Origin of the sequence: Brevibacillus sp. SAFN-007a (genome assembly GCF_051967035.1) — a bacterium.
Lineage (GTDB): Bacteria > Bacillota > Bacilli > Brevibacillales > Brevibacillaceae > Brevibacillus.
On sequence record NZ_JBQCKK010000025.1, the window covers coordinates 1 to 41,711 of the forward strand.

The window sequence follows — 41,711 nt, forward strand, 5'->3', positions numbered from 1 at the left end:
TTTCCCCATAAAAAATCCCTCCACAGTAGACAGTACAGACCTTTCTTTTGCCTGTCTACTATGGAGGGAGCATATCATTAGCTCTTCTCCCTTTTCTTGTTCGTCTGTCAGGGCTTCATTCTGAGCAGGCGCATGCTGTTGACGATGACCAGCAGGGCAGCGCCCGTATCGCTCAGGACCGCAAGCCACAAGGTCAGCCAGCCCGGAAAAATCAGCACGAGAGCGGCCAGCTTCACCGCGATGGAAAACCAGATGTTTTGTTTGATAATCACCAGCGCTTTTCTGCTGATGCGGACGGTGTGCGGCAGCTTTTCCAAATTGTCGGCCATCAGGACGATATCCGCGGTTTCCATCGCGGTATCCGTCCCGGCTCCGCCCATGGCGATGCCCAGATCGGCGGTGGCCAGCGCAGGTGCGTCGTTGATGCCATCCCCCACCATCGCGACGACCTTCCCTTCCTGTTGCAGCTTTTTCACGGCTTCCACCTTGTCTTCCGGCAGCAGTTCGGCAAAATAGCGATCGACGCCCGTCTGGGCCGCTACCTTTTTCGCCGTTCCCGCATTGTCGCCTGTCAACATGATGATTTCGCCGATTCCGGCCGCTTTCAGCTTGCTGATCGCACTGACGGTAATCTCGCGAATCGCGTCGGCTACGGCGATCATGCCAAGCAGCTTTTGGCTGGTGCCGATCACGATCAGCGTATGGCCTTCTGCTTGCAAGGACGCGATCTGCTCCTGCCAGAGGCTCATGTCCACGCCCAACTCTGTGAACAGGGCGGGCTTTCCGGCGTAGTAGACTTTGCCATCGACCGTCGCCTGAACGCCTTTTCCCACCAATGCCTGAAAATCCTCGCCCGCGAGCGCCGCCACCTGCTTCTCCTTGGCGTATGCCACAATCGCCTGGGCAATCGGATGGCTGGAGCGCTCCTCCAGCGTTCTGGCCATCGCCAGGAGCGTTTGCTCCGTCTCGCCGATGGCCACTACCTCGGTCACGCGCGGCTTGCCCTCTGTCAGCGTGCCTGTTTTGTCAAAGGCAATCGCTTCAATCGTTCCGGCCCGCTCCAGGAATGTCCCGCCCTTAATCAGCACGCCGTTTCGCGCTGCGTTCCCAATCGCCGAGACGATGGCAACCGGCGTCGAGATGACCAATGCGCACGGGCAGGCGACCACAAGCAGCTCCAGCGCCTTGTAAAACCATTCCCCCCATGTGCCCATGCCGAGCAACGGGGGAAACACCATCACGAGCAAAGCGAGAACCAGGACGATGGGCGTGTACATGGCGGCAAACTTGTCGACGAACGCCTGCGTGGGAGCCTTTTTCTCCTGGGCCTCCTCGACCAGATGGATGATACGCGCAATCGCCGTATCTTCGACGAGCTTTGTCACCTTGATTTCCAGAGCGCCGCTTTCATTCACGCTGCCTGCGAACACCGTGTCGCCCACCTGCTTGTCGACCGGAATCGACTCCCCTGTAATCGGGGCTTGATTCACGCTGGAATGTCCCGACAAAATATCGCCGTCGAGCGGGATTTTCTCTCCCGGCTTGACAATGATGACGTCGCCTACGCCTATCTCCTCCACGGGCATGCGGGTCAGCGTATCGCCTGTTTTCACCCACGCCTCGGGCGGGGCCAAATCCATCAGGTTGCGAATCGAATCGCGCGTTTTCTCAATCGATTTGGTCTGGAGCAAATTGCCGATGGAAAACAGCCAGACAACCGTCGCTCCCTCCAGCCACTCCCCGATCAGCGCTGCGCCAAGCGCCGCGACCGACATCAAGACATTCATGTCCAGCGACTTGCTCTTGATCGCGTAAAAAGCGCTGCGCGCCGGGCGGTAGCCGCCGCTGATTATTGCCAGGGCGTACAGAATCGTGCTGGCCCCTGGAGAAGCACTGGTCAGCCCGAGCAAAAAGCCAAGGGCGAGGAAAGCGCCAGACAGGGACGTGAGGATGGTGCCTGCCCGATCGTTCCGGGCTGCCTCGCGGGCTGTTCGCCGCTCAAGCCGCTTGGCGCTGTAGCCTGCCTTCGCGACTTCCTTGAGAACGACTTCGTCCGGCAGGCCGTCGGAGACGAGCTGCATTTTTCCTGTGGAAAAGTTGACGCTCACTTCCTTGACGGCAGGAAGCGACTGCATGTGCCGCTCCAGTGACTTCGCGCACGAGCTGCAATCCATGCCATGCACGCGATACACGATTGCCTGCCGAGACAAAACGCCCGCGCCGTCCGAAGCGATCGCGGCCGCTGGCTCCAGCACCTTGAGAATTTTCTCCGCATGGGTATGCTCCGCGCTGCCATGGTGCCCGCTGCAGCACCCGTCTTGTTTCGAATGATTTGACATAAGCTCTCACCTATTTCCCAAGCATGTATGTTTCCCGACTGCTTTCGCATCCATCCAACAAACATTCAAACAAATATTTAATTATTATAGTATCGGATACCAGTTCCTGGTTCAAGGGTAGATTTTTAAAGTTTTGCGCCTATTTGTTCCCCATGAAAAAAGGCCAACCAGAAAACGCTGGCTGACCTGACAATATAAAATGGCTCCGGGCAGATGATAAGTAGCATTTCGGTCCTTTCCACCTACATTCTCATATCTACATTCAAAGCTTGGTTTCAGGGACTATATGCCAACAAAACTTCGGTTACGTGTTGGCTGATGATTGTAGTCGCCAAAAAATTCATATTTTTTCATGTATAACAAAATACGACAACATTTTCATTCATTTTCTGATAATTTTAATATTGTGCAAGGTCCTTCCCGGACTAACACCAAATTAATATGGAGGAGAACCAAATTGAAGATCGGGATGGATCAGAACGTAAAAAGGGAATTTGACACTAGAACATGGGAAACCACCTTCGAAGCAAACTTTGCTTATGAAAAATTGGGTCCATCTGGTGGCTTTACTTTTAGACTTACGCCAACCAAGACAAAAAAGTTGGCAGATTTGGAAAGATGAGGATTTGGAGTGGTAGTTTAAAAAATTAAGAAGAGCATTCGGACAACCGAATGCTCTTTTATCATGAAAGGACGGAGCGAAAAATGAAAAGAATGTCAATGTTCCTTTTACTTGTTAGTTTGTCTCTCATGACAACCTCTTGCACCACGGCTTCACCGGAACCTTTCCATAATCAATATCAAATTACGTTAACGGATGTATTTAAACATCAACACTCACATTCAATCTATCAGTTTGAAAAAATTACCGAAGGATTATCCAACGTACAAGACAAAGAAAACCTGGCGTATATTTTAGGAATGATTGATAGTAATCTAATAGATAATCCCGTCTTCCTTCCAGTAATTATCCTAACCAATGATGAAACAAAACAAATAATAGCCGATGAACAATTGCAATCTGGAGTTTTAACATTCTATCAGTATAAAAAAGATTATCTAAAAAAATTACAAGCGTTATTGGAACAGAATGATCTTACGGAAATTCAAAATAAGCGAGAGGAACTAAAGAAACTAAGCACGCTTATGCCAAAAATAAATGATGATCGGCTTTTCGATAATGATAAGACAAAAATCGAATCCTATAAAAAAGATCTGGAACTGGTTCTCCAACAATTTCCGAAATAACGGAATCACCCTCGCTTCCGATCCACTATGATGGCCTCCAGCCATAACACAAACTGGCGATCGCTCTGCGGTATACAACCGGGAACGATCGCCAGTTTGTTGAAACAGTTCTTTCCTAGACTTTTGGAACTTTGCAAACGACACTGCGGCGGGAGCCAGTCTTTTTCCGTTACTTCGTCTGCTTCTGTGCAACGTTGACAGCCGTTTGCCAACGCTCGCCGCAATCCAGACAGACGCATTTGAGCCTTTTATTTTTTTCCAGATGCATGCGAACGGCAAACAGCACGAATGCGCCCATCAGGCCGAGAAACAGGAAAATGACAGGCGTCCCTTGCACGGATACGCCGATCCCTCCCAACACCACCAGTACCGCCGCGTAGATGGAAATATACAAAGGGCGGTTGATCGTTTCGGTAAAGTCGATTTTCTTGGAACGGCACTTTGCGCACTTCTGTTGGAAACTCATTGCTTTCTCTCCCTGTTTTCACACTCACGTCCAAAGGCATTCATGTCCATCTTACACGAAAACAGGGAGGGACACTACTGCTGGATCAAAAATCCCTGCCTTACCCATTCGTCAAAGCCGCCGAGCAGATTTTGCACATGGGAAAATCCGTTTGCCCGCAGCAAGCTCACGGCTATCGCCGATCGCCGCCCGCTTTTGCATTGAACCAGGATCGGGGCATCGCGCGGCAGCTCCTGCATGCGCGCTGGCAAGTAGCCGAGCATGATGTGCTTCGCCCCCGAGATGGCGCCTGCCTCCCATTCTTTTTGCGAACGGACATCGAGCAGGTACAGTTGTCCCGCCTGCACCTGCTCTCGCGCCTCTTTCGGCGTGATTTCCGCATAGGAGTCAAACCGCGAATCGCAGGCAAGCTCGTAGACAGCAAGGTCCATCACACCAGCGATCTGATCCAGCCCAATCGCCTGCAAATCTTTCAAGACAGCAGGAACGGACTGCTGGTCGGCGAGCAGGTACACAGGGCGTTCATCGTCCAGCAGCCAGCCCGCCCACGTAGGAAACGATTTGTCATACGGCAGGTTGATGACTCCCGGCACATGTTTTTTGGCAAACAAGCTTGGCGGGCGGGTATCCACGACAACGCCCCGCTTTGTCCACGCTTCGACTGTGCTGATGGAGGCTTCTGCCTGCACAGGAGCCATTATTTCCTGCACCAGCCGCGGCCCGACCTTGTTCCCATGCTTCATCCTCGCAAAGTAAGTCGGCGGCTCAGGCTGGCCGGCAAGCAGACTTTGCACAAACTCCTGTTCGTCGTCATGCCGCAGCGCCCAATTCGTGCGCTTCTCATACCCTACCGTCGACGATGGGACGGCCCCGATGGCTTTGCCGCATGCACTGCCTGCCCCGTGCCCTGGCCAGACTTGCAGGTAGTCGGGGAGCTTTTTGAACCGCGCAAGCGAACGAAACATCTGACGTCCCAACTGTTCGGCGGAACCGCTCACCCCAGCCGCTTTTTCCAGCAAATCCGGACGGCCGACGTCACCGACGAACACAAAGTCCCCCGTAAAAATCCCCATCGGTTCCTTCGCCGCCGAGCCGCCGTCCGTCAAAAGTAGCGCCATATGCTCCGGCGTATGCCCCGGCGTGTGAAGTACCTCGAAGGCGAGCTTGCCGATCCGGAATGTATCGCTGTCCTGCAGCAAGCGGTGCCGGTATTCGGCAGCGTATTCGTAACGCCACTGCGGCCCTCCTGCGTCTGACAAATACAGGACGGCTCCCAGTCTGGCCGCCATTTCCCGCGCCCCGGAGAGGAAATCCGCGTGAATATGGGTTTCCGTCACGCCGACAATCTTCAACCCGTTTGCTTTTGCGGCCTGCACATACGGTCCGATGTCGCGCGCCGGATCGATCACAATCGCTTCACCCGTAGCCTGGCAGCCTACCAGGTAGGAAGCCTGGGCCAATTTGTCGTCATAAAAATAGCTGAGCAGCACACCAAATGCCCCCTTCTCTCTTATCCGCTCTTGTCTGTCCTAGATCCTTCCTTTGAGCATGCCATGCCAATACATGACGGGGAGCAGCTCTTTTTTCAACCAGTACATGCTCCGCCGTTCCCGGGATTGATCGAAGGGAAACGTCTCCCGCGGAATCAGCTCGTAATCAAATTCAGCCAGAATCAATTTGCCGTAACCCGTCACGAGCGGGCAGGACGTATAGCCGTTGTATTGCCGATAGTCGGGGCTGCCACTGATTTGCGCCAGCAGGTTCTGCACAACGACCGGAGCTTGCTTGCGGATGGCCGCGCCTGTTTTCGAGGTTGGCAGATTGGTGCAATCCCCGAGTCCGAAAATGTTGGCAAAACGCGCATGCCGCAGCGTATGCTTATCCACGTCAAGCCAGCCGTCCGCAGCGGCGAGCGGGCTGTTTTTGATAAAATCAGGGGCGCTCATCGGAGGCACCACGTGAATCATATCGTAGGGCATCACCACACGCTCATGGGTCAGCAGATTTTCGAAGACCGCTTGCTTTTGTTCCGCGCGGATTTCCACCAGATTGTGCTGGAAGCAGGTGTGAATCTGTTTTCGGTCAATGACCTTCTGCAAGGCATCGGCATACTTTTTTACGCTGAAAATGCCGGGTGTACCTGAAACAAAACGAATGAGGGATTGCGCACGCACGCCTGACCGGCGAAAGGAATCGTCCGCGAGGTACATGATTTTCTGTGGCGCTCCCCCGCATTTCACAGGCGTATGGGGCTGGGTGAATATCGCTGTCCCACCCTGAAACTGACGGATGCTGTCCCACGTGCTCTGGACGTAGTCGTACGCGTAATTGCTGCATACGCCGTCTTTGCCTATGCTCTCCTGGAGTCCTTTTACCTTGTGCCAATCGATCTGGATTCCGGCTGCGACTACCAGGTAGTCGTAGTGCAGCTTATTCCCCGACGCGGTCATGACGGCATTTTCCTTTGGCAAAAAGACAGTGACGGCCTCTCTGATCCAGACCGCGCCTCTCGGGATGACCTCCGCTTCCTCGCGTTCGGTCACCTCCCTGCTGACCACTCCGGCACCCACAAGCGTCCACAATGGCTGATAGTAGTGCTTGGACGCGCCATCCACGACGGCAATCTGCCCCGCAAGCTCGCGCGATTTGCGCAGCAGCTGCGCGGCAACCGCGATGCCCGCACTCCCGCCTCCTACAATGACCACCTTGTAACGCGTCTTTTGACCCGTCTCTGGCATCCTCCTCCACCTCATCTCCTGACAATGTGCTAGAAGCGGCGCATAGCCGCTTGCCCTGCCGCGAGCAGGGTAGCAGCCGCGAGGTTCATAGGAACGATCAAGAACCCCTTATGAAAGAGCTATGACGCTCCCCCGCGGAAAATGAGCCAGATCGTTGACGTCCGGCAAAATCCCTTTTCTCTTTTGGCGCGAATGTCTATAATAAGAGGACATGGCAGTAAACAAGAGGTGATTTTTACGGTGGACGACATCTGTGAGATTCCATGTCATGACGAAGAGAAAGTCAGTCGCTTGAAGCCGTACGCTTCCGAATCGGAAGGGGTAGCCAAAATTTTCAAGGCGCTCGCCGACGATACCCGGGCAAAAATCATTCATATTTTGTCTATGGAAGACGAGCTGTGCGTCTGTGACGTGGCTGCCATTATCGGCAGCTCCATCGCCAACACCTCGCATCATTTGCGGCTTCTGCGCAACATGGGGCTGGCCAAGTATCGCAAAGAAGGCAAGCTCGTTTTTTACTCGCTGGACGATGACCATGTGCGCCATCTGATCTCAGCGGGAATCGAGCATGCCAAAGAACAGAAATCGACTGTCCGAGCTACGTAACGGCTCGGTTTTTTTATTGGTCCATGCGCTCCCTTCGCAGGCGCAAGGAATTCAGCACGACCGACAGCGAACTGAACGCCATGGCGATCCCCGCCAGCCACGGTGCCAAAAAGCCGAGCATCGTCGCCGGAATCGCAATCGCATTGTAGAAGAAGGCCCAAAACAAGTTTTGCCGGATGTTCTTCATCGCCATGTGGCTGAGCCGGATGGCGTGAACCACTCCCTTGACCTCGCCGTGCATGATGACGACATCAGCCGAATCCTTGGAAATATCCGCTCCCGTGCCCAGCGCCATGCCGACGCTCGCTGCGCTCAAGGCAGGCGCATCGTTGACCCCGTCGCCGACCATGGCGACTTTTTTCCCTTTTGCTTGCAGGCTCCGGATCAATGCGGCCTTTTCGGCAGGCAGCACGCCCGCGTACACCTGCTCGATTCCCGCCTGGCGCGCCACGCTTTTCGCCGTATAGGGATTGTCTCCCGTCATCATGATGATGTCCTTGCCCAGCTTTTTCAGTTGGGCGACCGCTTTTTTCGCATCTCGTTTCAATCGGTCCGATACCAGGACGTACCCCGCCAGCTGTCCGTCGATGGCCGCGAGCAGCACCGTTTTCCCTTCCGCTCCGTGTCTCTCCACCTGACCAAGAACAGTACCGATGTCCACGTTTTTTTGGGCGAGCAGCTTGACAGAGCCGACCACAACGGCATGTCCTTCCACCGTCGCCTCGATTCCATAGCCGGGCAGCGAGGAAAAAGACGTGGCTTCCGGGATGGACAGCCCCTGCTTTTGGGCATGGGCTACGATCGTTTCCGCCAACGGGTGCTCCGAGGTCATTTCCGCCCCGGCCACCAGCCGCCAGAACGCCGCTTCGCTCCAGCCGCGCGTTTTTATGCCAACGACCTCGTGCGCCCCCCTGGTCAGCGTTCCCGTTTTGTCGAACACGATCGTGTCGATCTTCTGCAATGCCTCCAGATCCTTGCCCTGCTTGAACAGAATGCCCATCTGCGCCGCCCTTCCGGATGCGACCAGGATCGACAAGGGAGTAGCCAGTCCGAGCGCGCACGGGCACGCGATGATGAGAACGGCAATCGCTTTTTCCAGCGCGCCGCCGAAGTCTTGCGGCGCGAAAACGTAGTACCAGGCGGAAAAAGTAAGGGCGGCAACCGTCATGATAATGGGCACGAATACCTCCGTTATTTCATCTGCCACTCGCTGGATCGGAGCCTTCGACAGCTGTGCCTCCTCCACGGTGCGGATCACCTGCGTCAGCGCCGTATCCTCACCGACCTTTGTTGCCTTTGCCTTGAGCCAGCCGCTCCGGTTCAGCGTAGCCCCGATGACGGGATGCCCGGCCCATTTTTCCACAGGCAGACTCTCTCCGGTGAACATCGACTGATCGACGCTCGCATGCCCTTCCAGCACGATCCCGTCCGTCGGTACCCGCTCACCTGGCTTGACGAGAAAAATATCGCCTACGACAAGCTGCTCTACGGGAACCGCACATACCTCTTCGCCACGCACGACATGCGCCATCGCGGGCTGAAGCTCGTGCAGCTGACCGATGAGATTCTTCGTTCGGTCCTTCGCCATCGCTTCCAAATACTTGCCCAACAAAAGAAAGGTAAAAATCACCGCGCAAGACTCGTAGTACAGAGTCAGTCCGTGATTCGCCTGTCCGATTGTCGTAAACGTCAAGAAATGACTGTACAAAAAAGCGGCCGAGGTACTCAGCACGACGAGTACGTCCATATTGGCCGAACGGTTTTTCAAGGCGTTCCATGCCCCGATGTAAAACGATTGCCCGATAAACAGCTGAATCGGCAGGGTCAGCGCGAACTGGAACAAAGGCTCTTGAAACAACGGCGGCACCCACAAAAACGACGTCACGGAAAAATGCGCCGCCATCGCCCACACCAACGGAATCGTCAAGACGGCAGAGAAAAGAAAGCGCCTGAGCAGCGCGCTTTTTTCCCCGGACAGTTCTTCCTGCCTCAGGCTCGCGGAAAAGCCGAGCTGTTCCATTTTCGCCATGATCTCCTGATCGCTCGTTTGCGAAGGGTCATAGGTTACCCGCGCCTTGTTCGTCGCCAGATTGACGCGTACCTCCTGCACACCCCGGACCTTTCGCAGCCGCTTCTCAATCCGGTTGGCACACGCCGCACACGTCATGCCTGTAACCTGATACGTTTGGTGGATGGTCATGACACAACTCCCCTTCAGCTCCCGAACATGTCCTCATGTCCACCTTATGCACCAGGGCTAGTCCGTAGAAGGGCAAGTATGAATCACAGCGGCCGTGAATACGATAGGGAAGCCTGCAACTCAGGGAAAGGGGGGAACATGAATGATGCGAAATTCCGTCGCCCTCGCGCTGTCGTGCCTGCTGTTTCCTCTATTCACGCTCATGGGCTGCGCCTCGAAGGACCATGCCGGACACGCCCGTCCCGCTGCCCAGCAGCAAGCAAACACGCCGATGCTGGAGGAGCTGTCGATTCCTTTGCAAGTAGCGCTCGATCCGTCTCCGGCCAAACATGTGCAAGAAAACACGCTGCGCATCACCGCTACGGCCGAGCATGCAGCCAAGCTGGAACCTGCTTCCGTATTCGTCTCTCTGACCATGCCCAACATGGATCACGGGGCGATCGTCTTCGAAGCCGTGAAGGAAAAGGAAGGCGCGTACGTCGCCCAGATCGTGCCGACCATGCCAGGCGATTGGCTGGCTACGATTACCTTCGAGCTAGACGGCCAAACCATGAGCGCCGCGTATCCTTTTCGTGTCGAACCGTGAGCCACTGTTTCGCTTGCTCTACCACAGCCACGGATTGACGGTAGGAATCCAGCCGTTGATCGCCAGGCCACGCAAAACCGACAAGAGTCCGATACATAACGCGAGCGCATTGCCGACGAACAGCACCTTGGAACGGAGTGTTTTGCTCAGGACGAAGGAAAACAGGCCGATGGCCACGAGCGCGGGCAAAGTGCCCAGACCAAACACCCCCAAGGTCGCCATTCCGTGCGCCATGCTCCCGGTCGCGGCTGCTTTCATATGCATGGTGTACGTCAGCCCGCACGGTAAAAAGCCGAGCAAAAGCCCGCTGACCAGCACGGGCGCGATTCCTTGCCGCGACTTGAGCAGGTGCAAAAGCTTTTGCGCGGCGGGGAGCTGGAGCGGGCTGTATTTGTCCAAGGGCAGCGCCACCTTTTTGACGACCCAGAGGATGATGAACAGCCCTCCGGCGATATTGGCGATGCCCTGCAAGCCGACGACCACCCCTGCCGCATTCACAAACGACCCGGCAAATCCCATAAACGCGCCGACTGCCATATACGTCACAATCCGGCCCGCATTGTACGCCAAAATCGTTTGCAGCAGAGATGCTTTGGATTGAAGCGTCATCGCCGACATGATTCCGCCGCACATCCCCAGACAGTGGGGCGCGCTGAACAAGCCTGCAAGAAAGACGAGCCAGTAATCGTAGAGTCCGGTATTCATCCTGCAGCCCCTCTTTGGAAAGTGATCTGCTGCGCTTCTTCTCGCCATCCCGCGCACGCGCACGATGGAAATGGGAAGACAGTCTTCTTTCCTAACGTAATGGCTGCCCTCTGGCTTTATGACTTTCATGCAAACGAAAATGTCTGGGTGTATTCCGGTTTACACAACCGTTTAAAATGCCAGAAAACGTGAGAATACAGCACTCTCGCGGCGACAGACACTTGCGTGGCGAGCAGGTTGGAAGAGCGGGCGCACTTTCCCCGTCCTTTCCCGGCAAAAGCGCCCGTCTATTCTCCGGGCTGCTGCCTGACCGTTCCTCCTGCCCGGCCCAGACACCAAAAAGCCTGATCGCCTCCCGTTTGATCGGGGACTATCAGGCCTTTTTCTTCCCTGTGCATGATGCTGCTTCACGCCTTTTCAATGATGGCAAGCGATTTTTGCCGAAGCTCGGCTCTCTCGGCTTCCACCGCCTTCAGCTCTCGCTGGAGGTCGTTCAACAGGCTTTCCACCTTCGTCCGCTTTTCCTTCGCCTGGCGCAGCGACGTCGAGATGCGATCCTGGACGATCCAGTCCGTGATGATAGTATCGAAGAAAAAGTCGGCAAAGGTCAGCATTTCGCCAATCTCGATCCGGATGTGGCTCTGGCGCTGCACGTCTTGCAGCTCCCGTTCGAATCGCCGCAAGCTTTTTTGCGCCTGATGGATCGACTCGCGGGCTTCGTTGATCCGGTTGTGCTTCATCGCGGTGGAGATCATCCCGCCGCCGAGCATATCCCACGTCCCCCAGGAACTGGCGGAATCCAGCTCGTCGATCGCTTTGCGGAGCTGTAGAATCGCTTCTTTTCCGGCGTTGACCGCCTCCTGCAGCTCTTTTTCGTGCGCTCCAAGCTCCGCTTCCCGCTCGCTATGTACGCGAAGCTGCATCGCCAGCTCCGGCCGCTGCTTGCGAATCAGCCGCTCCTTCTCGACCAGCAGAGCAGCGAGCTTCCCTTCCAGATCAGCCATCTGCTGCAGCCTGCCCTCTACCTCGGCAAGCTCCTCTTCCAGCTCTTTTACGGTATCGGCTGTTTCCTCGTACTTCATTTTCGCTTGCAAAAGCTCTTCCGTTTCTTTGGACAGCTTCTCTTCTTTTTTGCCAATCAGGCTGTAAAAAAACGCGCCAAAGGAGATGCCCAGCAGTTTATCCACATCCTGCTGTTCCTTCTGTAGCTGCCTCCGCAACCCGTCGCGCTTGGCGACTGCCTCTTTGTATTGCTCCCGCAAAAGCTTTCGATGGTGCTCCGCATGCAGCTTTTGACGCAGCTGCGCTTTTACCTGTGCAATTCGATCATTCCATTCCTGAAACACGGCTACCCCTCCCGCTCACACTTCTTTTCTTTTCGTATACGGGAGAAGCGTACAAATGTTTCATTTTCTGGAAAACAGACGTTAACGTCCTGCCTGGCTCATGCCATTTGATAAAGCTGAATCAAATTGCCGCACGTATCATTCAATACGGCCAAGGTCACATCCCCGGCTTTGGTCGGAGCCTTCGTAAAGACGACGCCGAGCTGGGTCAACCGTTCGTACTCTCTGTGAATGTCGCTCACTTCAAATGCCGTCGCGGGGATGTTTTGCTCAAAAATGGCTTGTTGATAGGCCAAAGCCGCAGGATTGCTGTTTGGCTCCAAAACGAGCTGTACGCCATCCGGGTCTTCCGGGGACACCACGGTCAGCCATTTGACCCCGCCCATCGGGATATCCATTTTGGTCACGAACCCGAGAACATCCGTATAAAATCGCTGCGCCTTGTCCTGATCGTCTACAAAAATACTCGCCAAGCGAATTCGCATGGTCATCCTCCTGTTTTGTTTCCAGTCTATTCTGCTAGTGTTCCCCACTCCAGCCGCTTGCCTACCTGTCATCGTATACGACTGCCAAAAAATCCTCGCCTGCTCATGAACGCTCCCTGCTACGCCTGCAAAGCCTCTCTCACCTTCTGATCGAGCACCTGAAAGACGTTTTGCAGCCTTTCCTTCGGGATCGTCGCATAGCGGTCGCCAATGCTGACCTCATAGTAGCTGGAAGCCTCATCTACCTCCCGAACATAAGGCGAGAGCCCTACTCCCGTCTCCTCGCACACGGCGAGCAGGATCGACTCCAATCGCTCCTTGGGCAAGCTGATGTGAACGTGAAACATGTTGGATACCGGCACAGTCGGCCGCGTGGAAATGCCGTGGCACTGGTTGTACCATCCGGCAAGCTCCCTGGCCTGCTCGTAATACTCGGCGAACTTGTCCTTTCTCGCCTCGAAGCAGACGTCAGCCGGAATGATGTACGGATACAGGCTGATTAAATCGCCGCCATGCCGTCTTTTCCAAACAATCGCTTCCTTCGTGAAAGCGGCGTCCCCTGCCAAAATCGCTCCGGCAATGCCGCCGATCCCTTTGTAGACGGAAATGTAAACACTGTCGAACAAGTCGCAGACCTCAGCGGCTGTTTTCTGGTAGTACGGCAACGTTTCCAAAAGCCTCGCCCCATCCATGTGCAGGCGAATGCCTTTTTCCCGACAGTAGTGAGCGATCGCTTCCAGCTCTTCATACGGCGGCAACTGTCCGCCGATCTCGCGCTGCGGCAGTTCCAATAGCAGGCAGGCGACCTCTTCGTTCATGCCCAGGACGTCTGCAAGCGAGATCACCCGGTCTTTGTCGGCAAGCAGCACAGGCTCGATCTGATGCAGCTTCCGCAGCCCGTCCTCCTCGTGAATCTCCAGATGGCAGAGCGGGTGGTAGGCCACTTTGCGGATTCCTTTCGCGTCACACCAGATGCGCATGGCGATTTGCTGGGCCATCGTGCCGCTCGGGAAAAACACGGCCGATTCTTTGCCCAAATATTTCGCCATCTTGTTTTGGAAGTTTTCGATGACTTCTCCCGATCCATACGCATCCGCAGCCAGATCGCCGTCCACCTCTTGAAACATGCGCTGCAATTGGCGGATGTCCCTTTTGCTGTGCCCTGCGACTTGATAGGTCGTTTGATTGAAAGCGTGCAGCAGCGTTTTTTGATCGCCCATGTTGGCAGGTCCCCTTTTTCTTCCTACTGAGTAGACTGCGAACAGCCTGATCGTGCCAGCACGATCTTCTCTTTCCAAGATATCACATCTTGATCGCAGCCTGCCGCTGATTATGGGTTCCCGTGCAGTTGGCGGTATTCGCCCGGCGTATGACCCGTTGTTTTTTTGAACAGCGTGATAAAATACGGTGTATTCGACATGCCTGCCTCCGCAGCAATCGCGGCGATCGGCTTGTCTGACTCCACCAGCAGCTGCTTGGCTTTGTCGATCCGTTTTTGCTGCATGTATTCGACAGGGGTCATTCCTTTAATCCGCTTGAATGTCCGCTGCAAATGATAGGGACTGCCGTGGCACATGTCCGCCAGACGGGCCAGCGTCAGCTTTTCGCTGTAGTGAGCATCGATATAGTCGGTTATTTGCGCGACCCACTCCTGATCGGGCAAACGCTGTCCGGTAGGTTTGCACCTTTTGCACGGGCGAAACTCTTCGCGAATCGCCTCGCTCGCCTGCTGAAAAATCCGGACATTTCCCCATCTCGGCGGCTTCGACTTGCACGATGGTCGGCAAAAAATTCCGGTCGTTTTCACCGCGTAAAAAAACTGGCCATCATAGGTCGCATCGTTGGTGATGATCGCTTGCCATCGCTCTTCTGTAACGTCAAGCTCCATGTCGCCCACCTCCACCGTCAGTATACCCTTCGGCGGCTTCATCCGTACGACTATCCTGCTAAAAAAGCAAGATCACAAAATGACTGCCCCGCTTTTTCGTTACCTGGCAAAGAGAGTCGCCCCATGACCAACCGTGGTCTACTCGCAGAGGCTTGCGTCGATACTAAAAAGGAAATCATCGTTGGCTCCACCCTTGAACCCATGGCAAAGCAAACCCGGCAAGACCTGATGCGCTGCGATGACCGTTGAAAAGCGCGAGTAATGGTGTGGCGCGGCAAAACTCATCATTGAAGGGAAACTGTCGAAAGAGCTATGATGGGACGGAGGAGATGATCCGCACTGGAAATGATACGCCACCTGAATGTATGGCGTTTTTTCGTTACTACCCAAAGGAGGTTCCACCTGCATGCTGAAAATTGGCTCACACGTCTCATTCTCCGGCAAAGGACTGCTCAATGCCGCCGAAGAAGCCGCTTCCTACGGCTCCAGCACGTTCATGATTTATACGGGCGCACCGCAAAACACGCGGCGCAAACCGATTGAGGACCAATACATCGCGGAAGGCAAGGCAGTCATGGCCAAGCATGGCGTCGAAGAGATAGTCGTCCATGCTCCCTACATCATCAACCTGGGTTCCTACAAGGAGGACACCTTCGAGCTGGCCGTCCGCTTCCTACAGGAAGAAATTCGCCGGACAGACTATATCGGCGTCAAAAACATCGTGCTCCACCCAGGCGCCTATACGGACAAGGATGCGGAGTACGGGATTGCGCGAATTGCAGAGGGCTTGAACGAAGTGCTAGCCGGCGTCAAAGACACCGACGTGAAAATCGCGTTGGAAACGATGGCGGGCAAAGGAACAGAGATCGGGCGCAGCTTCGAGGAGTTGGCCGCGATCATCGACAAAGTGGAAGACAACAGCAGGCTCGCCGTCTGCCTGGACACCTGCCACGTTCACGACGCCGGCTATGATATCGTCAACGATTTTGACGGCGTTCTGGACCAGTTTGACCGGATTATCGGCCTGGATCGCCTCACCGTTGTCCACTTAAACGACAGCAAAAACTTCCGCGGAGCCGGAAAAGACCGCCACGCGCCCATCGGAGCCGGACTGATCGGCTTTGACGCCATGAGCTACATCGTGAATCACGAGAAAATCCGTCACCTGCCGCTCGTGCTGGAAACGCCGTGGATCGGGAAAGAAAAGGGCAAGGAACGCCCGATGTACGAAGCGGAGATCGCGCTCTTGCGCGGCGAAGTGGAAAAACGGTTCGGCGACGAGTTCATGGACCATGTGGAGCGCCTGGACTACTTTTTCCGCAAACAGGATGTAACCCGGCGCGATTACGTCGTCGGCACCTGGGAGCTGTTGAAAAACGACGCAAAAGCCAAAAAAGCGGACAGTCGCGAGCCGATGGAGCGTCTGTACGACATGGCAGTGGAAGCACGACTGTTCCCGGAGCTGTCCGAAGAGCAACTCAATCATCGCATCACCGCCTGGTTCGCTATTCCGTCATTCTCCTAAATTCTCTTCGAAATAGCAGAAAGCCCGGCCTGTCTTCCCAAAAGACAGCCGGGCTTTCTCTCTTTCTGATTCGAACGTATTCCCCCGAACTATGCGCTCAAAAATCGTTTGACGGCAGATATGCGCCTGATAACGAGCCAATCCAGAAGCAGAACGGCCAGCAGAGACAGACCGACCAACGGGAAAAAAAGTCCGAACGCGACGACGATCAGCGCAACGCCCTTCATCAGCTTGAAGTTTTTCGGCAAGGCGGGCGCCCCCAGTTTTCCCGGCGGCTTCCGCTTCCACCACATGATAAGTCCTGTGACGGAAATGCCTGCCAGACCGAGACAAGTCAACGCCGCCAGCAGTTGATTCGGCCAGCCGAACAGCCGGCCTTCATGCAAGGCGATGCCGATTTCGATTGCTTTTGCCATCGTCCCGTAATCGGCAAAACGCAGATCGGCAAGAACGTTGCCGCTGTACTGGTCGATATGCAGCGTCGCATTGTCCACAGGAGACTGGGGGAACACCGACACCGTATAGACGCCCCTTTCCCCTTCTGGCAGGTTGATCGTATAGCCAGCGGGGACTTTTCGCTCGGTGGCAATCTGGATTACCTGCTCCAGCGGCAACGTTTTGTAGCCGCTTTTTTGCTCCGACTCCGGCACTGGCATGTTTTCGGCAGCCCACGACACTTCTGCCACGGCCTTGGTCGGAATGACCGACTCCGGCACACTCCCCCACAACTGGTCCGGGTAGCCGGATTGAGCCGAAGTGGCTGCTTTGTTGACGTAGTCGCCCCAGACGCCGGACCAGGGCAAGCCTGTCAGGATGAGCACCGCTGTGAACAGCGATAGCCAGAACGCGGGAACGGCATGCAAATCCCGCCAAAACAACCGCTTCCCTTGCGTCAGTCTGGGAAGCAACGTCCCGTATACCGAACGGGTATTTCGCGGCCACCACAGATAGACACCCGTGACGAGCAAAATCATGCCCCAGCAGGCGGACAGCTCGATAATCCGGTCGCCTGCGGTGCCTGCCATCAGCTCGCCGTGCAGCTTTTTCATCACCTGCATCAGCCTGTCGCTGTCCGCAAGCTCCCCGACGATCCGGCCATCAAACGGATTGACGAACACGGTTTTGCTCACGTTGTTGTAGACAATACCGACCTCGGCCGTGCGCGTCGGCTCATCGGCTGGACGGTAGTGTGTAATCGCTGCCGTCGGATAGGCTCGCTTCACCGCCTCTACCTGTTGCGTGGGCGAGACAGCATTTTGACCGACGGGTACGTAATAGTAGTCTTTGTACAGCCACGGTTCGATCTGCGGCTTGAACAAATAAATGCCGCCCGTAATCGCAAGCAAAATCAGAAAAGGAGCAAACAGGATGCCAGCGTAAAAGTGCCATCGCCACACGGCCTGATACAGTTGCCTTTCTTTTTGCGGTTCCTCCGCCTCGTGCCGAAGCGGTTGTGCCATTGCCATATACTCGGTTCCCCCTCGTGGTTTTGTTCACGCTGCCAAGTATAGGACAACAGCCAGGGTCTCCGCATGACTCGATCTAGCTATACCTGGCCCGATTTTGTGGCGGAAGAGTGACAACTTGTGGCCAGGACTTGCCGCCAAAAGGAAAAGGGAGATAGAACCGGGTTCTACCTCCCTTTTTCCGACCTGGCATTAAAAATCAAAGTTGTCCGGGTCCGGGCCGACGCGATGATTTTCATTCAAACCATCGATCTGCTCCATCTCTTCTTTTGTCAGCTCAAAATCAAACACCGACGCATTTTCCACGATGCGATGTTCTTTCGTCGATTTCGGAATGGTTACGACACCATGCTGCAAATCCCAACGCAAAATGATTTGGGCAATGGACTTTTGATGCTTGTCGGCAATCCCTTTCAGGACGGGATGGTCCAGCAGTTGCCCTTGCATGAGCGGCGACCATGCTTCGAACTGGATGCCCTGCTCTTTGCAGTATGCGCGCAGCTTCGTTTGGGACAGGCGCGGATGGAATTCCACCTGGTTGACCATCGGCTTGATTTCCGCGTCCTTGAGCAGCTCTTCCAGATGGTGAATGTGGAAGTTGCTCACCCCGATCGCTCTGACCCGTCCAGCCTTGTACAGTGTCTCCAGCGCTCTCCACGCCTCTTTGAACTTTCCTTCCACCGGCCAGTGGATCAGGTACAGATCCAGGTATTCCAGCCCGAGCTTTTTCAGGCTCGTCTCATAGGCGGCCAGCGTCGATTCGTAGCCAAGGTCGGCATTCCACACCTTCGAGGTGACAAACAGATCTTCTCTGGCCAGTCCAGCCGCGTCCAATCCGGCGCGAATCCCGCGTCCGACCCCTTCCTCGTTTTCGTAGATCGCCGCTGTGTCAATGCTGCGATACCCGTGCCTGATCGCGAACTGCACGGCATTTTCCAGCTCCGGCCCTTCTTCTACTTTAAACACGCCCAGTCCCAGCCAAGGCATTTTTACTCCGTTGTACAGCGTCGTGGTATCTTGCAGATGGCTTGCCATGGTTCCTCTCCTCCATCCTTCTCTTTATCAAATGGCTTTTTCACCCATGAGGTTGCTCTTGTTATCTTCGCCAAAGCCATGTACATCAAAGCCAGTTCCTTTCTTCAAGGAGCTTTCGTTGCCCGAACCGCGCGCGGCGACAACTTATGTACCAATGGGTTTGACAAATGTTATTATGAGAGAAGATAGCCAAAAGGAGAAGTACGTACTTTTTTGTGCGATAGGTACTAAAAAGTTCCTATACAAGCAGGAGGGAATGGACCGTTGAAGAAAAAGTACAACATTGCAGTCGAAGCTACGCTGGAAGTCATTGGCGGCAAATGGAAGTGCGTCATTCTCTGTCATCTGACGCACGGAAAAAAACGCACCAGCGAATTGAAGCGCCTCATGCCGGGCATCACGCAAAAAATGCTGACGCAGCAGTTGCGCGAGCTGGAGCAAGACGGCATCATCAACCGGATCACGTACAATCAAATCCCGCCCAAAGTCGAATACGAGCTGAGCGAGTACGGCTGGAGTCTGAAAAGCATCCTCGACGCGCTATGCGCCTGGGGCGAGCAGCATATTATCCGCGAGTACGGGGACAAATATGCGGTATTGGAGGACAGCATTCTCAATCAATAGCACGGCGACGCCACCTCTTTTGCAACCAGAAGAGGTGGCGTCTTTTGCTTTGATCTATAAATTTATTTATGGATATCGCACAAAAACATAATTTGTTTTATCGAAAAAAAGGGCGTAGAATGACGACTGTCACCACAATCCACATTCACAGGAGGCACTATAGATGGCAAAACAAATCTTGATGGTCGTTACCAATCATACCGACATGCACGAAAGCAAGCAGACAGGCATCTGGCTGTCCGAATTTGCGGAAGCGTACCTCGCCTTCCAGCGCAGCGGCTACGACGTCACAGTAGCAAGCCCGCTGGGCGGAGCTGGCCCGATTGATCCGGGCAGCGTGGACGAGAACACCCCGCAGGAATTTCTCGATGCGGCCAAGGTGCTGGCCGACACGAAAAAGCTGGAGGACGTAACGGCTGACAGCTTCGCTGCGATCTTCCTGCCGGGCGGACACGGCACGATGTTCGACCTGCCGACAAACGCCAAGCTCCAGCAACTGCTGCGCGACTTTTACGAAGCGGGCAAAATCGTCGCAGCCGTTTGCCACGGTCCAGCTGGACTCGTAGGGGCAACATTGTCGAACGGGCAGCCGCTTGTCGCAGGCAAGCGCGTCAATGCTTTTACCGACAGCGAGGAAGCGGCGACAGGACTGGGAGCCTACTTGCCGTTCCTGCTGGAGAGCAAGCTTCGCGAGCTTGGCGCCCTTTTTGTGGCCGCGCCAGACTGGAGCTCGCACGTCGAAGTGGACGGCCACCTGATTACCGGACAAAATCCGCAATCGACCCTGGCCGTCACCGAAGCCGTCTTGAACAAATTGAGCGAATAATAAACGGGAGGCTGGTAAACAAACCATATCAGCCTCCTCTCCTGTATCTTTTCACATGTACATGGGCAAAAAGGAGGAATCATCATCATGAACATCGACCACACTGCCCGTCATTCCGACCTGTCGACCTCTTCGCGCAAAGGCTCCGCGCTCGCCTTGTATGCGTTGACACTCGGGGCTTTTGCCATCGGCATGACGGAGTTCATCATCATGGGCTTGCTCCCGGAGGTGGCAACCGACCTGCACGTCTCGATTCCGCTGGCCGGGTTGCTGATTACAGGGTATGCCCTGGGCGTTGCCGCAGGCGCTCCCGTCATCACTATCGCGACGCACAAAATGCCGCGCAAAGCACTCTTGCTGTTTTTAATGATTCTGTTTATCGCCGGAAATGCACTGGCTGCGCTTGCGCCAAACTATACCGTTTTGATGCTGGCGCGCATTTTGGCCGCCCTGACGCACGGCTCGTTCTTCGGCGTAGGCTCTGTCATTGCCGCCGAGCTGGTTCCGAAAGAAAAACGCGCTGGTGCGATCGCCATCATGTTTACCGGACTGACGCTGGCAAACATTTTGGGCGTACCGATCGGAACGTTCCTGGGGCAAGCATACAGCTGGCGTTCGACGTTTTGGGCAATCACGGCAATCGGCATTATTGCGCTGATCGGAATCATTCTGCTCGTCCCGAAAGTCGCAAGCGCCACGTCCAGTCTGCGTCAGGAGCTGGGTGTGCTGAAGCGTCCAGCGGTGCATATTGCGCTGTTGATGACCGTATTCGGGTTCGGGGGCGTCTTTACCGCGTTCACCTATATTGCCCCGATCCTCGTAGACATCACCGGCTTTGCTCCTAGCTCGGTTTCTTATATTCTGGTCTTGTTTGGAGTGGGCATCACGATTGGGAACATTTACGGAGGAAAGCTGGCAGACCGCAAGCTGTTTCCTTCCTTGCTGGGCATCCTCGTTTTGCTGACAGTGGTTCTTGCTCTGTTCAGCCTGACGGCTTTGAGCAAGCCGCTCACCCTGTTAACGGTATTCGTTCTGGGAATCGCCGCATTTGGCACCGTCCCCGGTTTGCAGCTTCACATGCTGAATACGGCCAAGGAAGCCCCTACGCTGGCCTCCACCCTGAACATCGCGGCCTTCAATCTGGGCAATGCGCTGGGGGCGTACATCGGCGGCGTCGTGATCGATCTCGGATTCGCCGGAGGGCTTCCTGCCGTTCCGTGGGTCGCTTCGCTCACAACCTTGATCGGCATTTTGTTTACGCTCTGGGGAGCCAGACAGCAAAAGCAGGCAGCCCACTCCTGACGGGACAAACACTTCGCCCGAACGCAGGACGTGAACAGAAACACGTCACAGGAAAGAAATGAGGTGCAACTGTCATGGTAGACTTTGAATGGTATCGCAGCTTCATCAGCATCTACAAGCATGGGTCCGTGTCCGAAGCTGCCCGGACACGGATGATGACCCAGCCTGCGATGAGCCAGCATCTGGCTTCGCTGGAAGCCGAGGTAGGCGAGCCTTTGTTTACGCGAGCACCGCGCAAAATGATTCCCACAGAGCGGGGCAAAGCCCTGTACACCCAAGTGGTCCCGCTCATTGAGGCGTTGGAAGAAACCACGCAAAACTTGAAAGCGAACACTGCCTCTTCCCTGCCCGTCATCCGGATTGGGGCGAACCATGAGTTTTTTCGGGAAAAGCTGGCCCCGCACATCGGCAGCTATTCGCTTCGCGTCATCGCTTATTTGGGCGTCGCGTCCAAATTGCTCGACCTGCTGCTGGAGGAAAAAGCAGACCTCATCGTCATGCCGCAAAAGCTGGCTGTACCCGGCGTAGAATACATCCCCTACATGCAGGAGGAATTTGTCCTGGTCGGGTCACCGGATTACAACGAGCCGGCCTTTGCGGAACGTGACGACTTTGAGGCGTGGCTGTGTTCCCAGCCCTGGATCAGCTATGATCTGGACTTGCCGATCATCCGCCGCTTTTGGCGGGAGCATTTTCAAAAACGTCCGCAGACGCAGCCGACGCATGTCGTCCCCGATCTGCACAGCGTGTTGGCCTCCATCGAGCACGGCGCGGGCATCAGCCTGTTGCCTACGTTCATGTTGAATGCCCACCTGTCGAGCCAAAAAGTAAAAATCATGTACCCGTCCTGCACCGTTACAAACGACCTGTATTTGGCCTACCAAATGAAAAACCGGAGCCTGCCCCACCTGAAAACGTTGATCGAAACGCTGAAGAGGACGGTGTGATGGCCCGGTTTGCCGGAAGCGGAAGCAAGAAATGGCTGTTATCCATCCAAGGATAGCAGCCATTTTTCTGCTCGCAGGCCCATCTCCATGAGCCTGCCGCTTTTCGTCAAGCCAAAGCTTGCTGCCCAAAAGGTCGGAGCCAGACGGCACAATCGATTCAGCGGCGAGCTTGCTCCAGCTTCCCGCTGACTGCGGTGAGCAGCGCAGCGCCAACAACCATCACCCCACCGATCCACGGCGTATGAATCAAGCCCATGGTATCCACGACGATTCCGCCGACGAAGGCACCGATGGCAATTCCCAGATTAAACGCGGCAATATTGATCGCAGACGCTACATCGACGGCGCTGGGAACGTATTTTTCAGCCAGCTGCACCACGTATACCTGCAGGCCCGGCACATTCATGAAGGCCAACAGCCCCATCAGCACGATCGTCAAGGTACCTGCTATTTTGAATGGTGCCGTAAACGTGAGAATGACGAGAATGACAGCCTGAATCACAAACATCCAAAACAGCGCCTTGAGCGGGTTTTTATCCGCAGCTTTCCCCCCGATCGTATTGCCGATCGCAATCGCCAGGCCGTATACGAGCAGGATGACGCTCACGACGCTCGCCGAATAACCCGTGATCTCTTCCAGAATCGGTCCTAAAAACGTGAAGGTGACAAACGTACCGCCGTAGCCAAGCGCCGTGATCGCAAAAGCCAGCAGCAGTCGGCCGTTCGTGACAATTTTTACTTGGTCCTTCAACGAAGCAGACTTGCCTTTTTTTAAATTCCCCGGAACGAGAACCGCGGTAGCCACCAACGCAATCAGTCCAAGAATGGCAACACCCCAAAAAGTCGCTCTCCATCCAAACATTTGCCCGATAAACGTTCCCAATGGAACCCCGGTCACCGTTGCGACCGTCAATCCGGTAAACATGGTCGCAATCGCGCTGGCGCGCTTGTTTTCCGGCACCAGGTCAGCCGCAATCGTCGATCCGATGGAAAAGAAAACCCCGTGCGAAAACGCGGTGATAAAGCGGGCAACAAGCAGCAGCGCAAAGCTGGCTGACAGGGCCGCCACACTGTTTCCGACGATGAATACAATCATCAGCAGCAAAAGCAGCAGTTTGCGAGGGATTCTGCTCGTCAGTGCCGTAATAATCGGCGCTCCCACAGCGACTCCCAGCGCATAGCCAGAAATTAACAGCCCGGCAAGCGTTATGGTTACCTGCAAATCTTGCGCGACAGTAGATAACAGACCCACAATGACAAATTCCGTCGTCCCGATGCCAAAGGCACTGATTGCGAGCGCAAGTAAAGCAAGCGTGGAATTTTTCGCACCTTTTTCTTGCTGTTGCACTCTCTCCATTGCTGTACTCATGCTGAAAAAATATCCTCCTTCAAGTTTTACTTGCCAGCCATATGGTAGGGCCCTTACGCATCATGATTGGCGAATATGGTGTTGCTGTCTGTTATTATCGGTCATGCACACCTTCATAGGAAGTACGTACTTTTCAGTAGCATAGGTACCGAAAAGTGCCTAAGGCGTCTGTCGTCTTTGTTGCATCGTGAAAGCCGCAAAAAAAAGCTGGCCCTCCTTGTCCCCTCGGCTGACCAGCTTTCTTCTTTGCTTTTTCCTTGCCGAATAGCGCCGCAACCGGCGTTGCCCCGGCTTTTTCCCGGTAACGCTCCACATCCGTTTACCAGGCAAGCTGCCTGATCGGCGGAAACTTAAACAAACGTTTAGGTGATTGTTTACCAGCAAACTTCTGGTCGCTGTCTGTTAACCGCGGGCAGCGATGGTACATTTTTCTTGCCTGACTTCCGCCAGTTTGCTCGTCTCCCCAACCGAAACAAAAAAACGAGCCTGTAGAATTTGACTCTCCGGCTCGTTCTTTGTTAGCCCAACAGATAGGCAGTACTTGCACTTTATTTGGAAGTATGTCTATTATTTGTATATCTTTTTCTTTAAAATATAGGAATTGTTGCCGTTTTATGACAACAAATGAACTTGTATCTTCTCAGGTGGTGTTTGCGTTGTTGGGGTCTCTCATCAAGTCGGAGCTTGGCCGTCTTCTTCACCGTTGGCAGCTTTGGGTAGCGTTATTGCTCCTAGTCGCCTTTTTTATTCAAGGTTATCTTGCGTTCTATCCCTTTGGCCGGGAAATCAGACCGTTCCATCACAATTGGTTTGTCGCGTTCAGCTATGCACAAGGCATGGGGGCTTCCGCTCTTTTAGCCGGGGTCTATCCACTTGTTATTTCGTTATTGGCTGGGGACTCGCTCGTGCGTGATAAACGCTCTGGATTTGACCGTTATATCATGACGCGAACTTCTTATCGAACGTATATTTTGTCCAAACTGATTTCCTCCGCTGTCATGGTCGCCCTGTTCGTTTATCTTGTCGAGTTTGCCATGTTCGCAGTGGCCATGCTTGTCTTCCCTGCCACCGAAACTGTACAGGCGGTAGAGGGGATCACTCCTGTCTATGCAGAGGATCTTTTCCTGACCCATCCGTATCTGTTTATTTTGTTGATTACCAGTAATGCCGTTTTGTATGGAATGGCACTGGCGATGCTAGGCAACTTCCTGGCTACTCTCACCAAAAATATATACGTGGTGCTAGTAGGCCCTTGGCTCTTGCTCTTTGTTCTGCAATCGATTTTCTACAAACTAGAACTGTCTGACTATGCGCCATTGGATTTGTTGGGGCTATACATAGGCGGGGGGCTGATTTATCAGCATTCCACTTTGGAGATTCCCTTGATCTTTTTAGCAGTGATCGCCTTTTTCTTTTTGTCTAGCTATCTGTTATTCACCTGGAGGATAAAGCGAGGGAATGGAAAATGAAGCAACCACTTGAATTTCAGCATGTTTGTAAAAAGTTAGGCAGGAATCGTAACAAGCATGAAAAGCTCTGCAACTAAAAATCAGGAGATGCAATTGATGCTCGAAACTAGCGCATTCAATATGGCCCCCGTGCGAGTGTCCTACACTTTCTGTCCATAACTTGCCACAGCAGAGGAGAGCTCTTCTTGCTCTCCTCTTTACATAGTTTTCCGTTAAGGTGGTGTCTAAGTTTGTTGGGTTCTCTCATCAAGTCAGAGCTTAACCGTTTTCTTCACCGTTGGCAGCTTTGGGTAGCGTTATTGCTCCTGGTCGCCTGTTTTATTCAAGGTTATCTTGCCTTCTATCCCTTTGGCCGGGAATTCAGACCGTTCCATCACAATTGGTTTGTCGCATTCAGCTATGCGCAAGGCAAGGGGGCTTCCGCTGTTTTAGCTGCGATCTATCCGCTTGTTATTTCATTATTGGCTGGGGACTCGCTCGTGCGTGACAGACGCTCTGGATTTGACCGTTATATCATGACGCGAACTTCCTATCGAACGTATCTATTGTCCAAACTGATTTCCTCCGCTGTCATGGTCGCCCTGTTCGTCTATCTTGTCGAATTTGCCATGTTCGCAGTGGCCATGTTTGTCTTCCCTGCCACGGAAACTGTACAGGCGGTAGAGGGGATCACTCCTGTCTACGCAGAGGATCTTTTTCTCACCTATCCGTATTTGTTTATTTTGTTGATTACCAGTAATGCCGTTTTGTATGGAATAGCGCTGGCGATGCTAAGCAACTTCCTGGCTACTCTCATCAAAAATATCTACGTGGTGCTAGTGGGCCCGTGGCTCTTGCTCTTTGTTCTGCAATCGACTTTCTACAGCTTAGAACTGTCTGACTATGCTCCGTTGAATTTGTTGGGACTATACATAGGCAGAAGGCTTATTTATGAGCATTCCACACTGGAGATTCCCCTGATCTTTTTGGCAGTAATCGCCTTTTTCTTTTTATCTAGCTATCTGTTATTCACCTGGAGGATAAAGCGAGGGAATGGAAAATGATGCAACCACTTGAATTTCAGCATGTTTGTAAAAAGTTAGGCAGAAATCCCATCCTGGAAGACGTTACCCTCTCTGTTCATGCCGGGGAGGTCGTTGGAATTGTCGGTACGAACGGATCTGGCAAAACAACACTGTTAAGGTTGGCAACCGGATTAGTCTATCCCGACAAGGGGCATGTGTACGTTGGCGGGAAAAAAATATACCCTGGCCTTTTAGGTGTCCTGCCGACCTCGGTTGGCGCTGTGATTGAGACTCCTTCGTTTCTTCCACAGTACTCCGGCTTGAAAAATCTTACCTTACTCGCCAGCATTCGTGGAAAGATCAGCCAGGAAACGGTTGTATCTACCATGAGAAAAATGGGACTCGACCCTTCCAACAAAAAGGCCGTGCAAAAGTATTCGCTGGGGATGCGGCAACGTCTCGCGATCGCCCAAGCGATTATGGAGAACCCGGACGTTTTGCTGTTGGATGAACCGACAAATGGGCTTGATGAGCAAGGGGTTGAGATTTTCTCCACTGTCATTCAGGAACAGGTCCAACGCGGAGCAGCGATCCTTATGGTTTCCCACCACAAGGAGGAAATTGACAAATACTGTGACCGCGTGTTTCGCTTGGAAAACCGCACCTTGAAACCAAAACGATGAAATACGCCCTTTTTGAGTTTTTCCTGCCCAGAGGTGAATCACATGCTGACCTTTGAACTGTCTCAACTGATTTCTCGCTACTATTGGCGATGGATTCTGGGGGCAGGCGTACTTTGCTTAAATGCGCTGTTCTACTTAAAAAGCCAAACGTTTGTCCCTCATTCTATTTGGGAGTTTGCTTTCTCATTTTTAACTAGTCCAGGACAAAGTACGATGATTTTGCCCGTGCTTTTTTTCATTATGACGGTCGATGTCATCAGGCTTGATATCACAAATCGCTATGTACAATATCTAAGTGTGCGAGCCAATACTCGCACGAACTGGTTTATCGCTAAACTATCAGCGATTTTCGTTATGGCGATCCTGTACACGATCATGACAATCATAATTCCACTGCTCATCGGGATGTTTTCGGGGTTAGAAACGGCATACATAATGGGGGAAGAGTCGTTGTTTATTTCGTCGACGTCTCTTGTTACTCTTCTCAGTTGTATTTTCCCTACATTTGTCATTACGTTAACGGCACTAGGTACCTTGCTCTCCATCCTCACTCTCTATATTTATCATCACTTTATTGTGTCGGCACTCGGCGTAATATTATGCCTGCTGTCCTACTTGACCTTTGCAAGGTACCATGATATCGGCTTTGCTTATAAATGGCTGCTAACTACACATATGTATCTACTCCCCAAGATTCCGACGAAACTTTCTTCGTCTAATCAGCTTGTGGCCCCTTCCTTTGCCTGGTCTTATGGCTACTTGTGTTGCTTGTATATCACAGCCATCATTTTGGGCTTCATGCGAATAAGAAAGATGAACCTTTAGGCAAGTTGGTGACTAGAGATTGAAAACATACCTGAAAATTACCTTGTTCTCACAGCCAGTTCCATTCATCTCATCGATCACCCTATTATTTGTTTTGCTCTCCGTACTCCATAGCCTTTCGATTCGATCTATGGACATCCCATCTGCCGATCTGTCTGTTTTGCTGATAAAATCCATCGGCGGATTGTTTTTTCATAGCAAAATCATAGAGGTAATTTTTTGGACGCTCACTACCCTGCCGCTTTTGCTTTTCATTTATCGAATGGTGGTTCATTTCAGCGAATACGACCAATACATACTCTTGCGGGTGCAAACCCGCAGTACATGGTGGGTAGGAAAATTTGTTTCGTGCGCGCTTGTTTCCGTTGTTTACGGATTATGGTATATCGTGATTCAGCTACTGGTCGGCTCTGTCTTCTTTTCCCTTCCCTTTTTCTATGAGATCCACTCTGTCGGGGGAATTGCCCGCCTCTCTGTTCCTTCACTCGCAGGCAGAATGGATCTCATGGCTATTTTCGTCTTTCTGACCGGGTTGGTGGCTTTAGGAGCTGTCTCTCTCCTTGCTGCCCTGCTAGGCAGAAGAGCGGGGAGCGCGTACCTTGTGTTTACCCTCTTGTTATTTATCTCGGGAGTGCTGTATGTGCAACAGCTGATTCCTCGTGAGATTTCTCCCATGATGTACCCGTCGTTCCTTGATTTATTTTCCGGCTCTTTCCAATACGACCGTGTATGGTATGCCTTAGCCCTGAATGCCAGCATTTCTTTGGTGTGTTTCGGAATAGGTTTCCGATGGAGTCGCTCAGCTTCGTTTCCTCTTCGGACTGAATAAATTCCAAATCATTGAAATTACTTGCAAAAAATAGTACCCTACCCTTATATCTATCGAAACTTACCTTTACGAGAGTACCGGGAGCTTCCTGGTACTCTGGCTATGTACCCAGGAGGAGGGCCAATGGGAAGACTGTTTTGGTTAGAAGGAAGAAACGGCTTACACCGAACCCAGTTTAAACTGGTCTTTGCCGTTCTGATGTTTTTGGCTCTGGGAAGTTTTCTTGTTACGTGCTACCACTTTTACGGCGATTCCCTCACCCAAATCAGATCGGCGCACGAAACCAGTATGCTCCAGGGGGTGTATTCGACTTCCTTTGTCATCATGCTGACCGTGTTGTTACCTTTGCTTGCAACTATGTTGTTTGCGGACTCGTTTTACGCTGACGTCCAGTCCGGCGTATATAAAAGCATCATCACGAGAACGGGCATGACCAGGTATGTATGCGTCAAAGCCGTCTGCACCTTCGGACTTACCTTTTTGGCATTCTTCATCCCGCTGATGATTAATCTGCTCTTGAACCTGATTGCCTTTCCCTTGGAAGGGTACGACAATAACTATTCGTTGCCGCCTTATGCATTCGATTATGACGAAACGAACATGTTTGAGCTGATGAGACTAGAGTCTCCCTATCTGTATTCCTGCCTGTTTGCAAGCATCTTGTCCATGTTTGCCGGGCTATTGTCTTTGCTGGCCTTTTCCCTTTACCTCTACGTCTCGAAAGGCACCATTTTTGTGCATTCCTGCGTTTTTTTCGGATACATCCTGCTGCATCTTTTTTTCAGCAAAATGGGGATGGAAGAGATGTCACTCCTGACTTACGTACGAACAGAAACAGAAGGAGATCCGGCTATCATGATCGGCTGGATGGCGGGACTGCTCCTCATTAGCTTCGTCATGATCTCATACAGACTATACCGATTTGATGCGGAATTATAAGGGCTAGTTACTTCAAAACGAGTAGGTGCAAGATGAAGCCAATACAGTTTCTTATGTTGAAAAGACTGATGACCTCTGTTTTCTTTTATGTGAGCATTCTTCTCCTTCTGGTGTTTGCCTGCCTTGTTTCCTTCCAGGTCACCAAAATGGGACAGAAGAGTAGCATTCCCGCTTTGATCCTTGTCAGTCATGGCGTGATGGATGCGAAAAAAATCGTATTTTTCATCATTCCCCTGTTTCTGGCGTTACAGATGATGATTACGGATATGTACAACCGATTCACGGTGCTACTTAAATATGACCGGGTGGGAAAGTGGTGGCGGGACGTATTTGTTTCTACCAGCCTCTTCTCTCTGATGATGATGATCGTGATACAGGGGAGTACGTTCCTTGGCTCCTTTCTGCTTATCCCTGATCGCATAGAGCGGCAACTGTTCCCCTATGTGATGTTCCACATGGGAATCGTGTGGATCTCGTTCATCGCGATTGGATGTGTCTATCACGTTTTGGTCCTTTTGCTGAAAAACCAGTATATCGCTTTGTTTTTGACGACCTTTGCTTTCTTTCTTCAAGACATGAGCAAATCCATCCTGAGGGTCGATTTTCTGTCATTACCTGCCCTCATGGCGCTGGAATACAAATTACGCTACCAGGTATTTACTGTTTTTCCGAGTGATGTGATTGTCTTTGGCGTCGTAGGAGGAGCAACGGCGATCCTCTATCTCGTGGGCTACCTCCTCGTCCGGGACAAAGATTTTTATTGGAGTGCCTGAATGATGAAGACATTTTTGGTCGTTCGACCCAGACTGTGCGTAAATATGGCACTGTCGGGAGCCATTGTTGCTGTGCTGCTAAGCCTGTACCACGCCCATTCTTTTGCCGTAAAAGAGTGCGGCTATCTGTACTGCTTGCTCCTGTCCGGATATGGAATCTTGCAGGTAGAAAAGATCAAATTCATCACGCCCCTCTTGGTGTGGCTCACTCCCCAGCTCGTGTTGGTTTTTATGCTTGGGAATTTTTTGTCAGAAAGCATGCAGCAGAATGCCGTCTATATCTTTACGAGGACAAACAAACGGAAAAAGTGGTTGTACGCGCAACTGCTCATTTTGTTTTTGTATAGCACGATCTATACTGCTGTCCAGTTCATCGTTGTTTTACTTTCAGGGTATGCCAGCGGCCTACAACCGGGGATGGACTCGCATTCGATCGAGGCGATCCTGATGGCTCTGTTGCTGCTGGTCATGCAAAACGTTTTCTTTGTGGTGGCAATCAATATGTTTTCCCTTGTTGTCAGCGCAGTTCAAAGCACGGCCATGTTTATGCTCGCGCATGTCGGGGGAGTCGTCCTGGCCTGGTTTATTCACGAATTTACCCCGGACTATAGCGGGGCGATTGTCTATTTTCCCTTTACGCAAGGAATCTACTCCTGGCATTCTGATGCCCCGGTGATTGCTTCTGCGCTACTAGGAGATCGTTTTCGCCTCGCTGACTACAGCGTGGTGTTTTCGATTGGGTACATGTTCGTGATGACCGTCGCACTCGCTTTGTTGGGCGCGTATCGATTGGAAAAAATGGATCTGCGATGAGGAGGAAATGACGTGAACGCCATCGAGGTACGACAACTTTCGAAAGTCATCAGAGGAAGGGAAATCTTGAAAGATATTCATTTATCGTTGGAGAAAGGGAAAATCTACGGCTTCTTCGGCCCGAATGGGTCTGGAAAAACCATGTTGTTCCGAGCCCTTTGCGGCTTGATTAAACCGACAACCGGTTCCATTACGCTGAACGGAAAGCAATTGCACAAAGACATTTCCTTTCCGGAGAGTGTCGGTGTCATCATTGAGTCCCCGGGTTTTTGGCCCCAATATACCGGTTGGGAAAACCTAAAACTGTTGGCACGTATAAAAAATATCATTTCGGATGCAGACATCAAGCACGCCATACAACGCGTAGGCTTATCCCCGGAGGATGACCGGACATTGAAAAGATACTCGCTTGGAATGAAGCAGCGACTGGCGATTGCCCAAGCTATCATGGAAAAGCCCGATTTCCTTTTTTTAGATGAACCGACCAATGCTTTGGATGAGGACGCCGTCCATTTGGTACGAAACATCTTGCTTGAAGAAAAATCCAGAGGAGCGACGATCTTGCTCGCTAGCCACAACAAGGATGACCTCGACATTCTCGCGGATCTCCGTTTCAAGGTTAGGGGCGGAGAATTGTCGTCGGATCATGGATGACGGGAGGCTCTCATGCGGAAAGGGACGTTCTATTATTCAGCCATGGGCATCGTTCTGCTTCTTTGTATCGTCGTTGGGATATTCACAAGATTCTCGTATCGGGCTCCTCTTGCTATCGGGAACCATTTTTCCCAGACCGCAGACTATTTCGTGTCTGTAGACCAAGAGGAAGAGTTTGCAAACCATTATTTTGACAACCATATCAAAAGCTACGAAGAGTTGGAAAAAAAAGCAGACCTCATTGTCAGGGTAAAGCCGACTTCCGACAGAACGCTGTACAATCAAGCCATTCTGTCCCAAGTAGAAGTATTGCAGGTCTACAAAAAACAAAATGTCCGTACAGCAGACTTTCTTTACATATTCGAGCCTAATTTTTTCCATGGGGATCAGTACTATTCTTTGTATGGCTACCAGATGATGCTCCCGGATACAGAGTATATTTTATTCCTGACCAAGATCAAGGCTCCTCCGGGGTATCGCGGCAGGGAAAAAGAAGCCATCACCTTTTTGCCAGTCTCGACGCTGTATGGCAAATTTCCTGTCAACCAGGAGAAAAAAGCAAAAGCGCTATCCCCGCTTGCTCTGGAATCCGGGCAGATAACTTTTCGCGATGTTCAGGAGTATGAAATTCTGTCCGCCGATCCAGAAAGCTTGGACACCTACTTTGCGATCCAACAAGAAGTTAGGAGGAATCTGAGGTAAGGCTTATTATTGCCTCTGGTTTTTGAGCGATTTATAGAGGGGGGCGTCCTCCTCTAGTATTATGCGCAAACAACCGCTCTTCTGGAATCGTCTCGATCACTCATCAATGACACGCTCACGCTCCACATGGTGGGGCGTTTTTTTGTTCCTATTTTTGGCATTCAATAAAAACGGGGCATCCAGCAGTCAGTTTACACTGACTTTCTGGACAGCCCCATTTGTGTCGGATCACTAGTTGTAAACGATGTTTTGTATGCTTACACATCGAAACCATCATTAGCGAGTGTCATCCCATATTGAGTGGCAACTGTCGAGAGAGTCGAACAATCCCACTGTTCGCCCCCTTGGGAGCATTATTCCAACCAACCTGTGACCTATTATGGGGAAAGCTCAAGTGCAGATCATGGGGCCATATATTTTTCCCTATTGGCACCCGCCGTTTACCGATTGCGCTTAGCCATTTGCTCACTCCTAACTCATTTTCCCAAAACAAAAGGAGCCACCCGAAGGCAGCCCCAAATGGAGTCATGATGTAAATCTCTGCTCCAACAAATCCGCTTACTCCACCGTCACACTCTTCGCCAAATTCCGTGGTTTATCCACGTCCAGGCCGCGAGCGACGGATGCGTAATACGCGAGCAATTGCAATGGAATGACGGTCAGAATCGGTGTGAGCATTGGCAAGGTAGCGGGCATGTAGATCACTTCGTCCACGCTCTTCGCCAGATCGTGGTTGCCTTCGGTCGCGAAGCCCAGGACGTGGGCACCGCGCGCTTTTACTTCCACGATGTTGCTCACCATTTTTTCGTAGATGTCCGGTTGTGTAGCCAATGCGACGACGGGTACGTTCTCTTCAATCAGCGCAAGCGTACCGTGCTTCAGTTCACCGGCCGGGTACGCCTCGGAGTGAATGTAGGAGATTTCCTTGAGCTTCAGGGAGCCTTCCAGCGACACCGCATAGTCCAGGCCGCGGCCGATGAAGAACAGGCTGTTTACCCCTTTTGTGCTCTCGGCAAAGTGGCGAACCTGCTCAGCGTCTTCGAGCATGGCTGCGATTTTTCCAGGAATGGTCTCCAGGTGTTCCACGACAGTTGCTACCTCAGAAGCCGCAAGCGTGCCTTTTACCTGCGCCAGATACAGGCTGAACAGGTACAGGGCTACTACTTGGGAGGTGTACGCCTTTGTCGAAGCTACCGCTATCTCGGGACCGGCCCAGGTGAAGATCACTTCATCTGCCTCGCGAGCCACCGAGCTGCCCACGACGTTTGTGATCGCGAGTACCTTCACGTTGCTCTTCTTCGCTTCGCGCAACGCAGCCAGCGTATCTGCTGTCTCCCCGGATTGGCTGATGACGATCATCAAGGTTTTGTCCGTGTAGATCGGATCACGGTAACGGAACTCGGAAGCTACCGCTACCTCTACAGGAACGCGGGTCCATTTTTCGATAACGTCTTTGCCGACCAGACCTGCGTGCATGGAAGTACCGCAAGCGACGATGTAGATACGGTCGTACGCCGCCAGCTCGGCATCGCTCATTTTCAACTCAGGCAAAATCACGCGCTTGTTCTCGTGGTCGATGCGGGCGCCCATTGTGTCGCGAACCGCTTGCGGCTGCTCGAAAATTTCCTTGAGCATGAAGGAATCATAGCCGCCTTTTTCCGCTTGCACCAGATCCCACTCGACGTGGAACAGCTCCCGCTCGATTTTCTCTCCGGTCTCTGCATCCATCAGTTCCACGCCGTCGCGCGTCAAGACAGCCATTTCACCTTCGTTCAAAATGTAGACGTCACGGGTATGCTCCAAAATGGCCGGGATATCCGAGCCGATAAAGCTTTCGCCCTGTCCTACGCCGACTACCAGCGGGCTAGCCAGACGAACGGCTACCAGCTTATCCGGCTCATGCTCCGTCATGATTCCCAGCGCATAAGCACCACGCATGCGTTGCACAGCGCGACGCGTCGTGGACACGATATCCCCGTCATACATGTCTGCAAGCAAGTGAGCGATGACCTCGGTATCTGTCTCGGAAGTGAACGTGTAGCCTTTTGCCAGCAGTTCTTCCTTCAACGGCAGGAAGTTTTCGATAATCCCGTTGTGAACGACAGCAAAAGACGATTTTGCATCGGTATGCGGATGAGAGTTCTCGTCGGACGGCTTTCCGTGCGTCGCCCAACGCGTATGCCCGATTCCCATGCAGCCGGCAAGCGGCTTCGCTGCCAGACGATCCTCCAGCACAGCCAGACGTCCCTGCGCCTTTTCCAGTTCCAGACCGTTGTCGTTCACGACTGCGATGCCCGCCGAGTCATACCCGCGATACTCCAGCTTGCGCAGGCCTCCGATCACGATATCTTGCGCCTGTTTATCTCCGATATATCCAACGATTCCGCACATACGTGTATGATCCCCTTCCCAATTGACGGGGACACAACCCAAAACCAATAATACGGGGGCGTGCCCCCGCCATTCCATGTGTATGATTGATGTTTTTTGTCCGTGGCTTCAAAGGTATCATACGCAAAGTTTTGTCCACCAGATCACCCTGGTGCTTTGTCCTTGCGTTCTGCGGCAGTGATACTGCTGCCGGGAGGTATCCGCCGAAAACTTCGATAAACCTCCACCTCGTCCACTGGGCTCCATGCCGGGCAGCCGCAGTGCTGGCGCTTTACGACAGTTGGTTTTCTTTCCTCGCATCCGTTATCCGTTTGTTTTCTCCGATCCCCTCCCATTTTTTTCAAATCGTGCACACAGGCACATGAACACTGTACCACAGATCGAGAGGAGCGACAACACCTTCGTCATTTACTTGTATGCAAAAGGGAGCGGCGTCGCACCACTCCCCCCAAACATTTTTTATACCAGTTCCTGCTTCACCACGTCGACGATGCGATGCACGAGCGCTTCCAGCTGTGCAGCATCCGGACCTTCTGCCATGACGCGCACGATTGGCTCTGTGCCGGATGGGCGAACCAACACGCGCCCGTTGCCCGCCAGCTCCTCCTCGACTTCGCGAATGGCCTGCTCGATCGCTTCGTTACCATTCAGCTTTGACTTGTCCTCTACGCGGACATTCATCAACAGCTGCGGATACTTGACCATCACCTGTTTCAGCTCCGACAACGGCTTGCCCGACTCCTTGATAATGTTCAAAAGCTGCAAGCCTGTCAAAAGCCCGTCACCCGTCGTATTGTAGTCCAGGAAGACGATATGGCCGGATTGCTCGCCGCCAAGGTTGTAGCCGCCGCGCAGCATCTCTTCGACCACGTAGCGATCTCCCACAGCCGTTTTCGTGGTATGAATGGAGCACTCCTCCATCCCTTTGAAAAAGCCCATATTGGCCATGACGGTCGTCACAACTGTATTGTTATTGAGCTTTCCTTTTGCTTTCAGCGCACGTGCGCAGATCGCCATGATGTAATCGCCGTCGATGATTTCCCCTGTCTCGTCAACCGCGATACAGCGGTCTGCATCCCCGTCAAAGGAAAGACCCAGATCAGCCTTGTGCTTCAGCACTTCCTCCTGAAGACGCTCAGGATGGGTGGAACCGCACTGCTCGTTGATGTTGACCCCGTTCGGGTTGGCCCCGATGGTAATCACCTCTGCGTCCACGTCTGCAAACAGACGGGCTGCAAGCGACGAGACAGCTCCATTGGCGCAGTCCAGAACGACCTTCAAGCCGTCAAATCGCTCGGATACGGTACTTTTCAGGTGAGAGAGGTACTTTTGTCCCCCCTCCAGGAATTCCAATACCGTACCAATCTGTTCTCCTACCGGCCTTGGCAAAGTGTCCTCTGGCGCGTCCAGGTATTGCTCTACTTCTGCTTCCACTTCATCGGACAGTTTGAAACCGTTGCTGCCGAAGAACTTGATTCCGTTATCCGGAAACGGATTGTGGGAGGCGGAGATCATCACACCCGCATCCGCACCCAGTGCACGCGTGAGATACGCCACGCCTGAGGTGGAGATGACACCCAATCTGACCACTTCTGCTCCAACCGAAAGCAAGCCAGCCAAAAGCGCGCTTTCCAGCATCTGGCCGGAAATGCGCGTATCGCGCCCAATCACCACTTTTGGTTTTCCTTCCTGCTTGTGTCTGGTAAGAACGTAGCCGCCAACGCGTCCGATTTTAAATGCCAGCTCGGGTGTCAATTGTGTATTGGCTACACCACGTACACCGTCTGTTCCGAAATACTTCCCCATGTTTGTCCCTCATTTCCTTCCTTGTGCACACAACAGCTTATGTCTACCTTTGCTTGTTCGTGATTTCGATTGTGACCTTTTTCGGTGCGCTCGCAGAAGTCTTGATATAATCCGGCTGATTGAAAATGTAATTCAGTGGTACCTCGTACACACCAGCCGGCATGTTGCTGACATCTGCCACGACCTGCAAGTCTTCGTGTCTCAATTGATTCAGCACTTGTGGCGCGCCGATGACTTCAAAGTCAATTGTAGACAGCTCCTGACCGTTGGTGGACAACACCTTGGCTTGCATAGTCTCTGACAACCCGCTGATGCGAATCGGGATTTTCTCCAAACGCTTGGTTGTGGACGGAACTACTTTCAGCGATACCTTGAGATACTCCGGCTCTACCTTCACGATGTTATCCATTAACGGTATCTTTAGCTCCAAAAGGCGATCTGATGTAATGTTGGCAAGATCAATCTCCGGACCCGGATAGGTGTTCGCTTTTATGGCGTCAATGACCTCTTTCGGACCGAATACAGTCACCTCATCCACATTCATATCCATACTAGCCAAACTATAGCCATTCGGCATTTCATTCGTCAAGTTTAATTTGATCGGCACCTTCACAAAAGGACTCGTGACCGGGATGTTGACCTCTACCGTAAGCGGAATGACATCGGCACCTTGAATCACATTTCCTGACTTGTCCACTACCTTGAGCGGGACTGTAGTCTTAATCGCGGACGTCGCCCCTTCCAGATCGACAGAGGCTTTGACAGCCGCCACCTTGTCCACCTGGCTCTCCGGAACTCTGACCAGCGCCCGGAACGGCTTGACGATCGGTTCTCCTGCCGTATAACCGGGAGCAACTTGTCCCAGTTTTTCCACGGTAACCTCGCGCTCGACCGTCTTCTTCTCTTCCAGGGTGATTTCCACGACGTTCGGAATAATGCCCACTTTTACCTCGTCGGGGAACCCCTTGTACTGGACAGGCACTCTGTGAGTCCCTTTTCCTAATTGGGTAGCATCGACGTATACTTCCATCGAATCAGCCGGAAAAAAGTTATGCCGATAAAACGGGTTGTTGCTCTCCAACGCGACCTTTACCGTTCGCGGCTGCTTGACGACCTGAAAACGGTCCGTATCGTATTTGACATGCAAGGTCACACCGTCAATAAAGACGGGCTGGCTCGCTTCCGGAGTCGTGGTTTGCTCTGTCTCCAGATTGACGACCATCCACATCATGACAGCCAAAAGCAACGCTACGGCCCGTGCAAACCAATGACTGTTCAACCACTTATCCATGTTTTCGCCTCCATTGCCAACGACTGCCAATGGACTTGCCCTTTGACAGAGGCTGGAGCTGTTCGGTCAGCATCTCTGCCAGTTGCGCCTCCGTCAGATTTCGGTTCATCGCGCCATGCGCGGCAAAAGACACTTGTCCTGTCTCCTCCGAAACAATGATGGACATGCCATCCGAGACCTCGCTGACGCCGATTGCCGCGCGGTGACGTGTCCCCAGCTCCTTCGAAATGGAGTTGTTCTCAGACAGCGGAAGGTAACAGGCAGCAGCCAAAATGACATCCTTGCGCATGATGACGGCCCCGTCATGCAAAGGCGTATTCGGAATAAAAATATTGATAAGCAGCTCCGAGCTCACGCGTCCGTTAATCGCGATGCCCGTCTCTACGTAATCGTTCAGGCCTGTCTCACGCTCGATGACGATTAAAGCCCCGATCCGCCGCTTTGCCATGTAGGTAACCGATTTACACACCTCTTGCACCACGCGATTCACCATGTCATCGTCTTGCAGGCTGCTGGAGCGGGAAAAGAGCTTGCCTCGCCCAAGCTGCTCCAGCGCGCGACGCAATTCCGGCTGAAAGATAATAACCACAGCCAATACCCCGAAGGTAAAAGCTTGTGACATCAACCAGTGCAATGTCGTCAGTTGGAAGTACTTGCTGAGCAGCCAGGTGATGACGATCACCATGATCCCCTTCAACAACTGTACCGCACGCGTCCCCCGAATGAGCATAATGATTTTATAAATCACGTATGTAACGAGTAAAATATCCGTTCCATACCGCAGTAAATCCCCATAATCCATCGATATCATAACGAAGCCCCCATATCTCGCTCCATCTAAATAAGGTCAGCCTGTCTCCTGCGGAAAAAGCACGGCTCCACTGCCGTGCTGTTGATTGCTGTACTCTCTATTTTCTCTTATGGCAAGATCGGAAGCAAGTCATTTCCAATATTTTTCACCTCATACCAGATCCAGTCGAAGATCGCTTCGATGGATTCGGTATTGCCTACCACTTGAGCGGTAGAGGCCACAAACACTTTTCCTTCGATAGCCACCACGTTGCCTTTTACTTGCCCCTGAACGTCTACGTTGCCGTTTCGCACCACCAGGTCTCCGTCAATGCTCGTTCCTGCCGGTACCACGACGACATTGCGTTGCCGATCTATTTTCAACTTATCCATGTTGGCTGAAGATACTTGCAGCGTATTATCGCGGTCAAACCAGCTCGCGCACAGGCTGCCCGTCATGAGAAACAGAAACACCGCTGCTGCTGTCAAAAACGGGTGATTCCGCAACCAGCTTGAAATCAGGTTGGCCTTCGTCGGCGCAGGCAACTGGGCGAGAACACGTGCCGTAAAATCAGGAGAAACATGAATATGTGAAGCGCTCTGTACAAAAGCGATGGCCCGCTGCAGCTCGTGCATATGCTGGCGGCAGCCCGCACAAGTTCGTATATGTGCTTGCAAATGCTGATTGTCTAGTTCATCAGTGTCCCCATCCAGATATTCATGGATGAGACAAATCATTTCCCGGCATTCCATCGTGATTTCTCCTTTCTCACATCAATCGCAACTTGCTTCGCAACGCTTCCCGTCCTCGGTGAATGCGTGTCTTGATCGTCGTAATGGGAAGTTTTACGATATCGCTGATCTCCTGCAACGATAAATCCTCGATATAGCGCAAGATCATAATCGAGCGATATTTCGGCTGCAACTGGGACAGAGCATCCTGTACCGTCTCCTGCAGCTCCTGCGTCACGACTTTGTCTTCCGGCGTTCTCTCACCAGAAGACAGGCGCGAATACCAGTCCATCCCTTGCCCTGGTTCGGTTTCTTCATCCAATGAAAAGTCAGGTCTTTTTTTACGGCCACGGTCGATACATAGATTGGTCGCGATCCGGTAGATCCACGTGGAGAACTTGTAGCTGTCATCGTAGGAATGCAGGTTGGCATACACGCGCAGAAAAGTCTCTTGCGCGATATCCTCCGCATCCTGGCGGTTTCCCACCATGCGATAAGCAAGCTGAAATATCTTGTCTTTATAAATTTCGATCAACTCCGCAAATGCTTCACGGTCCCCACGCTTTGCCCGCTGAGTCAACCGTTTCTCTACAAAATCCATGCGATCCTCCCCACAATACCGTAATCCTATATACGGATGATACTGCAAATGGTTTCGTTCCTAAATGCGTGTTTGTGCAGGTAATTTGTTGGGAAATAGAGGAATAAGGGAACTGCCTACCTCTATATATTATTGATGATAACTCTTTCATCCCTCAGTTGGAAAGGAGAGTGGGACGTATGTCGAAGCAGGACGTTCTCCTCCAGATCGAGCAGCTGCGTAAAGAGCTCAACGATCAGTATAAGAAACAGGCATCCATCACTCCTGAATTAGTTGCCCTAAGTGTGCAGCTTGACCACCTATTAAACGAACTACATCTCCATCCTTAGAATGTACTTCTTTCTTCCCCCCATGTAAAGATGCGTAAAAACCAAAAAGAGAGGCAATCAGGGCCTCTCTTTTTGGTTTCGGTCAACGATCAATTACAGCAATTTGTCACCGAATACAGAGCTCATCAATGCAACTGCGACGCGCGCTGTCATGTTTTCACGGTCGAGGATCGGGTTTACTTCCACGAATTCTGCGGAACAAAGAATGTCAGCATCAGCCAGCATCTCCAGGGAGACATGTCCCTCCCGGTAAGAAATACCGCCGATCACCGGGGTACCTACTCCTGGCGCGTCATGCGGGTCCAGACCGTCCAAATCCAGGCTCAAGTGCACGCCATCGGTGTTTTTGGACACGTGAGCAATCGCTTCTTCCATCACGCGAGCCATTCCCAGCTTGTCGATCTCGTGCATGGTGAACACTTTTATGCCGATGCGCTTGATAAGATCGCGCTCGCCTTGATCGAGGTCGCGCGCCCCGATAATGACCACGTTTTCAGGCTGCAGCTTCGGCGCGAATCCGCCAATGTTCGTCAGGCGCTTATGTCCATACCCAAGGCTCGCCGCCAGCGGCATTCCGTGGATGTTGCCGGACGGAGAGGTTTCTCCTGTGTTCAGGTCTCCGTGCGCATCGAACCAGATGACCCCGAGATTTTTCACGTGCTTGGCGACACCTGCAATCGTTCCCAGAGCTATGCTGTGATCGCCCCCCAGCACGAGCGGGAAACGGCCAGCGGTCATGATATCGCTTACAACATCAGCGAGCTTTTCGTTCGCCTCCACAACCTCATCCAAATATTTATGATTTTCCGTTTCCGTAAAGCGATGCGGACGGGTTACAAAAATATCTCCGCGGTCCTCGATATGAAAGCCCATTTTTTCCAAGCGAGCTACAACACCTGCGTAACGGATTGCACTTGGTCCCATATCTACTCCACGACGGTCTGCTCCGAGATCCATCGGTACACCGACAATACTCATGTTCTTGTTCATGTAGACGCCCCCAATTCCTTCGATCGTTGTTGCTTCACCCCTATATTGTAGCCTCCGATCGCGAAATGACTCAACTCGACAGGATTTTGCATAAATAACCCGTCTGGCCTCAGGCCATTGTCCTATTCGCTATCTGTCCACGCAAAAAAACGAGCAACCGAATCGGCTACTCGTTTTAGACCATACATATGGAGCGGGTGATGGGAATCGAACCCACGCGACCAGCTTGGAAGGCTGGAGTTCTACCATTGAACTACACCCGCGCATTCTCTTATTGGGAAAACAGAAAACCCGGCAACACGTGCTGGGAAAAATGGTCGGGAAGACAGGATTCGAACCTGCGACCCCTTGGTCCCAAGCCAAGTACTCTACCAAGCTGAGCTACTTCCC

39 protein-coding genes, 1 tRNA gene and 1 pseudogene are annotated in these 41,711 nt (G+C 52.6%); 20 read left to right on the forward strand and 21 right to left on the reverse strand.

The annotated features are described in order from the left end of the window. Window positions 1-107: 107 nt before the first annotated feature. The gene (locus tag ACTHO6_RS18915) at window positions 108-2,339 is read right to left on the reverse strand and encodes a heavy metal translocating P-type ATPase (RefSeq protein ID WP_440243223.1); all 2,232 of its coding nucleotides are present in this window, start codon (window positions 2,337-2,339) and stop codon (window positions 108-110) included. Between the two features lie 457 nt (window positions 2,340-2,796). Between ACTHO6_RS18915 and ACTHO6_RS18920 the strand changes: the two genes are divergently transcribed. After that, window positions 2,797-2,961 (forward strand): hypothetical protein, encoded by a 165-nt coding sequence (locus ACTHO6_RS18920; protein ID WP_440243224.1) that lies wholly within the window; start codon window positions 2,797-2,799, stop codon window positions 2,959-2,961. A gap of 83 nt (window positions 2,962-3,044) precedes the next feature. Continuing rightward, a complete protein-coding gene (locus tag ACTHO6_RS18925; RefSeq protein WP_440243225.1) occupies window positions 3,045-3,587 on the forward strand; it encodes a hypothetical protein in 543 nt (180 codons plus the stop codon). 169 nt (window positions 3,588-3,756) lie between these two features. On the opposite strand, the gene ACTHO6_RS18930 is transcribed toward ACTHO6_RS18925, so the two are convergent. The 3 genes from ACTHO6_RS18930 to ACTHO6_RS18940 all read right to left on the reverse strand — a co-directional run bounded on the left by ACTHO6_RS18930 (window position 3,757) and on the right by ACTHO6_RS18940 (window position 6,791). Beyond that, window positions 3,757-4,053 carry a hypothetical protein gene (locus ACTHO6_RS18930; protein ID WP_440243226.1) on the reverse strand — a complete coding sequence of 99 codons (297 nt, stop codon included), beginning with the start codon at window positions 4,051-4,053 and terminating at the stop codon, window positions 3,757-3,759. 74 nt (window positions 4,054-4,127) lie between these two features. Then, window positions 4,128-5,543: an MBL fold metallo-hydrolase gene (locus ACTHO6_RS18935; protein ID WP_440243227.1), complete on the reverse strand. Its 1,416-nt coding sequence runs from the start codon at window positions 5,541-5,543 to the stop codon at window positions 4,128-4,130. 39 nt (window positions 5,544-5,582) lie between these two features. Beyond that, window positions 5,583-6,791: an FAD-dependent oxidoreductase gene (locus ACTHO6_RS18940; RefSeq protein ID WP_440243228.1), complete on the reverse strand. Its 1,209-nt coding sequence runs from the start codon at window positions 6,789-6,791 to the stop codon at window positions 5,583-5,585. A gap of 240 nt (window positions 6,792-7,031) precedes the next feature. On the opposite strand from ACTHO6_RS18940, the gene ACTHO6_RS18945 reads away from it, so the two are divergent. Continuing rightward, window positions 7,032-7,397 (forward strand): ArsR/SmtB family transcription factor, encoded by a 366-nt coding sequence (locus ACTHO6_RS18945; protein WP_440243230.1) that lies wholly within the window; start codon window positions 7,032-7,034, stop codon window positions 7,395-7,397. Between the two features lie 13 nt (window positions 7,398-7,410). Here the strand turns inward: ACTHO6_RS18945 and ACTHO6_RS18950 are convergent, their stop codons facing one another. Further along, window positions 7,411-9,597, reverse strand: a complete 2,187-nt coding sequence (locus tag ACTHO6_RS18950; protein ID WP_440243231.1) for a heavy metal translocating P-type ATPase — start codon at window positions 9,595-9,597, stop codon at window positions 7,411-7,413. 142 nt (window positions 9,598-9,739) lie between these two features. Here ACTHO6_RS18950 and ACTHO6_RS18955 point away from each other — a divergent pair, with 142 nt between their 5' ends. Next, complete coding sequence (locus ACTHO6_RS18955) at window positions 9,740-10,183, forward strand: FixH family protein (protein ID WP_440243232.1); 444 nt, start codon at window positions 9,740-9,742, stop codon at window positions 10,181-10,183. A gap of 18 nt (window positions 10,184-10,201) precedes the next feature. On the opposite strand, the gene ACTHO6_RS18960 is transcribed toward ACTHO6_RS18955, so the two are convergent. From ACTHO6_RS18960 to ACTHO6_RS18980, 5 genes are all read right to left on the reverse strand, one after another. Continuing rightward, window positions 10,202-10,888 carry a sulfite exporter TauE/SafE family protein gene (locus ACTHO6_RS18960; protein ID WP_440243233.1) on the reverse strand — a complete coding sequence of 229 codons (687 nt, stop codon included), beginning with the start codon at window positions 10,886-10,888 and terminating at the stop codon, window positions 10,202-10,204. A 407-nt stretch (window positions 10,889-11,295) separates the two neighbouring features. Next, on the reverse strand, window positions 11,296-12,234 hold the full coding sequence (locus ACTHO6_RS18965) for a hypothetical protein (protein ID WP_440243234.1): 939 nt from the start codon (window positions 12,232-12,234) through the stop codon (window positions 11,296-11,298). 98 nt (window positions 12,235-12,332) lie between these two features. After that, complete coding sequence (locus tag ACTHO6_RS18970) at window positions 12,333-12,719, reverse strand: VOC family protein (RefSeq protein WP_440243235.1); 387 nt, start codon at window positions 12,717-12,719, stop codon at window positions 12,333-12,335. A gap of 119 nt (window positions 12,720-12,838) precedes the next feature. After that, complete coding sequence (locus tag ACTHO6_RS18975) at window positions 12,839-13,939, reverse strand: threonine aldolase family protein (protein ID WP_440243236.1); 1,101 nt, start codon at window positions 13,937-13,939, stop codon at window positions 12,839-12,841. A gap of 110 nt (window positions 13,940-14,049) precedes the next feature. After that, the gene (locus ACTHO6_RS18980; protein ID WP_440243237.1) at window positions 14,050-14,607 is read right to left on the reverse strand and encodes a bifunctional transcriptional activator/DNA repair enzyme AdaA; all 558 of its coding nucleotides are present in this window, start codon (window positions 14,605-14,607) and stop codon (window positions 14,050-14,052) included. Between the two features lie 406 nt (window positions 14,608-15,013). Between ACTHO6_RS18980 and ACTHO6_RS18985 the strand changes: the two genes are divergently transcribed. Further along, a complete protein-coding gene (locus tag ACTHO6_RS18985; RefSeq protein ID WP_440243238.1) occupies window positions 15,014-16,132 on the forward strand; it encodes a deoxyribonuclease IV in 1,119 nt (372 codons plus the stop codon). Window positions 16,133-16,221: 89 nt separating this feature from the next. Here the strand turns inward: ACTHO6_RS18985 and ACTHO6_RS18990 are convergent, their stop codons facing one another. Next, the gene (locus ACTHO6_RS18990) at window positions 16,222-17,598 is read right to left on the reverse strand and encodes a PepSY-associated TM helix domain-containing protein (RefSeq protein WP_440243239.1); all 1,377 of its coding nucleotides are present in this window, start codon (window positions 17,596-17,598) and stop codon (window positions 16,222-16,224) included. A 192-nt stretch (window positions 17,599-17,790) separates the two neighbouring features. After that, window positions 17,791-18,633 carry an aldo/keto reductase gene (locus tag ACTHO6_RS18995; RefSeq protein WP_440243240.1) on the reverse strand — a complete coding sequence of 281 codons (843 nt, stop codon included), beginning with the start codon at window positions 18,631-18,633 and terminating at the stop codon, window positions 17,791-17,793. 264 nt (window positions 18,634-18,897) lie between these two features. Between ACTHO6_RS18995 and ACTHO6_RS19000 the strand changes: the two genes are divergently transcribed. The 4 genes from ACTHO6_RS19000 (at window position 18,898) to ACTHO6_RS19015 (ending at window position 22,332) form a co-directional block, all read left to right on the forward strand. After that, a complete protein-coding gene (locus tag ACTHO6_RS19000; protein ID WP_440243241.1) occupies window positions 18,898-19,257 on the forward strand; it encodes a winged helix-turn-helix transcriptional regulator in 360 nt (119 codons plus the stop codon). 163 nt (window positions 19,258-19,420) lie between these two features. After that, window positions 19,421-20,083 carry a type 1 glutamine amidotransferase domain-containing protein gene (locus tag ACTHO6_RS19005; RefSeq protein ID WP_440243242.1) on the forward strand — a complete coding sequence of 221 codons (663 nt, stop codon included), beginning with the start codon at window positions 19,421-19,423 and terminating at the stop codon, window positions 20,081-20,083. Window positions 20,084-20,170: 87 nt separating this feature from the next. Beyond that, complete coding sequence (locus tag ACTHO6_RS19010) at window positions 20,171-21,385, forward strand: MFS transporter (RefSeq protein ID WP_440243243.1); 1,215 nt, start codon at window positions 20,171-20,173, stop codon at window positions 21,383-21,385. A 74-nt stretch (window positions 21,386-21,459) separates the two neighbouring features. Next, window positions 21,460-22,332, forward strand: a complete 873-nt coding sequence (locus ACTHO6_RS19015; protein ID WP_440243244.1) for a LysR family transcriptional regulator — start codon at window positions 21,460-21,462, stop codon at window positions 22,330-22,332. A 157-nt stretch (window positions 22,333-22,489) separates the two neighbouring features. Here the strand turns inward: ACTHO6_RS19015 and ACTHO6_RS19020 are convergent. Next, window positions 22,490-23,737 (reverse strand): annotated as a pseudogene (locus ACTHO6_RS19020) (MFS transporter); the annotation flags it as partial. Window positions 23,738-24,315: 578 nt separating this feature from the next. Between ACTHO6_RS19020 and ACTHO6_RS19025 the strand changes: the two are divergent. From ACTHO6_RS19025 to ACTHO6_RS19070, 10 genes are all read left to right on the forward strand, one after another. Beyond that, window positions 24,316-25,170, forward strand: a complete 855-nt coding sequence (locus ACTHO6_RS19025; protein WP_440243245.1) for a hypothetical protein — start codon at window positions 24,316-24,318, stop codon at window positions 25,168-25,170. A gap of 233 nt (window positions 25,171-25,403) precedes the next feature. Then, the gene (locus ACTHO6_RS19030; RefSeq protein ID WP_440243246.1) at window positions 25,404-26,213 is read left to right on the forward strand and encodes a hypothetical protein; all 810 of its coding nucleotides are present in this window, start codon (window positions 25,404-25,406) and stop codon (window positions 26,211-26,213) included. Continuing rightward, window positions 26,210-26,857, forward strand: a complete 648-nt coding sequence (locus tag ACTHO6_RS19035) for an ABC transporter ATP-binding protein (RefSeq protein WP_440243247.1) — start codon at window positions 26,210-26,212, stop codon at window positions 26,855-26,857. Before ACTHO6_RS19030 ends, ACTHO6_RS19035 begins: the two co-directional genes overlap by 4 nt. 42 nt (window positions 26,858-26,899) lie before the next feature. Next, the gene (locus tag ACTHO6_RS19040; RefSeq protein ID WP_440243248.1) at window positions 26,900-27,682 is read left to right on the forward strand and encodes a hypothetical protein; all 783 of its coding nucleotides are present in this window, start codon (window positions 26,900-26,902) and stop codon (window positions 27,680-27,682) included. Between the two features lie 19 nt (window positions 27,683-27,701). After that, window positions 27,702-28,511 carry a hypothetical protein gene (locus ACTHO6_RS19045; RefSeq protein ID WP_440243249.1) on the forward strand — a complete coding sequence of 270 codons (810 nt, stop codon included), beginning with the start codon at window positions 27,702-27,704 and terminating at the stop codon, window positions 28,509-28,511. A 123-nt stretch (window positions 28,512-28,634) separates the two neighbouring features. Continuing rightward, window positions 28,635-29,450 carry a hypothetical protein gene (locus ACTHO6_RS19050; RefSeq protein WP_440243250.1) on the forward strand — a complete coding sequence of 272 codons (816 nt, stop codon included), beginning with the start codon at window positions 28,635-28,637 and terminating at the stop codon, window positions 29,448-29,450. A gap of 32 nt (window positions 29,451-29,482) precedes the next feature. Beyond that, window positions 29,483-30,223, forward strand: a complete 741-nt coding sequence (locus ACTHO6_RS19055; RefSeq protein WP_440243251.1) for a hypothetical protein — start codon at window positions 29,483-29,485, stop codon at window positions 30,221-30,223. Continuing rightward, window positions 30,224-31,036, forward strand: a complete 813-nt coding sequence (locus ACTHO6_RS19060; RefSeq protein ID WP_440243252.1) for a hypothetical protein — start codon at window positions 30,224-30,226, stop codon at window positions 31,034-31,036. Between the two features lie 12 nt (window positions 31,037-31,048). Continuing rightward, complete coding sequence (locus tag ACTHO6_RS19065) at window positions 31,049-31,690, forward strand: ABC transporter ATP-binding protein (RefSeq protein ID WP_440243253.1); 642 nt, start codon at window positions 31,049-31,051, stop codon at window positions 31,688-31,690. A 12-nt stretch (window positions 31,691-31,702) separates the two neighbouring features. Continuing rightward, window positions 31,703-32,392, forward strand: a complete 690-nt coding sequence (locus ACTHO6_RS19070) for a hypothetical protein (RefSeq protein ID WP_440243254.1) — start codon at window positions 31,703-31,705, stop codon at window positions 32,390-32,392. 558 nt (window positions 32,393-32,950) lie between these two features. Here the strand turns inward: ACTHO6_RS19070 and glmS are convergent. The 6 genes from glmS to sigW form a co-directional block, all read right to left on the reverse strand. Next, entirely contained in the window at window positions 32,951-34,783 is a 1,833-nt protein-coding gene (glmS, locus tag ACTHO6_RS19075) for a glutamine--fructose-6-phosphate transaminase (isomerizing) (protein WP_440243255.1), read from the reverse strand. 459 nt (window positions 34,784-35,242) lie between these two features. After that, window positions 35,243-36,589 (reverse strand): phosphoglucosamine mutase, encoded by a 1,347-nt coding sequence (glmM, locus tag ACTHO6_RS19080; RefSeq protein ID WP_440243256.1) that lies wholly within the window; start codon window positions 36,587-36,589, stop codon window positions 35,243-35,245. 43 nt (window positions 36,590-36,632) lie between these two features. Next, complete coding sequence (locus ACTHO6_RS19085) at window positions 36,633-37,880, reverse strand: CdaR family protein (RefSeq protein ID WP_440243258.1); 1,248 nt, start codon at window positions 37,878-37,880, stop codon at window positions 36,633-36,635. Beyond that, the gene (gene cdaA / locus ACTHO6_RS19090) at window positions 37,873-38,691 is read right to left on the reverse strand and encodes a diadenylate cyclase CdaA (RefSeq protein ID WP_007780837.1); all 819 of its coding nucleotides are present in this window, start codon (window positions 38,689-38,691) and stop codon (window positions 37,873-37,875) included. The genes ACTHO6_RS19085 and cdaA overlap by 8 nt, the downstream gene beginning before the upstream one ends. Before the next feature lie 107 nt (window positions 38,692-38,798). Continuing rightward, on the reverse strand, window positions 38,799-39,422 hold the full coding sequence (locus tag ACTHO6_RS19095; RefSeq protein WP_440243259.1) for a zf-HC2 domain-containing protein: 624 nt from the start codon (window positions 39,420-39,422) through the stop codon (window positions 38,799-38,801). Between the two features lie 16 nt (window positions 39,423-39,438). Continuing rightward, complete coding sequence (gene sigW / locus ACTHO6_RS19100) at window positions 39,439-40,002, reverse strand: RNA polymerase sigma factor SigW (protein ID WP_197187569.1); 564 nt, start codon at window positions 40,000-40,002, stop codon at window positions 39,439-39,441. Window positions 40,003-40,181: 179 nt separating this feature from the next. Between sigW and ACTHO6_RS19105 the strand changes: the two genes are divergently transcribed. Then, window positions 40,182-40,331, forward strand: coding sequence for an aspartyl-phosphate phosphatase Spo0E family protein (locus ACTHO6_RS19105; RefSeq protein ID WP_063229046.1), 150 nt, complete (start codon window positions 40,182-40,184; stop codon window positions 40,329-40,331). 93 nt (window positions 40,332-40,424) lie between these two features. On the opposite strand, the gene rocF is transcribed toward ACTHO6_RS19105, so the two are convergent. Both rocF and ACTHO6_RS19115 read right to left on the reverse strand, forming a co-directional pair. Next, the gene (gene rocF, locus ACTHO6_RS19110; RefSeq protein ID WP_440243260.1) at window positions 40,425-41,321 is read right to left on the reverse strand and encodes an arginase; all 897 of its coding nucleotides are present in this window, start codon (window positions 41,319-41,321) and stop codon (window positions 40,425-40,427) included. Between the two features lie 189 nt (window positions 41,322-41,510). Beyond that, window positions 41,511-41,584 (reverse strand) — tRNA-Gly (locus ACTHO6_RS19115). Window positions 41,585-41,711: the final 127 nt, after the last annotated feature.

Bases quoted from the DNA above. Each gene is read 5' to 3' on its own strand.
- ACTHO6_RS18915 (WP_440243223.1), bottom strand. From the start codon at position 2,339: ATGTCAAATCATTCGAAACAAGACGGGTGCTGCAGCGGGCACCATGGC.
- ACTHO6_RS18925 (WP_440243225.1), top strand. From the start codon at position 3,045: ATGAAAAGAATGTCAATGTTCCTTTTACTTGTTAGTTTGTCTCTCATG.
- ACTHO6_RS18930 (WP_440243226.1), bottom strand. From the start codon at position 4,053: ATGAGTTTCCAACAGAAGTGCGCAAAGTGCCGTTCCAAGAAAATCGAC.
- ACTHO6_RS18940 (WP_440243228.1), bottom strand. From the start codon at position 6,791: ATGCCAGAGACGGGTCAAAAGACGCGTTACAAGGTGGTCATTGTAGGA.
- ACTHO6_RS18950 (WP_440243231.1), bottom strand. From the start codon at position 9,597: ATGACCATCCACCAAACGTATCAGGTTACAGGCATGACGTGTGCGGCG.
- ACTHO6_RS18955 (WP_440243232.1), top strand. From the start codon at position 9,740: ATGATGCGAAATTCCGTCGCCCTCGCGCTGTCGTGCCTGCTGTTTCCT.
- ACTHO6_RS18960 (WP_440243233.1), bottom strand. From the start codon at position 10,888: ATGAATACCGGACTCTACGATTACTGGCTCGTCTTTCTTGCAGGCTTG.
- ACTHO6_RS18970 (WP_440243235.1), bottom strand. From the start codon at position 12,719: ATGCGAATTCGCTTGGCGAGTATTTTTGTAGACGATCAGGACAAGGCG.
- ACTHO6_RS18975 (WP_440243236.1), bottom strand. From the start codon at position 13,939: ATGGGCGATCAAAAAACGCTGCTGCACGCTTTCAATCAAACGACCTAT.
- ACTHO6_RS18980 (WP_440243237.1), bottom strand. From the start codon at position 14,607: ATGGAGCTTGACGTTACAGAAGAGCGATGGCAAGCGATCATCACCAAC.
- ACTHO6_RS18985 (WP_440243238.1), top strand. From the start codon at position 15,014: ATGCTGAAAATTGGCTCACACGTCTCATTCTCCGGCAAAGGACTGCTC.
- ACTHO6_RS18990 (WP_440243239.1), bottom strand. From the start codon at position 17,598: ATGGCAATGGCACAACCGCTTCGGCACGAGGCGGAGGAACCGCAAAAA.
- ACTHO6_RS18995 (WP_440243240.1), bottom strand. From the start codon at position 18,633: ATGGCAAGCCATCTGCAAGATACCACGACGCTGTACAACGGAGTAAAA.
- ACTHO6_RS19005 (WP_440243242.1), top strand. From the start codon at position 19,421: ATGGCAAAACAAATCTTGATGGTCGTTACCAATCATACCGACATGCAC.
- ACTHO6_RS19010 (WP_440243243.1), top strand. From the start codon at position 20,171: ATGAACATCGACCACACTGCCCGTCATTCCGACCTGTCGACCTCTTCG.
- ACTHO6_RS19015 (WP_440243244.1), top strand. From the start codon at position 21,460: ATGGTAGACTTTGAATGGTATCGCAGCTTCATCAGCATCTACAAGCAT.
- ACTHO6_RS19025 (WP_440243245.1), top strand. From the start codon at position 24,316: ATGACAACAAATGAACTTGTATCTTCTCAGGTGGTGTTTGCGTTGTTG.
- ACTHO6_RS19035 (WP_440243247.1), top strand. From the start codon at position 26,210: ATGATGCAACCACTTGAATTTCAGCATGTTTGTAAAAAGTTAGGCAGA.
- ACTHO6_RS19040 (WP_440243248.1), top strand. From the start codon at position 26,900: ATGCTGACCTTTGAACTGTCTCAACTGATTTCTCGCTACTATTGGCGA.
- ACTHO6_RS19050 (WP_440243250.1), top strand. From the start codon at position 28,635: ATGGGAAGACTGTTTTGGTTAGAAGGAAGAAACGGCTTACACCGAACC.
- ACTHO6_RS19055 (WP_440243251.1), top strand. From the start codon at position 29,483: ATGAAGCCAATACAGTTTCTTATGTTGAAAAGACTGATGACCTCTGTT.
- ACTHO6_RS19060 (WP_440243252.1), top strand. From the start codon at position 30,224: ATGATGAAGACATTTTTGGTCGTTCGACCCAGACTGTGCGTAAATATG.
- ACTHO6_RS19070 (WP_440243254.1), top strand. From the start codon at position 31,703: ATGCGGAAAGGGACGTTCTATTATTCAGCCATGGGCATCGTTCTGCTT.
- glmS (WP_440243255.1), bottom strand. From the start codon at position 34,783: ATGTGCGGAATCGTTGGATATATCGGAGATAAACAGGCGCAAGATATC.
- glmM (WP_440243256.1), bottom strand. From the start codon at position 36,589: ATGGGGAAGTATTTCGGAACAGACGGTGTACGTGGTGTAGCCAATACA.
- ACTHO6_RS19085 (WP_440243258.1), bottom strand. From the start codon at position 37,880: ATGGATAAGTGGTTGAACAGTCATTGGTTTGCACGGGCCGTAGCGTTG.
- cdaA (WP_007780837.1), bottom strand. From the start codon at position 38,691: ATGATATCGATGGATTATGGGGATTTACTGCGGTATGGAACGGATATT.
- ACTHO6_RS19095 (WP_440243259.1), bottom strand. From the start codon at position 39,422: ATGGAATGCCGGGAAATGATTTGTCTCATCCATGAATATCTGGATGGG.
- sigW (WP_197187569.1), bottom strand. From the start codon at position 40,002: ATGGATTTTGTAGAGAAACGGTTGACTCAGCGGGCAAAGCGTGGGGAC.
- ACTHO6_RS19105 (WP_063229046.1), top strand. From the start codon at position 40,182: ATGTCGAAGCAGGACGTTCTCCTCCAGATCGAGCAGCTGCGTAAAGAG.
- rocF (WP_440243260.1), bottom strand. From the start codon at position 41,321: ATGAACAAGAACATGAGTATTGTCGGTGTACCGATGGATCTCGGAGCA.